Source organism: Bremerella sp. TYQ1, from assembly GCF_020150455.1.
GTDB lineage: Bacteria > Planctomycetota > Planctomycetia > Pirellulales > Pirellulaceae > Bremerella > Bremerella volcania_A.
In genome coordinates this window covers 3,863,997-3,921,667 of record NZ_CP083740.1, presented here as the reverse complement: position 1 = coordinate 3,921,667, position 57,671 = coordinate 3,863,997, and the positions used below count along the sequence as shown (strand labels likewise).

54 protein-coding genes (2 of these 54 cut by a window edge) are annotated in these 57,671 nt (G+C 54.9%); 18 read left to right on the top strand and 36 right to left on the bottom strand.

The window, feature by feature from the left end; genetic code table 11:
• The 11 genes from LA756_RS15625 to LA756_RS15575 form a co-directional block, all read right to left on the bottom strand.
• Window positions 1-360: the 5' portion of a hypothetical protein gene (locus LA756_RS15625; protein WP_224435654.1), read on the bottom strand. The gene continues 96 nt to the left of window position 1, outside the view; the window shows 360 of its 456 coding nt (coding positions 1-360); it begins with the start codon at window positions 358-360; its stop codon lies beyond the left edge, outside the window.
• Window positions 361-430: 70 nt separating this feature from the next.
• Window positions 431-1,384 (bottom strand): DUF1559 domain-containing protein, encoded by a 954-nt coding sequence (locus LA756_RS15620; RefSeq protein ID WP_224435653.1) that lies wholly within the window; start codon window positions 1,382-1,384, stop codon window positions 431-433.
• Window positions 1,385-1,807: 423 nt separating this feature from the next.
• Window positions 1,808-2,707, bottom strand: coding sequence for a hypothetical protein (locus LA756_RS15615; RefSeq protein WP_224435652.1), 900 nt, complete (start codon window positions 2,705-2,707; stop codon window positions 1,808-1,810).
• A 386-nt stretch (window positions 2,708-3,093) separates the two neighbouring features.
• Window positions 3,094-4,101 carry a Gfo/Idh/MocA family protein gene (locus tag LA756_RS15610; RefSeq protein WP_224435651.1) on the bottom strand — a complete coding sequence of 336 codons (1,008 nt, stop codon included), beginning with the start codon at window positions 4,099-4,101 and terminating at the stop codon, window positions 3,094-3,096.
• Window positions 4,102-4,275: 174 nt separating this feature from the next.
• Window positions 4,276-5,496, bottom strand: coding sequence for a VCBS repeat-containing protein (locus tag LA756_RS15605; protein WP_224435650.1), 1,221 nt, complete (start codon window positions 5,494-5,496; stop codon window positions 4,276-4,278).
• 382 nt (window positions 5,497-5,878) lie between these two features.
• Entirely contained in the window at window positions 5,879-6,268 is a 390-nt protein-coding gene (locus LA756_RS15600; RefSeq protein WP_224435649.1) for a VOC family protein, read from the bottom strand.
• Window positions 6,269-6,353: 85 nt separating this feature from the next.
• Window positions 6,354-7,550, bottom strand: coding sequence for a Gfo/Idh/MocA family protein (locus tag LA756_RS15595; RefSeq protein ID WP_224435648.1), 1,197 nt, complete (start codon window positions 7,548-7,550; stop codon window positions 6,354-6,356).
• A gap of 90 nt (window positions 7,551-7,640) precedes the next feature.
• Complete coding sequence (locus LA756_RS15590; protein ID WP_224435647.1) at window positions 7,641-8,360, bottom strand: hypothetical protein; 720 nt, start codon at window positions 8,358-8,360, stop codon at window positions 7,641-7,643.
• A gap of 39 nt (window positions 8,361-8,399) precedes the next feature.
• Window positions 8,400-9,095 (bottom strand): hypothetical protein, encoded by a 696-nt coding sequence (locus tag LA756_RS15585; RefSeq protein ID WP_224435646.1) that lies wholly within the window; start codon window positions 9,093-9,095, stop codon window positions 8,400-8,402.
• A gap of 28 nt (window positions 9,096-9,123) precedes the next feature.
• Window positions 9,124-9,858, bottom strand: coding sequence for a hypothetical protein (locus LA756_RS15580; protein ID WP_224435645.1), 735 nt, complete (start codon window positions 9,856-9,858; stop codon window positions 9,124-9,126).
• Window positions 9,859-9,912: 54 nt separating this feature from the next.
• Window positions 9,913-10,602 (bottom strand): hypothetical protein, encoded by a 690-nt coding sequence (locus tag LA756_RS15575; RefSeq protein ID WP_224435644.1) that lies wholly within the window; start codon window positions 10,600-10,602, stop codon window positions 9,913-9,915.
• A 198-nt stretch (window positions 10,603-10,800) separates the two neighbouring features.
• On the opposite strand from LA756_RS15575, the gene LA756_RS15570 reads away from it, so the two are divergent.
• Window positions 10,801-12,825, top strand: coding sequence for an ATP-dependent DNA helicase (locus LA756_RS15570; protein ID WP_224435643.1), 2,025 nt, complete (start codon window positions 10,801-10,803; stop codon window positions 12,823-12,825).
• 10 nt (window positions 12,826-12,835) lie between these two features.
• On the opposite strand, the gene LA756_RS15565 is transcribed toward LA756_RS15570, so the two are convergent.
• On the bottom strand, window positions 12,836-13,495 hold the full coding sequence (locus LA756_RS15565; RefSeq protein WP_224435642.1) for an FMN-dependent NADH-azoreductase: 660 nt from the start codon (window positions 13,493-13,495) through the stop codon (window positions 12,836-12,838).
• 238 nt (window positions 13,496-13,733) lie between these two features.
• On the opposite strand from LA756_RS15565, the gene hisF reads away from it, so the two are divergent.
• The 5 genes from hisF to LA756_RS15540 all read left to right on the top strand — a co-directional run bounded on the left by hisF (window position 13,734) and on the right by LA756_RS15540 (window position 18,924).
• Entirely contained in the window at window positions 13,734-14,501 is a 768-nt protein-coding gene (gene hisF, locus LA756_RS15560) for an imidazole glycerol phosphate synthase subunit HisF (RefSeq protein ID WP_224435641.1), read from the top strand.
• A gap of 67 nt (window positions 14,502-14,568) precedes the next feature.
• A complete protein-coding gene (locus LA756_RS15555) occupies window positions 14,569-15,717 on the top strand; it encodes a type IV pilus twitching motility protein PilT (protein ID WP_224435640.1) in 1,149 nt (382 codons plus the stop codon).
• Window positions 15,717-17,486, top strand: a complete 1,770-nt coding sequence (locus LA756_RS15550) for an ATPase, T2SS/T4P/T4SS family (protein WP_224435639.1) — start codon at window positions 15,717-15,719, stop codon at window positions 17,484-17,486. Before LA756_RS15555 ends, LA756_RS15550 begins: the two co-directional genes overlap by 1 nt.
• A gap of 74 nt (window positions 17,487-17,560) precedes the next feature.
• The gene (locus LA756_RS15545) at window positions 17,561-18,112 is read left to right on the top strand and encodes a hypothetical protein (RefSeq protein ID WP_224435638.1); all 552 of its coding nucleotides are present in this window, start codon (window positions 17,561-17,563) and stop codon (window positions 18,110-18,112) included.
• Window positions 18,113-18,174: 62 nt separating this feature from the next.
• Complete coding sequence (locus LA756_RS15540; protein WP_224435637.1) at window positions 18,175-18,924, top strand: DUF4190 domain-containing protein; 750 nt, start codon at window positions 18,175-18,177, stop codon at window positions 18,922-18,924.
• 26 nt (window positions 18,925-18,950) lie between these two features.
• Here the strand turns inward: LA756_RS15540 and LA756_RS15535 are convergent, their stop codons facing one another.
• Window positions 18,951-19,904 carry a sugar phosphate isomerase/epimerase gene (locus LA756_RS15535; RefSeq protein ID WP_224435636.1) on the bottom strand — a complete coding sequence of 318 codons (954 nt, stop codon included), beginning with the start codon at window positions 19,902-19,904 and terminating at the stop codon, window positions 18,951-18,953.
• A 213-nt stretch (window positions 19,905-20,117) separates the two neighbouring features.
• Between LA756_RS15535 and LA756_RS15530 the strand changes: the two genes are divergently transcribed.
• The 4 genes from LA756_RS15530 (at window position 20,118) to LA756_RS15515 (ending at window position 25,731) form a co-directional block, all read left to right on the top strand.
• The gene (locus LA756_RS15530) at window positions 20,118-20,948 is read left to right on the top strand and encodes a TerC family protein (RefSeq protein WP_224435635.1); all 831 of its coding nucleotides are present in this window, start codon (window positions 20,118-20,120) and stop codon (window positions 20,946-20,948) included.
• 157 nt (window positions 20,949-21,105) lie between these two features.
• Window positions 21,106-23,874 (top strand): PSD1 and planctomycete cytochrome C domain-containing protein, encoded by a 2,769-nt coding sequence (locus tag LA756_RS15525; RefSeq protein WP_224435634.1) that lies wholly within the window; start codon window positions 21,106-21,108, stop codon window positions 23,872-23,874.
• Between the two features lie 84 nt (window positions 23,875-23,958).
• Window positions 23,959-25,392, top strand: coding sequence for a DUF1501 domain-containing protein (locus tag LA756_RS15520; RefSeq protein ID WP_224435633.1), 1,434 nt, complete (start codon window positions 23,959-23,961; stop codon window positions 25,390-25,392).
• 66 nt (window positions 25,393-25,458) lie between these two features.
• Window positions 25,459-25,731 (top strand): hypothetical protein, encoded by a 273-nt coding sequence (locus LA756_RS15515; protein ID WP_224435632.1) that lies wholly within the window; start codon window positions 25,459-25,461, stop codon window positions 25,729-25,731.
• A 55-nt stretch (window positions 25,732-25,786) separates the two neighbouring features.
• Here LA756_RS15515 and LA756_RS15510 read toward each other — a convergent pair whose 3' ends face one another.
• The 15 genes from LA756_RS15510 to LA756_RS15440 all read right to left on the bottom strand — a co-directional run bounded on the left by LA756_RS15510 (window position 25,787) and on the right by LA756_RS15440 (window position 44,785).
• Window positions 25,787-26,941 (bottom strand): TlpA disulfide reductase family protein, encoded by a 1,155-nt coding sequence (locus LA756_RS15510; RefSeq protein WP_224435631.1) that lies wholly within the window; start codon window positions 26,939-26,941, stop codon window positions 25,787-25,789.
• 178 nt (window positions 26,942-27,119) lie between these two features.
• The gene (locus LA756_RS15505) at window positions 27,120-28,322 is read right to left on the bottom strand and encodes a TlpA disulfide reductase family protein (protein WP_224435630.1); all 1,203 of its coding nucleotides are present in this window, start codon (window positions 28,320-28,322) and stop codon (window positions 27,120-27,122) included.
• Window positions 28,323-28,574: 252 nt separating this feature from the next.
• Window positions 28,575-30,749 carry an alpha-amylase/4-alpha-glucanotransferase domain-containing protein gene (locus LA756_RS15500; protein ID WP_224435629.1) on the bottom strand — a complete coding sequence of 725 codons (2,175 nt, stop codon included), beginning with the start codon at window positions 30,747-30,749 and terminating at the stop codon, window positions 28,575-28,577.
• Between the two features lie 164 nt (window positions 30,750-30,913).
• Entirely contained in the window at window positions 30,914-31,933 is a 1,020-nt protein-coding gene (locus tag LA756_RS15495) for a DUF4921 family protein (RefSeq protein ID WP_224435628.1), read from the bottom strand.
• Between the two features lie 29 nt (window positions 31,934-31,962).
• Window positions 31,963-33,444 (bottom strand): glycogen synthase GlgA, encoded by a 1,482-nt coding sequence (gene glgA / locus LA756_RS15490; RefSeq protein WP_224435627.1) that lies wholly within the window; start codon window positions 33,442-33,444, stop codon window positions 31,963-31,965.
• A gap of 391 nt (window positions 33,445-33,835) precedes the next feature.
• Window positions 33,836-34,501: a TrkA family potassium uptake protein gene (locus LA756_RS15485; RefSeq protein ID WP_224435626.1), complete on the bottom strand. Its 666-nt coding sequence runs from the start codon at window positions 34,499-34,501 to the stop codon at window positions 33,836-33,838.
• A 6-nt stretch (window positions 34,502-34,507) separates the two neighbouring features.
• The gene (locus LA756_RS15480; protein WP_224435625.1) at window positions 34,508-35,884 is read right to left on the bottom strand and encodes a TrkH family potassium uptake protein; all 1,377 of its coding nucleotides are present in this window, start codon (window positions 35,882-35,884) and stop codon (window positions 34,508-34,510) included.
• A 99-nt stretch (window positions 35,885-35,983) separates the two neighbouring features.
• A complete protein-coding gene (locus LA756_RS15475; protein WP_224435624.1) occupies window positions 35,984-36,640 on the bottom strand; it encodes a DUF6580 family putative transport protein in 657 nt (218 codons plus the stop codon).
• Between the two features lie 97 nt (window positions 36,641-36,737).
• A complete protein-coding gene (gene pgsW, locus LA756_RS15470; protein WP_224435623.1) occupies window positions 36,738-37,880 on the bottom strand; it encodes a poly-gamma-glutamate system protein in 1,143 nt (380 codons plus the stop codon).
• Entirely contained in the window at window positions 37,877-38,365 is a 489-nt protein-coding gene (pgsC, locus tag LA756_RS15465) for a poly-gamma-glutamate biosynthesis protein PgsC (RefSeq protein WP_224435622.1), read from the bottom strand. Before pgsC ends, pgsW begins: the two co-directional genes overlap by 4 nt.
• The gene (gene pgsB, locus LA756_RS15460) at window positions 38,362-39,555 is read right to left on the bottom strand and encodes a poly-gamma-glutamate synthase PgsB (RefSeq protein WP_224435621.1); all 1,194 of its coding nucleotides are present in this window, start codon (window positions 39,553-39,555) and stop codon (window positions 38,362-38,364) included. The genes pgsC and pgsB overlap by 4 nt, the downstream gene beginning before the upstream one ends.
• Window positions 39,556-39,934: 379 nt before the next feature.
• Window positions 39,935-42,271, bottom strand: coding sequence for a VIT domain-containing protein (locus tag LA756_RS15455; RefSeq protein WP_224435620.1), 2,337 nt, complete (start codon window positions 42,269-42,271; stop codon window positions 39,935-39,937).
• Window positions 42,272-42,452: 181 nt separating this feature from the next.
• Window positions 42,453-43,130, bottom strand: a complete 678-nt coding sequence (locus LA756_RS15450; protein WP_224435619.1) for a hypothetical protein — start codon at window positions 43,128-43,130, stop codon at window positions 42,453-42,455.
• Between the two features lie 568 nt (window positions 43,131-43,698).
• Window positions 43,699-44,199, bottom strand: a complete 501-nt coding sequence (locus tag LA756_RS15445; RefSeq protein ID WP_224435618.1) for a hypothetical protein — start codon at window positions 44,197-44,199, stop codon at window positions 43,699-43,701.
• A 79-nt stretch (window positions 44,200-44,278) separates the two neighbouring features.
• Entirely contained in the window at window positions 44,279-44,785 is a 507-nt protein-coding gene (locus LA756_RS15440; RefSeq protein ID WP_224435617.1) for a transposase, read from the bottom strand.
• Between the two features lie 409 nt (window positions 44,786-45,194).
• Between LA756_RS15440 and LA756_RS15435 the strand changes: the two genes are divergently transcribed.
• Window positions 45,195-46,001, top strand: a complete 807-nt coding sequence (locus LA756_RS15435) for a DUF4339 domain-containing protein (protein ID WP_224435616.1) — start codon at window positions 45,195-45,197, stop codon at window positions 45,999-46,001.
• A gap of 106 nt (window positions 46,002-46,107) precedes the next feature.
• On the opposite strand, the gene LA756_RS15430 is transcribed toward LA756_RS15435, so the two are convergent.
• Window positions 46,108-46,530 (bottom strand): hypothetical protein, encoded by a 423-nt coding sequence (locus LA756_RS15430; RefSeq protein ID WP_224435615.1) that lies wholly within the window; start codon window positions 46,528-46,530, stop codon window positions 46,108-46,110.
• Between the two features lie 62 nt (window positions 46,531-46,592).
• Window positions 46,593-47,663: a DUF1559 domain-containing protein gene (locus LA756_RS15425; RefSeq protein WP_224435614.1), complete on the bottom strand. Its 1,071-nt coding sequence runs from the start codon at window positions 47,661-47,663 to the stop codon at window positions 46,593-46,595.
• A 347-nt stretch (window positions 47,664-48,010) separates the two neighbouring features.
• Between LA756_RS15425 and LA756_RS15420 the strand changes: the two genes are divergently transcribed.
• The 3 genes from LA756_RS15420 (at window position 48,011) to LA756_RS15410 (ending at window position 50,079) form a co-directional block, all read left to right on the top strand.
• Complete coding sequence (locus LA756_RS15420) at window positions 48,011-48,469, top strand: hypothetical protein (protein WP_224435613.1); 459 nt, start codon at window positions 48,011-48,013, stop codon at window positions 48,467-48,469.
• A gap of 249 nt (window positions 48,470-48,718) precedes the next feature.
• Complete coding sequence (locus tag LA756_RS15415) at window positions 48,719-49,156, top strand: hypothetical protein (RefSeq protein ID WP_224435612.1); 438 nt, start codon at window positions 48,719-48,721, stop codon at window positions 49,154-49,156.
• An 86-nt stretch (window positions 49,157-49,242) separates the two neighbouring features.
• Window positions 49,243-50,079, top strand: a complete 837-nt coding sequence (locus LA756_RS15410) for a hypothetical protein (protein ID WP_224435611.1) — start codon at window positions 49,243-49,245, stop codon at window positions 50,077-50,079.
• Between the two features lie 76 nt (window positions 50,080-50,155).
• On the opposite strand, the gene LA756_RS15405 is transcribed toward LA756_RS15410, so the two are convergent.
• The 3 genes from LA756_RS15405 to LA756_RS15395 all read right to left on the bottom strand — a co-directional run bounded on the left by LA756_RS15405 (window position 50,156) and on the right by LA756_RS15395 (window position 52,416).
• The gene (locus tag LA756_RS15405) at window positions 50,156-50,581 is read right to left on the bottom strand and encodes a carboxypeptidase-like regulatory domain-containing protein (RefSeq protein WP_224435610.1); all 426 of its coding nucleotides are present in this window, start codon (window positions 50,579-50,581) and stop codon (window positions 50,156-50,158) included.
• A 120-nt stretch (window positions 50,582-50,701) separates the two neighbouring features.
• Complete coding sequence (locus LA756_RS15400) at window positions 50,702-51,715, bottom strand: DUF1559 domain-containing protein (RefSeq protein WP_224435609.1); 1,014 nt, start codon at window positions 51,713-51,715, stop codon at window positions 50,702-50,704.
• 311 nt (window positions 51,716-52,026) lie between these two features.
• Window positions 52,027-52,416: a hypothetical protein gene (locus LA756_RS15395; RefSeq protein WP_224435608.1), complete on the bottom strand. Its 390-nt coding sequence runs from the start codon at window positions 52,414-52,416 to the stop codon at window positions 52,027-52,029.
• Window positions 52,417-52,570: 154 nt separating this feature from the next.
• Here LA756_RS15395 and LA756_RS15390 point away from each other — a divergent pair, with 154 nt between their 5' ends.
• Window positions 52,571-53,008, top strand: coding sequence for a hypothetical protein (locus tag LA756_RS15390; protein WP_224435607.1), 438 nt, complete (start codon window positions 52,571-52,573; stop codon window positions 53,006-53,008).
• Window positions 53,009-53,039: 31 nt separating this feature from the next.
• On the opposite strand, the gene LA756_RS15385 is transcribed toward LA756_RS15390, so the two are convergent.
• Window positions 53,040-53,438 carry a hypothetical protein gene (locus LA756_RS15385; protein ID WP_224435606.1) on the bottom strand — a complete coding sequence of 133 codons (399 nt, stop codon included), beginning with the start codon at window positions 53,436-53,438 and terminating at the stop codon, window positions 53,040-53,042.
• A 380-nt stretch (window positions 53,439-53,818) separates the two neighbouring features.
• Here LA756_RS15385 and LA756_RS15380 point away from each other — a divergent pair, with 380 nt between their 5' ends.
• The 3 genes from LA756_RS15380 to LA756_RS15370 all read left to right on the top strand — a co-directional run bounded on the left by LA756_RS15380 (window position 53,819) and on the right by LA756_RS15370 (window position 56,309).
• Entirely contained in the window at window positions 53,819-54,820 is a 1,002-nt protein-coding gene (locus LA756_RS15380) for a DUF1559 domain-containing protein (protein ID WP_224435605.1), read from the top strand.
• A 24-nt stretch (window positions 54,821-54,844) separates the two neighbouring features.
• Entirely contained in the window at window positions 54,845-55,237 is a 393-nt protein-coding gene (locus LA756_RS15375; RefSeq protein ID WP_224435604.1) for a hypothetical protein, read from the top strand.
• A 217-nt stretch (window positions 55,238-55,454) separates the two neighbouring features.
• A complete protein-coding gene (locus LA756_RS15370) occupies window positions 55,455-56,309 on the top strand; it encodes a hypothetical protein (RefSeq protein ID WP_224435603.1) in 855 nt (284 codons plus the stop codon).
• A gap of 9 nt (window positions 56,310-56,318) precedes the next feature.
• Here LA756_RS15370 and LA756_RS15365 read toward each other — a convergent pair whose 3' ends face one another.
• Both LA756_RS15365 and LA756_RS15360 read right to left on the bottom strand, forming a co-directional pair.
• The gene (locus LA756_RS15365; protein WP_224435602.1) at window positions 56,319-56,762 is read right to left on the bottom strand and encodes a hypothetical protein; all 444 of its coding nucleotides are present in this window, start codon (window positions 56,760-56,762) and stop codon (window positions 56,319-56,321) included.
• An 89-nt stretch (window positions 56,763-56,851) separates the two neighbouring features.
• Window positions 56,852-57,671, bottom strand: partial view of a DUF1559 domain-containing protein gene (locus LA756_RS15360; RefSeq protein WP_224435601.1) — the 3' portion only. Its footprint extends 239 nt past the window's final position; the window shows 820 of its 1,059 coding nt (coding positions 240-1,059); the start codon falls outside the window, past its right edge; its stop codon occupies window positions 56,852-56,854.

Sequence of the window (57,671 nt, the reverse complement as noted above, 5' to 3'; positions counted from 1 at the left end):
GCCGACCACCATTTGGCTTGCTCCACCAGGGGCAGAGGCATTCCCCTGCGAGCTTGGCTGGGCCGACGGGGCGCTATCGTCGTAGGAGTTGATCGCCACGTTCGCCTCGCCAATTGGAACGCCATCGCCCGATTCGAACGTAGAAACGTTCACGATCTGGCCTCCTTCGATTTCGCCGAACGATGATCGCGAGCCAGGCACCTCGAAAATGATCGTACCTTTTTTAAGAGGTTTCCCCTGGTAGGTAACTTTGCCGGTCACTTGGCCTAGCTGCGGACCGCTGTCGCAGCCAACGCTGAAGATCAACATGCCGAAAAGCAGCAGCAAGTAAGTCGAACGCGGCTGCATTGCAAAAAGCATGGTTCGTTTCCTTGGAAGTAGGGAAGCAGGGAATGAAGGGAACCGACACGTGCCGAAACCGACGCGAGGCCTACGGAAGCTGCGCGACTTCGCCGCCGGACTTCGAGGCGCCTGCACGATAGGCCGCGCCATCCATCGTTTCCGGCAAGAACGTCACCGAGCCGTCGCACATCAGAAAGTTCGCACCGCCGGGATGAAAGCTGCGGAAGGCGATATTCTCTTGCCAGTGACTTACCGTCGGGCCGAGCGTGCCATTCATGAAGTCGCGATTGCGATGATTGATCGGATAGGCCGTGCTCGAGAAGCAAGCGGAACCCCAGTTCTGCCAGTGGCTCCATGCTCCGATGCATTCGCCCAGCAAATAGGTGTTGGAAAGCCCATCGGTGATTTCCGAAAACTTTGCCGCATAGTCGCGCGTGCCGATCACGCCGCGGACACGCTCTTCGGAGTTGCCGGCCCCGGTGTGCGTGACGCCAACGCCAGCGACTCCGGTCGCATTGGGATAGTCGCCAATGTTCGCCGCATAGTCAGACTGCGAGATCTCCCAGCTGGCACTGAAGTGATCTTCCACGGCCGCTTCGCCTCCCTGGGAATTCGAGGGGCACAGGAATTGATCGTGCACCATGCGCATGAATTTGTAATTACAAATCACGCTCGGGTCGTCCATCATCGTGTTGTTCCAACCGCTGGGGCGATCGTACGACGGCTTTTTGAAGTCGATATGGTCGGCGATCGCGGTCTGCTCCATGAAGTTCATGATCCGCGGTGCCCAGCCCCATTCGCGGCGCGGCCGGCCTAACGCTTCGATCTCGGAGTTGCCCGGCGGAAGCTGCAGGAAGGTGTCGTGATAGTTGTGCATTGCCAAGCCGAGCTGCTTCATCTGGTTGGTGCACTGCATCCGCCGAGCCGCTTCCCGGGCCTGCTGCACAGCCGGCAACAGCAGCGCGATCAAGACACCGATAATGGCGATCACCACCAACAATTCCACGAGCGTAAAGCCTCGCGTTTTGGGCGAAGAAGACATGAGATAAGTCCTTTCCAACGAAGAAAAGCCGGGCATTGCCGCGGCCATAAGAAGTAAAGGAAAAAGGCCTGGCGAACCAAGCGAAAAGGGGCTGAAAAGCTAAGGAATAGTCGTCGCACAAGCCGCCACCCAATAAATCGCCTGATTTACAATCGTGGTCAAATAGGCGAACTGGCCAAAAAATGGCCGATTTATCGAGTGCGTTTCGCGGACGAGGCTGAATATGCCCATATTGCAACCGACGGTCAAGAGAATTGTCCACGAAAGACGCAAAATTGTACAAATAGTTGATGTAGGGGTTATTGCATCTCTATGCAGGGGAAGTCTCTAGCGATCAGACCAGCCATTCAACAGCATAAGTAAAGCGACCAATTCCGAGCCCCACGTAGGGTGCGTCGAGACGCACCCTGCTTTGGTCGCAGTTCAATCGTCCATCAGTACGTCCGCTGCTTCCGTTGTGGCGGCGGTTGAAGTTGGGGGGATCGGGGACGCGTGCTGTTTCCAGTTCGGGTGGACCAGCGACCAATCGAGAGCGTAGAACCCAAGCCACAGCGGATATAGCAGCAGCCAAATCAAACCAATCGCCGACCACGTCGGAAGTTGTACTTGCAGGAACGTTGGTGGGTTCTGCAGGGCCGCGCTTAGGCATTCGTGAGCGATCGCCGGAGCAGTCAACGCCAGCATCATTGCACTGCCGACCAGGCAAAGCGCTTCCGCGTAATTTCGTGACCATAGCGGCACGCATTGAAACGCCAGGACCCAAGCTAGAAAGACCAGGACCAAAAGACCGATCAAAACATCAAGCGGGACGACATGCGGCATCAAGCTTTTCACCGCAAAAGCAACCAACGCCACGATGGTAGTGAAGGCCATCAGTCCAAACAGTGTGAATCGCCATTTGAGGCTTTTCTCACCGAAGACTAGGGAGACCAGAAAGCGGTTGAATAATGTCAGGCCGATGGATGCCAGCCCCATGCCCATCACGACAACAAATCCGGCCAGGCGACTGTACGGTAACACCAAAGTCAGGAGTGTGCAGAGGCCGATCGCCAGAAGCAATCGCCACCGAAAACGAATATTGCCACACGCCAGAAAAAAGCTGGTCAGCGTCATCACGCCGAACAGTGCCGCAGTTAAAGAAATGCTGGGCGGGCCAGGGATAGAGAAGAGCACGGCAAACGCAATCTGAAGCCAGATGATTAGCGTCACCGCCCCAAGGATGCGGACCGGAATCGAACGCGTCAACGATTCGCCTGAGCTAGATTCGTCGTCCCCTGGTAACGACGCGTCCATGTCCAGATCGTCGTCCGATTCAACTTCCATAAAGCAAGCATGCGTAAGATCATCAAAACCAAGGCCACCAACAGCAACTTCCTACGGTATCAGGTCGCATCTTCAAAAGCACTACCAGGCCAACTATTCCAAACCGTGCCGAAATCGGCCAGTTCCCATCCCCGCGTAGGGTGCGTCTCGACGCATTAAGCATCGGCTACTTTGCTGCATGCGATAGAAATGGCAAATGCTGTGACGTGTTGTACTGCAGCAGGGCCTGCGTCGATGTGGGGGGATTGCGGGCAAGAACGAACCGAGCCCCAACGGGGCGGCCGAGGTTGATGGCGGCGGCTTCGTTGGGGCTCGGTGGTTTGAAGTTGTCGGGGCGATTCCAGTGTGTCGAGACGCGCCCTTGGGAATAAGTCGGTCGCTTGTGGTTACTTGGCCACCATGTGGTTAATCGATTCCCAGCGGCCGGTGCGTTCGCTGCGGAAGATCGCTTCGATCACTTCCATATTGGCAACCGCGTCGCTAATGGGGGTGGGGACTTCGGTGTCTTCCAGGATGGCCTGAGACATGAGGTCGCCCTGGATGGTGTACTGATCGGCGATCGGCAGTTCGATCTGGGTGATCTCTTCCCCTTGCTGATGCCACAGGATGCATGGCTTGTCAGGCGGAGCGTTGAACGGAATTTGAATTTCGACGCGTCCTTCGGTGCCGACGATATGCACGCGTTGGTACGGGGCGATCTTCGTGCCGCAAGTAAACGTGCTCATCAAGCCGCCGAAGTCGATCATCACCGAAGCGACCACGTCGGTCTTGAATTCTTCGTCCCGCGTGATGGCGGCCATCACTTTTTCAGGCTCGCCTTCAAAGATGAACCGCGACAACGAAATCGGATAGCAGCCGATGTCCATGATGCCGCCGCCACCCCATTCCGGATTGTTGCGGATGTCGGAAGGATTGTTGTTGAAGTAGGAGAAGAAGCACTGGATGGTGACCGGAGTACCGATGCCACCTTCGCGAACGATCTCGCGAGCCTTCTGCCATTGCGGGTGATGGCGATACATGAACGCTTCCATCACCTTCAAGTTGGGGTGCTGATAGGCGATATCGGCCAGGTGCCGCGCTTCTTCGGTGTTCAGCCCGATCGGTTTTTCGCACAGCACATGCTTGCCGGCTTCGATCGCTTTGATCGCCCACGCCACATGCATGTGGTTAGGCAGCGGAATGTAGACCGCATCGATCTCTGGATCTTCCAGCAAAGCTTCGTACGAGCCGTACGCTTTGGGAATGTTCAGCTCATCGGCTGCCGCTTGGGCATTGTCCAGATTTCGGGACGCGATACCGGACACTTCGCAGTATTGCCCCCGCTGCATTCCAGGGATGACTTTAACCGTGCCTATTTTCGCGGTGCTCAGTACACCCCAACGAACTTTACTCATCGGGTCTGTTCCTATTTCTTTCGTCATGATGTGGGGAGAAAAGATCTGGCGGGTGGCAGGTGCATTTCAGTTTAACGATCGAGTCTGTTTTCACCCAGCGTTATTGAAATTTTGCGGCAAAAAATACTAGGAACCTACCGGATAAAAGGCAATGTTTGAGAATTATGCTTGCAGCTATTGAGTTTTATTCCAATAGATCTTCACGTTGTGCGTTTGCCGCCCGACGGCGACGATGTCGGGCTGGCCGTTGGCGTTGAGATCTGCCACGGCTAAATCTTCGACTGCAACCGCCCCGGGATCGACCACATAACGCTTGAATTGAGATCCGTTAGCATCCTGCGGATCGAAGATTCGCACCCCGCGACGCGTGCTGTCGGTTTGATCGTCCCGCACGCCGATGACCAGTTCTTCGTCGGCATCGGCGTCTAAGTTGACGCACCAGACGGCGTGCCCCCATTTCAGTTGATCGTCAAGCACTTGCCGCTTCCAAAGGCTCCGCAGCGGCTGATCTTGTGGCTTGGTATAAACGACGACCTGATTGCCATGCCATGGTTCGATGGTGGCGATGTAACGGTCGCCATTGGCGAGCCGGCCCACTTTTACTTCGCTGGCTCCTCGGCTGGGGCTCGACTCTTGATCGCCGCTCCCGAGTTGCGACTTCGTCCAGCTTCCATCCGCTTGGCGTTCGAGCAGAAACACGCCTTCGTAGCTGGCAGTGATGATGTCGGTTTGTCCGTTGCCGGTGAAATCGATCGGCAGGAAGTTGTGCATCACGTGCAGCGAGTTATCGATCATGTGCAGCGGCCAAGGCTCTGTCGTCGGATTTTCGGGGATCTCGAGTGCGACCAGGCGAACGCCATGTTCGGCGAAGTGAGGCCCTGTGGTGTTTGGGCCGAACAGCGGACCGACGATCAATTCCGGCTTGTCATCTCCGACGACGTTCGCGAATTTGATGCGATGCGTGCTGTGCTCGTTGCGGATCGGATGCACGGCCCAGTGCTTCGCGCTGCTGCCATTCGCTTGGCTACCGTTAGAAGTGATCCACTGAATGGTGCCTCGCTGCGTTTTGCCGCCACCCCAACCGGCTGCAACGGCGAAGTCGAGCTTGCCGTCTCCGTCGATATCGGCCGGGGCAAATGCGACGTTGTCTTGATTGGTTTGCCCAGGACCGAGGATCTCGTGTTCGTTCCAATTGGGATTTTCGAGCCAGACAATTCGATCTTGATCGACGATACAAATATCGAGTTTGTCATCCTCGTTCATGTCGATTAACCGAACGGCGTACCCAACCCCGAGCTCAGTCTTCAACTGCTGCGGCTCGAATGAAAGTTCATCTGCAAAAAGAGGGCAGGGGAGCAAAGTCAGGGCAAGTAGAACAACTGGCAGCAATCGCATGAGTGGCACCTCCAGGGAAAAGGGCAATGCCAGCAATTATCGGGCAAAGAGGTGGCGAAAGCAAACCGGGAAAGAACGGGCAGCCAGGAAGAGCCGCCCACAGTGTCGCTGCGCCTATTATAAACAAGTATTGACCAAGCGTCGAGGAAATATTGGCAAATTATTGCTAAGGTGTTGCCGTGGAATGCATGAGAGATGCACGAAAAATGGGTCACGCTGAGTCATGATTCAGAGGCCGTTAACGACAGCTTGCACGACTAGCGCAATTGCCCGATGCGTAACTCTCGGGGAAAACACACATTCTTAGAAAGTGTTGGTAACGTGTACACGTATTTGTGTAGAATGCGTGCAAAATCTATTTCTTTGGCAACCGAAGCGTTCTCTAACGCAAAAGCTTCTCGACCCTGGTCACCAGTTGTAGGGTTAGGCCCCACGGATCGCGGAGAAAACAGACCAAGTCGCCGTTTGGCTGCGTATTGATCGGGCCTTCTTCTTTCGCCCCGGCTTCAATGAGTCGAGCTCGATCTTGCTCGATGTTTTCCGATACAAGTGCCAAGTGGAAGTGGGCCGGAGGGACCTGGGATTGGTCGGGGACATCGAACTGATCGTTGTAATAAAGCTCGATCAGCATCTGCCCACTGTCGTCCGCCAAGAAATGAGCAAACGGCGGCTGGCTGCTCCCCTTTTGGATGGTCATTCCCAAGTGGACAACATACCAACGAGCAACCGCAATCGGATCAGCAACTTGAAGCGCGAAGTGTTCGATTTTCATGAAGGGGGTTCGGCAAGTGAAGGCATAAAAAACGCCGCTCCCTGACGTTCAGGAAGCGGCGTAAGATGGGCATCTCGGTAAGCAATTAACGGCGAGCCGCTTCGTGCTTCAGTGGCAGCCAGGCACCGTCTTGCTGGCTGCTGGCGACGCACTGTTGGATGAAGTACATGCCTTCCACGCCGTCATGGATGTTCGGGTAGATGGTGTCCTTCTTCTCGAAGTCCTTGCCGGTCGCACGCAGCGCCATCGCGTCGTAGGCACCGCGATAGATATTGGCGAAGGCTTCAAAGAAACCTTCCGGATGGCCGGCAGGGATGCGGCACGCCGCTTTGCCGTTGGGCGTCATGAAATCGGCATCGGGGTTTCGCGTATAGATTTTGTGTGGCTCACCATTTTGGCGAACGATCATTTCGTTCGGGTTTTCCTGTCGCCACTGCAAAGCACCCTTGGTGCCGTCGATTTCGATGGCCAGGTCGTTTTCGCGACCATGGCTGATCTGCGAAGCGGTCAGCGTACCAAGGGCTCCGTTTTCGTAGCGGATAACGGTGGTGCCGTAGTCGTCGAGCGTGCGGCCTTCGACGAAGGTTTTCAGGTGCGTGCTGACTTTGTCCGGCAGAAGTCCGGTCATGTAGCGACCGAGGTTATAAGCGTGGGTACCGATATCGCCATAGGCACCAGCGGCACCACTTTTCTTCGGGTCGCTACGCCATGCGGCTTGCTTTTGGTCGGTATCTTCCAGCTTGGTGCGAAGCCAGCCTTGGATGTACTGAACACGGATGGCGTTGATTTCGCCCAGGTCACCGTTGAGGATCATCTCGCGAGCCTGGCGGATGAGAGGGTAGCCGGTGTAGTTGTGGGTAACGGCAAAAACAGCGCCCGACTTTTGCACGACCTGGTAAAGCTCTTCGGCTTCGTCCATGGTCAGCGTCATGGGCTTGTCGCACATGACGTTGAAGCCTGCTTCTAAAGCGGCTTTGGCAACGGGGAAATGCATGTGGTTAGGAGTAGCAACCGAGACGAAGTCGATTCGTTGATCTTCGGGAAGGGCGAGTTCCTTTTCGATCATCTCTTGGTAGCTGGTGTAGGCCCGAGCTTCGGGGATGTCGTAGTCGGGAGCCGAGGATTTGGCACGTTCCGGATTGGAGCTCAGCGCGCCTGCCACCAATGCAGCACGGTTATCCAGCACGGCAGCCGTGGCATGGACGCGGCCGATAAACGAGCCGGAACCACCGCCGACCAAAGCCATTCGCAATTTACGATTCAGATCACCGTTGGTAGCCATGGGGGCAAATCTCCTCAGAGAATAGAACTGGCAAAGCTAAGGGGTTAATTCGATAGGGAACGCTAGTTTTATCACACCAGGCGGGGCGTGTCATTCCGGCGAGGATTTCTCGGTGACGCTTTGAAACGCGAAAGTAATCTCGTCCCGATTGAGCGTATGCATCGCCCAAAAGGTAAACGCGGCCGGAAAAAGCAGGCAGACCGAATAGTTAGCAAAGGGGATCAGCGACAAGATCAGCCCCAGCCAGGCGATGCGGAGGTTCCTCATCAGTCGGGCTTCGCTCAAGCAAAGTAGTGTCCCGATATGCAGTAAGATGACCGGCAACAGTCCCACGGTGCGATAAAGAATGCCTTCATGCCGCTTGCCTTCGAAGAACTCCATCAGCTCAACACCGACACCAATCGTCATAAGTACCAGCGCGATCAGGCAGCAAATCATGACCACCGTTGTGCAGAGGCGAAGCTCGAAGCGGTACTGTTTGAACTTTTTGGATGAGGTGCCAGGGAAGGAGGTATCTGCGACGTCCGGCTCGTAGTCGATCTTTGAAGCTTCGATGGTCGCCGCAAATGGGTTGCTTTCGGCTTGCGGCGTCGGCTCGGCTTCCAGGCGAATGTTCTCGGGGTCTTTGATTCCCAGCGGGTCTTCTTCGTTAGGAATCGCCAGATCGAAATCGCTGCTGCTAATGGCACCATCTTCGAACGGAATCCGTACGATCGAGAAGCATTCCGGACAGCGAGCCTTTTTGCCTTCCGAGCCATCCGGAACGCGAATCGGCCGCCGGCAGGTGTCGCAGTGAAAGCGGATCGACATAGTCTTCTTTCATCGCAGGAACTAAACGCAGAGACGAGCTCAGTTGCGAAACGATTTTTGCACGTCCGGCTTGCTGAGATGCCAAAGTCCCATCACGCAGAACGGAAGCACAGGGAGGATTAAGAATAACAGCGTAAAGGTGACCAACGACATTATAAACCCGAGCCATGCTTTTGAACGCTCACGTAGTTTCTGGGCGTGCATCAGGTTGAGGATCGTGAAAAACTCTAATCCCATGTACGCGATGGTAAACACGAATATCATCAGCGACGTCATGCTCTGGATAGGAAATTGCAACGTGGCGATGGCGGCTAGGAGCTGCAGACTGATTCCGAGGCCCTGCAATCCGAACAAGATCCATAGGATGACGATCAAGACTTTGGCACAGTATTGCAAGTATTTGGCATCTTGCGATGGCTTAGTCGAAATTACGCGAGCGGTGCTAAGGCCGGGGATCTGATTGGGCGTCGGGTAAGTCGAACTTGACTTGCTCTCGACTGGGGCCGGATCTTGCGGCGAGACATCCCAGAACGACGCATCTTCCTGAGAAAGGCTTTCCGGGGCTAAGTCGATCGATGAAACCTCAGGGGCTGGTTTCGGCGAAAGTTTATCGGGCGGAGCAATGGGGATCCGCTGCGCGTCTTGGCATTGCGGACAGCGGACCTTCTTTCCCTGGTGTTTGGTTCGAACTCGTATCTTTTCTTTGCAGCTGGTGCACTTGAAGATAATGGGCATAAAGCAAGCATGAAAAGACAGGACGAAGCTAAGGTTGTCGGAACGCTGCTTTCACTGAGTCGTCGGCCATGACAATGATTCCCCAGATACCCAAGGGTAGTCCCAGGATGCAACCGAAGCAGCCTGCGAAGGGGGTCAATGAAAGGATGAACCCGGTCATCACCAACGCATAATTCCGCACCGCAAACGCCCGGATCATCGCTCCGATGCAAAGCAGGCTTAGCAAAATTGGAAGCCCAAACATCAGCAGCAGAGCGATCGTAGCGCCGAACATTTCGGCGGGGTCGTTGATTTCGCCTTGGTTTTGAATCTCGACGATCGTCGCGATCAGCCATGCGATGATGGCCAGCAGGCCAAGCGTTGTCGTAATCAGAATGCCGATGGCCGGGCCCATAAGCTTGGAGCGAGCCGCATCGCGCGAAACGGTCGGTCGTCCGTACACAGCGGCGCTGGATGGCGAGCTGTAAGGGTTTTGCTGCGGAGCTCCGAATGGGTCAGGGGCGTCTCCGAAAGGATTTGCCGCAGGAGAGCTGCTGCCGGAGTCCTTTGTTGGTTCCAAGTCGGCGAATAGCGAGTCTTGGTTCGTCGGAGGTGGACTTGGCTGCGACGGCGGAGGGGTCGAAGCAGGCGGGGTGCCGAGAGCGTTTTTGTCCGGGATGACTTGAACTTGCTGGCACTGCGGGCACTTGGTCTTCTTACCTTCGGTGCCGTCTGGCACGCGGATTGTTCGGCGACAACTGGAGCAGGAGAAATCGATCGACATGGTGCGTACCTAACCGGTTCAAGGAGTTTTCATGGTGTCAGGTCAGGCGACCTTTCAGGAAGTAAATTGCCGTTGAACAGAGCTATCGGCGAGAACAATCATTCCCCAAATGCTAATCGGTAACGCCAAGGGGAAACAGCAGGAACAAGGCAGCATCGTGATGATAAATCCGGCCCAGGCCAGGCCGTAGTTTTTCAAGTCACGCGCTTGGAGGAGTCCGAAAAAGGCAAAACCCAACAGCCCGATCGAAAACGCGAAGCCGATCGCGTAGCTGGTCAGCTGAATAACGACATCGTTTCCGCGTGCCCCTTCGCCCACGATATTGACCACCGAAATGATCAGCGTGATCAAGTTCGCGGCAATGCCAAGGCCGGCAAAGACCAGGCAGATTAAAACCGGAGTTTGCAGCTTTTCGATGGCATCCATTCGTGCGGTATTCACACGAACCGCCTCTTCGGTTGCGGCCGGAGCGGCAAACGGATTCGCATCTTCGGCCGGTTCGCGCGGGGCAAATGCTCCGCGGGTCGGGGAAGGCTTCGGTTCAAACGAACCAAAAACGTCCTCCGCTCCAGGAGATCGGCCATGTGAGGATCCTTCGGGGGCATCCTTCAGGCGAAGCTCGTCGGTCTCGGAGGGGACCGGTTGGATGGCTTGGCATTTGGGGCATTTGGTTCGCTTCCCCTCGGCTCCATCCGGGACACGAATCCGGTGCTTGCAAACAGCGCAATCGAAATCGATCGGCATCGTGGCTGACTTTCCCAATGCAGAAAAGGAGACGAAAAGTGGTCTGAGAGTGACCGTGCCCCAGTTTATTCCAAATCGTGTGGCCGCTCCAGCTTACGTCGACACTTTTCCGTTTGTGGTGGGCAGTGAGGGCGAATCCCGATAGAGTGATGGATTGGCAAGCATGCAAAACGGTAACAATCAGTCAAGCAGACACGGATGGATAACCTTTCAATCGGCGATGTCTTAGGTCCTCAGGGGCTGATCGCACGTCGATTAAAACAGTACGAAGATCGCCCCGAGCAGATGGCCATGGCCGAGGCGGTCGGCAAAGCGCTCGCGAAAAACCGTCACCTGGTCGTTGAAGCGGGAACGGGGGTGGGAAAGAGCTTTGCATATCTGGTGCCATCCATTCTGTGGGCTTGCGGTCAGCAAGGAAACGGCGAGAAGTCGCGCCGCGTCGTGATTTCGACGCACACGATCAGCCTGCAGGAACAGCTGCTGGAAAAGGACATCCCGCTGATCAATGCCTCGATTCCTCTGGAATTTACCGCTGTCCTGGCCAAGGGACGTGGAAACTATGTCAGCCTCCGACGATTAGGCTCGGCCGCACTTCGCAGTGCGAGTCTCTTCGATAAAGATGACGAAACGGCCCAACTGCGGATGCTGAAGGAATGGTCCAAGAACACCGCCGATGGCTCGCTCAGCGATTTGGATTACCGACCTGCGATCCGCGTTTGGGATGAAATCGCGAGTGACAGTGGCAATTGCCTGGGACGGAAATGTCCCTCGTACGACGACTGTTTCTACTACAAAGCACGTCGCCGGATGCAGAACGCTCAGGTGCTGATCGTGAATCACGCGTTGTTCTTCAGCGACTTGGCACTGCGGCGAAGTGGTGTCAGCTTGTTGCCTTCGTACGACGCGGTGATCTTCGACGAAGCCCATACGCTGGAAGGCGTGGCAGGCGATCACTTGGGGATGTCGGTCACGTCGACACAGATCGATTTCGCTTTGAACAAACTGTTCAACGAGCGAACCCAGAAGGGATTGCTGGTCCATCACGAATGCACCGATGCAATGAATCAGGTCGTACATACGCGATATCGTGCTCAGCAGTTTTTTAACGAGCTAGATGGATGGCTCGAGGAAAACCCTGGCGGAAACGGTCGCGTCACGGTACCAGAATTGGTGCCAAATGTCCTTTCTCCAGCAATGGCCAAGTTGGCTTCCCTGGTGAAAATGGAAGGGGATCGATTCGAGGAAGAAGGGACTCGACAAGACTTTCATTCGCTGTCGGATCGCATCTTCTTAATGGCGGATTCGATCGAAGCTTGGCGGATGCAGAAGATGGAGCATACCGTATATTGGGTCGAAAGCAGTCAGCAGCGAGGTCCGTACCGCCATGTGAAACTGTTCGCGACACCGATCGAAGTCGGCCCTGTTTTACGGGAAGAGCTCTTTCAAAAGGTTGATAGTGTCATTCTGACCAGTGCAACGCTTTCCTCTTCGCCGAATCAGGGGTTTGAGTTCTACAAAGATCGTGTCGGTATCACCCGGAACGACGAGCTGACCGCCGGCAGTCCGTTTGACTATAAGAAAAACGTGAAGCTGGTTCTCGTTAAGGGAATGCCAGATCCGAGCAATCGCCGCGACTACGATCAGGCCCTTGCCGATATGGTGAAGCGGTATGTCGAGCAAACCCAAGGGCACGCGTTCGTTTTGTTTACCAGTTACGACATGCTGCGAAACTGTGCTTCGCGTGTTTCTCGGTGGATGAATCAGAACGGCTACACGCTGTTCAGCCAGTCCGACGGCATGCCGCGGGGGCAGATGGTGCAGAAGTTTAAGGAGACCCCAGGCTCAGTGCTGTTCGGGACCGATAGCTTCTGGCAAGGGGTGGACGTTCCGGGAGATGCTCTGCAAAACGTGATCATCACGAAATTGCCGTTCAGTGTGCCAGATCACCCGCTGCTACAGGCTCGGTTGAATCAAATCAAAGAACGAGGTGGTCAGCCGTTTTCGGAGTACCAACTTCCCGAAGCGATTATCAAGCTGCGGCAAGGCTTCGGACGACTTATCCGCGGGCACTCCGACAAAGGAATCGTGGTCATTCTCGATCCCCGTGTTCAAACTAAGGGATATGGCCGGGCTTTTCTGAAGGCGCTCCCGGAGTGCCAGTTGGTGGAAGACAGCTTCGCCGGAGCAGGCTCGGCAGGTCCGGCTTGGGACGATTACATCTAGTTGCAAATGCTTAGGCGTTCGGGCAACTCGTTTCTTCGAGCAAGCGTTCGACGAGCGGGCCGATTGCCGAAATGGCTTGTGCTTGAGAATCCTCGAAACGCTGATCGCCAAATTCCTGGTATTCGATATGAATCGTCTCGTGCCGTTCGACCCCAATCAGTCGAGATGCCTCGATGATGTGAGGATGGAGGTGGTTCTTATGGGAAGCAAAGCTGTCCAGCAGTCCCCCTTCGCCAGACGCGGTTAACATCACGAGGGTCTTTCCGTTCTGGACCGGCTCGATCGGATGGTCGCCTCGAGCCAGATCAAACGTGAATGTCTCGTTAATACGAATGACTTGATCGAACCAGGCTTTGAGCGACGCCGGCATTCCATAGTTGTACATGGGCGTCGCGATAACAACGATATCGGAGTGAAGCACTTCGGATATCAGTTCGTCGGACAGCTTAAGAGCCTGCTTTTCAGCGTCGCTGCGGGCATGCTCCGGCTTGAAGACAGCTGCGATCCAGCTTTCATCAATTGCCGGCGGAGGATTCGCTCCGACATCGCGACGGATGATTTCGTCGCTGGGGGCAAGCGAATTCCACGCCGAAGCGAATCGCTGGGCAAGATCACGGCTAAGCGATCGGTTTTGGCGAGCACTGGCTTCAATGAGGAGGATATGGCTCATGAGTGGGGCTCTTTCTTGCGATAATGACAATGGAAGGGGCAGGGCGTTTCGCGGCTAGGATGCCATCGTGGAGCCATTGGTTGCAAACTGGAGGATTACCGACGATTGCCGGCCATACCCAGGTGGGGTTAGTTGACCCTGGCAGCTGTCCGGCTTACAGTAGATTTGCCTTTCTACGGGCCCTTTTCTGGGTTCGAATTTTCCGTGCAACCCTTTCTGAAAGCTGCGGTTAGCATCGATGTTGGCCAGCCGTGTGATTCCGTGTTTGGACGTCGACCAGGGGCGTGTCGTCAAAGGAACGAACTTCGTTCAGCTTCGCGACGCCGGAGACCCGGTCGAAGTCGCTGCGCGCTACGAACGCGAGGGGGCCGACGAGCTGGTCTTTCTCGATATTACTGCCAGTCATCAGCAGCGCGATATTATCCTGGATGTCGTCCGCCGAACGGCCGAAGTGGTGTTCATGCCGCTGACGGTGGGCGGTGGGATCCGGACGATGGAAGACATTCGCTCGCTGCTCAATGCCGGGGCAGACAAAGTCTCGATCAATTCAGCCGCATGCAAAGATCCAGAGTTTGTTCGCCAGGCCGCCAAGCGATTCGGCAGCCAGTGTATTGTGGTGAACATCGATCCGAAGCGGATCATGAAGGATGGCCAGGAAGTGTGGGAAGTCCACATCCACGGCGGTCGCACGCCCACAGGACTCGAAGCGGTGAGCTGGGCGAAAGAGGTCGAAGCCCTCGGGGCTGGTGAAATTGTGCTGACCAGCATGGATCGCGACGGAACCAAAGATGGTTACGACTTGGAAGTCACCAAGGCTGTCAGCGAGGCGGTGACCATTCCGGTCGTCGCCAGCGGCGGAGCAGGGCACCCCGAACACTTGGCCGATGCAATTCAACAGGGCAAAGCCGACGCCGCGCTCGCGGCAAGTATTTTCCATTTTGGCCAGTTCACGATTCACGAAACCAAAGAGTTAATGCGCGACCGAGGAATTTGCGTAAGGCTTTGATTTCGAAGCGGCCGCGAATCAAAATAGAGGGCTTGCCCTCGAACCCAGGAACTGAGGTAGAAGAGTCATGGCAGAAATCGACGCAGCGATAGCCGAGAAGTTTCTCTCGCAAGATAAAGAATATGAAGTCGACAAGATCTTCCGCGCCTTGGTGAAGCTGGAAGGCTCCGACTTGCACATGAAAGTGGGACGTCCACCGATTGTGCGTGTGAATGGTACGCTGAAGAACTTGAATCGCGGGCCGATTGAAGCCGAGGAAATGCTCCGCCTGTTGTGGCCGCTGATGGACGAGCGTAACCAGAACATCTTCAAAGAAAACGGCGGTGCTGACTTTGCGCATGTGGTCGATGTCGACGGCGAGAAGTGGCGTTTCCGTGTGAACATGTTCACCCAGCTGGGCAACATCGGGCTGGTGGCTCGACGTATTAACAACTGGATTCCGAACTTCGAAGGGCTCAACATCCCTCCTGTCATGGAAGATCTGTGCAAGTTCGACCAGGGCATGATTCTGCTGGCGGGGGTGACCGGTTCTGGTAAGAGTACGACGATTGCGTCGATGCTCAACTGGATCAACCGCAACTACTCAAAGCACATTCTGACACTCGAAGATCCGATCGAATTTGTCTATACGGAAGAGAAGTGCCTGATCAATCAGCGCGAGATCGGACAGGATGTGAAGAACTTCGAGATCGCGATGGGCCACGCCGTGCGTGAAGACCCCGACATCATCCTCATCGGTGAAATGCGTGATCAAGAAACGTTCCTCACGGCCATTCACGCGGCGGAAACCGGTCACTTGGTGTTCGGAACGATTCACGCTTCGAGTGCTTCCAGTACGATCGGCCGTATTCTCGACTTGTTCCCTGAAGAAATGCATGGCTCGATCCGTAGTGCTATCGCGTTCAATATGAAGGGGATCGTCGCTCAGAAGCTGCTCAAGTCGATCAAGCCTGGCGTCGGCCGTGTGCCAACGGTCGAGATCATGACGATGAACCCGACGGTCCAGAAGCTGATTCTGGAAGCGAAAGACAGCAAGCTGCCGGACGCGATTCGTATCGGTAAAGATGACGGTATGCAAGACTTCACGATGAGCCTCAAGTCGCTGATTGACAAAGAACTGATCGATCGCGAAACCGCTTTCGCCGTGGCACCAAACGTCGAAGCGCTGAAGATGGCACTCAAAGGCATCAATGTGGCACAACCTGGGATGGTTTAATGCGAAGATTCGCTGGTATGATTTTGGGCCTCTTTTTGCTGGCCCTGGCGTTAAGTTATTTCGGGTTCGAGCCAACGTTAATGGCTCAAGATGGCGGCGATTCGGAACCTGTGAATGTAGGTCCGGAAGTCATCCGTCCGTTGAACTCGTTCATGTTAATAGCCGTCGTGATGTTATTCCTCGCGTGGGTCTACACGACCGACTGGGTCGGCCAAGACTGCCCGGAACGAAAGCTGTCGCAAGCTTCGTGGGTCATCCCCAACGTGCTCGTGTTCGGCTTAACGTTTTGGTTGCTCTGTGCGGCGATTCCGTTCTTTCTCGGCTATATCCTTGCTATTGTGGCTTGGGCTGTGCCGCTGGGCATGTACATCAAAGCCCGCAATGCGCTGGTCGATCCGCACGAACGCGTGATGACGAAAGACCACCTGCGTTATGTCATCGCTGGATGGACCGGAGGCAAAGTCAAACGCGAGTTGAAAGAGCCATGGCAAGAAGGTCCGAATATCGAGATCCAGGCACGCGGCGCCGACGCGAGTAAGAACACCGAGAATCTTTATTCTGCCCACAAGATGCCGGATGCCTATGTGTGGCTGAAGGAACTGATTTCGGAAATGATCACCCGACGTGCGTCGAAGGTGATGATGGATTACACCAAAGATACCGTGGCGATGCGATATCTGATCGACGGTGTCTGGCTTGCCGGCGAGAACCGCGATCGTGAATCAAGCGATCAGATGCTTGCGGTGATGAAACTGCTTTGCAATTTGAGTCCAAACGAACGTCGTGCTCGACAGTCCGGCGAATTTGAAGCGAAGTACGACGTCAAAAAGAAGGTCCTTTGCAACGTTACCGCACAAGGAACGCAAACCGGCGAGCGCGTAATATTTACCGTTCCCGCGGTTACCGCGAAGCTGGAGACGATGGAAGACTTGGGCATGCGAGAAGGCATGATCCAGGAATGTAAAGGCTTGATGGGGGCTCAGAACGGTCTCTTTGTCTTTGCCGCACGCCCTGAAGGTGGTCTGACCACGTTATGGCATACCGGTCTTTCTTCGACGGACCGCTTGATGCGTGACTTTGCAGGGATCGAGGTAAAGGATTGCCGCGAACCGGAGGTGATGAATATCTCTCTGCGGCATTACGACGTCGAGAAGGGGGAGAAGCCAGAAGAGGCGTTGACCTCGGTTATTCGAAATCAGCCCGATGCGTTGTTTATTCGCCGGATCGATAGTCCCGCAGTATTCAACATGCTGCTGGATCAAGCCAATGCGACGCGCATGTGCTTCACGACAGTGAACGCCAAAGAAGATTGTGCCGAGGCGGTGCTGCGATTGTTGTCGCTGAAAGTACCAGCCGACGAATACGCGAGTGCTCTTAACGGTGTGCTTTTCACTCGCATGTGCCGACGCTTGTGCAAAGGCTGCCGCGAAGAATTCCAGCCAAGTGCTGCTCTGTTGAAGCGATTGGGCATTCCGCCCGACAAAGTGGAAAAGCTGTACAAGACACCTACGCCTCCAGGTCCAGACGAACCGAAAAAGCCGCCATGCGAACATTGTGGCGGGATCGGTTATTACGGCCGTGTCGGTATCTTTGAACTGATGAAGATTGACGACGGTATCCGCCGCGCGATCACGAAGACGCCAAAGCTGGAAGCAATTCGTGCCGCCTCAAAACAGGCCGGCAACAAGACCCTTCAAGAAGAAGCGATTCGCCTGGTTGCCACGGGGGTGACTTCGCTGGAAGAAATTAGTCGCGTTCTCAAAGAGTAACTTGCTAGGAACATTCCTTCGACCGGCTCACCCATAACGCCGTCTCATAATATTCAACTTCGGGACTATTGGCCGTGTACTTTTTTGTTTTTGTCGTCGTGCTTCTGTTGGCCCTTTTTGCGGTCTTCTGGAATCAATGCTTTTGGACCAACTTCGTGAATTGCCTGATGGTGATTCTGTGCAGCGCGATTGCCTACAACATTGCTCCTGGGCTTGCCGCACGCATTAACGAGGAAGCCCCGGAGTGGAGCGGGTACACCGAGTTTATCGCAACTTGGTTCCTGTTTTGGAGCTTCTTTACGTCGCTTAAGAAGTACACCAATTACCTCTCCAAATTTCCTGTTCGCTTGGGCAAGAAGGTCGATCACATTTTCGACATTTGCGGCTGTCTGGCTCTGACGCTTGTCATGTACAGTTGGATCAGCTTTACACTGTTTGCCTCGCCGGTCGGGGATCCTAATTTCGTGGACATGATGAACCGAGGCGTTCCTTCATTGGCTGGTCGTACGTATGGATACATTGTCTTTGAAGTTCCTTCGAAGCTGGGTATGGCGAACGAACCATTCAGCATGGTGGACTACGCTCGAACGCGAATGGCACGCGCTCGTGCGGAAGAAGATCGATAGATCTCGAAGTTTCCTTGGCCTCGACTTTTCTTTGTTTCGCAACTCAATCGTCACGATCTCGCATGACCGACACCGTTGATCAACCTTCTGGAAGTGGTTTCTCTGGAGAGAACGAAGACCTTCTCGAGTATCGCGAGCTAAGCCGCCTGGCGATCGGAGGCATGGTACTGGGTGTCGTCTCCGTCCTGGCCATCTTCACGTCGGTGCTCTGGATCATTCCGATCTTGGCGATCGTGTTGTGCCTGGTCGCTTACTACCAGATCTCAAAATCAGAGGTTCTCACCGGCAAAGGAATGGCCCTGATTGGGCTCGCTTTGGCAGGCATCTGGCTAGGGATTGGTGTCACCCAGGGAACCGTGCGCACAAGCGTGATGATGGGGCATTCCCGCGAGATGGCCCAAAGCTGGCTCGATCTCCTTTTGCAAAAGAAAACCATGGAAGCCCACCAGTTGATGTTGCGACCTGGCGGACGGCAGTCCCCAGCGACCCCGCTGGAAGGCTTCTACAGTCAAGATGAAATGGCTCAAGAAGAGCTACAAGGCTTTGAAGATCGCGACGCCGTTAAGGCAATCCTTCAGTGGGAAGGAGCACCGATCGAAGCGAAGTTTCAGTACGATGTGGCGTCCAGCACGTACGAAGGCTCGGACTACGGTCGTCATGCATTTCAGCTGCTCGACAGCAAGTCTGGCAAGCCGCTCTGGGACGTCGAAGTATTGATGAAACGAGAACGGGGCTACGGCGATCAGCAAAACAAGTTCTTTTGGATCGCCGATTCGATCTCGTTAGAAAAGACCTACTCCGACGGGAAGTAGGTCGACCGAAGCAACGGCAAGCGGCTCTAACTCAACGCTTTCTGCACGCTGGCTTTCATCTTGTCGAGTCCCTCTTTAGCAACTTCGAAAGCGTCTCGCTTCCAGTACTCGGGATTGAAGAGCTCCAGCGAAAAGACGCCTTCAAAGCCGTTGCCAACAAGCGTTTGAATCATCGGCGTCAGAGGAGCCACACCATCGCCCGGGAAGACACGTGCACTGTCATTGATTTGTTCTCGCGGCGGTTCGGCGGGGTAGTCGTTCATGTGAAACACGGGTATCACGTTGCCACTAATTGCTGCTAAACCACTGAAGTCGGAGCCACCTTTGTAGATGTGGTAGACGTCCGGCATCATGCAAGCGTTGGGATGATTGGCCTCGACGACAACGAGTGCGACTTCGCCTAAACGATTAAGATTGGTCGAAAAGCCCCATAGTTCCAGCTCCGGAACGACGCCCGTTTGTTGGCCCACTTCCAGCAACGCATGGTATCGTTTGGCGACTTCAAGCAGATCGAGTTTTGGACCGTTTGTGGCACCTGCCGGTGGAGCGGCGATTCGTGTCCCACCGATTTGTGCGAGCAAGTCCATGTCACGTTTAGCGTGCTCGAGGCCAGCTTTGCGTTTTGCTTCGTCGTCGACGATCCATTGAGCGAACCCGATAGCACTTTCCACCTTCAAGCCAGCGTCGGCAATCCGTTTGCCAAGGTCGTGCAGGCTTTTGCCAGAGTCTTTGTGTTCTTGAATCTTGGAGATCCATGGCTCGATGCCGTCGTAGCCAGCTTTCGCGGCGATATCGACTTCTTCTTCAATGGTCAGCTTCTGGCCGCGAATAGTGCTCGTGTTAAAACAGTAGCGGATCTTCGGGCTGGTACTTTTCGAGGCAGGGGCTTCCGTAGCTTGGGCAACGCTGGAACTAGTTGCGGCTATTGCGGCTGCTCCGGACAAAGAAAGCATCTGACGACGATTAAGAAACGCACTCATAAGCCGAAATCCTAAGGTGGGAATTTGTTCGCAGGTCGTTTCATTGTGCTTGGCCGCCGAGGGCCATGCAACGCCGGAAACCGACTTCTTCCGCGAGAAAACGGCATGGTTAGCATGATCTGCGTGGGGTATGATGCGACAGACAAATTCATGGGGCCAAACTGAGATTCTTCGCGGCATCTTGCCGCCGATTTAAAAGCAGAGAGCAACACGATGTGGGAAGCGCTGATTGCGGTGGTGGCCTTGGCGGCCATGGAAATCGTTCTGGGGATCGACAACATTGTCTTTATCGCGATCGTTTCAGCTCGACTGCCGGAAGAGCAACGCCCTAACGCACGCCGGTTAGGTCTGATTGCGGCGCTGGTCATGAGAATTCTGTTGTTATTCACCATCTCGTGGGTGATGCAAGCCAAAGAGCCATTCTTCCATTGGAGCTGGGTGTTTGGCGATCTCGAGTTCTTCCATCACCATGAAGAGTTGGAAGGGGTCTCTGTCAAAGACCTGATTCTTTTCGTGGGTGGGTTGTTCCTTATTTGGAAAAGTGTCTTCGAGATCCATGAAAAGCTGGAGCATCAACAGCACGGCGAAGAGGGAGGCGGCAAAGCGCCCGCGACTTTTTCTGGAGTCATCTTCCAAGTCATGGCACTCGACGTCATTTTCTCACTCGATTCGGTGATCACGGCCGTCGGGATGGTGAAAGATACCGTGCAGATCGGAGGGGCCGAAATCAGCGGCATTTGGCTGATGGTTACCGCCGTGCTGATTTCCGTTGGCGTGATGATCGTGTTTGCCAACCCGATTTCCGAATTTGTCGAGCGGCATCCCACGCTGAAAATGTTGGCCCTCAGCTTCCTCATCCTGATTGGCGTGATGTTGGTCGCTGAAGGGGCGGGAACGCACTTCAACAAGGGTTACATCTACTTTGCGATGGCATTTGCCCTGATTGTCGAGTTCCTGAATATGCGGGTTCGGTTGAAAGGCCGCCGCCCTCAAGAGATCGAAAAGGGGCCTTCCGAGCAAGCACAGCCAGCGGAAGGCTCGTAATCTGACCTTTTCCCGCTGTTGAGGGGGCCAAATGCCGTGCGGGGGAGGCAAATAGACTTGGACCTAGGCATCGCCGTACGGTAGAATTGTGGGAGCACGAAATCTTCGTGTTCCCACCTTTTTATTCTGCCCACCCAGCCTCAGCGAACGAAGTCTTATGCGAATCATCGCATTGTCACTGGCCGTTTTCGCGGTATCCCTTTTGCCGTCGATCGCGTCAGCGGAAAACAAATTCTCTGCCGAGCATATCGAGTTCTTTGAGAAGTCGGTTCGTCCGGTCTTTGTCAAACGTTGCATCGAATGCCATGGTGCGGAAAAGCAAGAGGCCGGCTTGCGCCTCGATGCGCGTTCTGCAATCGTCAAAGGGGCCGATTCAGGTGAGATCGTCGCAGCTGGTAAGCCAGATGAAAGTGGCTTGATTCACGCCATCCGTTACGAAACCTACGAGATGCCTCCTAGTGGTCAGATGCCTGCGGAGGAAATTGCGGCGATCGAGAAGTGGGTAAAGCTGGGTATGCCATGGCCGGAAGAGTCAGAGCCGATTCAGCCGATGTCATTCGATCAGCGACTGGTGAACGATAAGCAAGAGCATTGGTCGTACCAGCCGATCCAAAACCCAGAGCCACCCGCGGTGGACGGCAAGCATGTCGCCAACGTAATCGATCAGTTCGTTGTCGACAGCTTGAACAAAGCAGGCATTGCGCCGAGCGAAAAAGCAGATCGACGTACGCTCATTCGACGAGCGACTTTTGATCTGATTGGACTTCCACCAACGCCAGAGGAAGTTCAGGCGTTCGTCAACGACGAGTCGCCCAATGCTTTCGAGAAAGTGATCGATCGTCTGTTGGCATCTCCGCAGTATGGTGTGAAATGGGGACGCGTCTGGCTGGACGTCGCACGGTATTCTGACACGCGAGGCTATCTCAACGATGGTCAAGATCGCCGCTTCCCTTATGCCCATGCGTATCGTGACTACGTCATCGATTCGTTCAATCGCGATACGCCGTACGATGAATTCATCAAAGAACAAATCGCGGCAGACTATTTCGCGGAAGAAGGAGACCGACGACTCGCAGGGCTTGGGCTCATTCGTATCGGTCGCCAGTTTTTGAAACGGCAAGATACGATCGATGACCGTATCGATGTTGTCACGCGAGGTTTGCTGGGCCTGACGGTGAGTTGTGCTCGCTGCCATGACCACAAATACGACGCCATCAATACGGCGGACTACTACGGGCTTTACGGCATCTTCGATCAACTTGAAGAAACAACTCCGCTCGTCGGCCCGATTGATGCCGATCCACAGTATCCCGAGTTCAAGAAACGCTTTGACGAGCTTCAAGCGGAACTCAATCAGCATACCGAGAAAACCGAACGAGTGATTCAATCGGAAGCCGCAACCAACTTTTTCGACTTCATCGTGCGTGCGGTATCGAAAAAGCAAGATGTCGAGATCGCCAAGTACGAGCAGAACGAACTGGACGCGAAGAACATTCGCCCCCATTTGGTTTCCAAGTGGAAGCAGTTCGCCGATCGTGTCTGGAAGCCGAACGATCCAATCTGGGGGCCGCTCTTCAAGGCACACGAATTGGGCGAAGAGCAATTTGCTGCGGAAGCGGAGGCATTAGTCGCCAGTTGGACGGCCGAGGACAGCAAACTGAATCCAACCGTTCGCGAAGCCATCCAGCAGGCAAAACCGACTACGCTTCCAGCGCTGGTTGATGTTTATGACGAACTCTTCAAACCAATCGGTGCTGTCTATCGGGATGCCGAGTTCAGTAAAGTGGCCGTTGATAAGTTGGATGGTCCGCAGGGCGAATTGGCCGATGCGTTGTTTGGACGATTCTCGCCGGTGCTACTCAATGACAACGATGTGAATCGATCCTGGTTCACCAGCGAACGCAACGCACGCAAGAAGCTGGAAGGAAAGATTCGTGGTCATGAGATCGACTCGCCTGGCTCGCCGCCCCGTGCGATGGCGGTGGTCGATCGCGATAAGATCCATGATCCGGTGATCTTCCTGCGCGGCGACCCTGGTCGTCGTGGCGATCGCGTCCCTCGGCAGTTCATTCGCGTATTGAATGAACCAGAGGATACCTCCTACAGCAACGGTAGTGGGCGATTGGAATTGGCCGAAGACATTGTGGCTGACGACAACCCTTTGACAGCACGCGTGATTGCCAACCGTGTCTGGATGACGCACTTTGACCAGCCGCTTGTGCTGACGCCGGCAGACTTTGGTGTCCGAAGCGACCCGCCGAAGCTGCCCCTTCTGTTAGATCACTTGGCGACGTACTTGAAGTCCAACGATTGGTCTCTCAAGCAGTTGCACAAGTACATCATGCTTTCGGCAACCTATCAGCAATCGAGCGAAGACCGTGCGGATGCGAGGGAAAAAGATCCAGAAAATCGCCTCGTCTGGCGAATGAACCGCCGCCGTCTCACGTTCGAGGAAATGCGAGATGGCATGCTTAAAGTTAGTGGTGCGCTGGACGATTCGCTCGGTGGCCGGGCCGAAAAGATTCTGGAGAATCCTCACCCGCCGCGGCGTACCGTGTACGGTTTTGTCGATCGCCAAGACTTGCCGAACTTGTATCGTGCGTTCGACTACCCGAGCCCAGATGCGACAAGTCCAGAGAGATCGAAGACCAGCGTTCCGCAACAGGCACTTTATTTGCTGAACAGTCCTTTCGTGCAGCGTCAGGCTCAATGGATTACCGATTCGTGGAAAGACGAGCCATCCCTCACGGATGAACAGCGATTGGAACGGCTCTTTCAGCGAGTACTGCAGCGAGCCCCTACACAACAAGAATCGGAAATGTTTTTGAAGTACGTCGAGTCGTCCTCCGATGGAGAAAAATGGAATCGGTGGGATAGCGTTGCCCAGGTGGTGATGATCTCCAACGACTTCATGTTTGTCGACTAAATTCACGCGACGCTCGACCGATCTCGAAATAGCAACCGGAATAGAATTATGAATAGCCAATACTCACACCGTCCCGAAGCTTGCATGTCGCGTCGTGATATGCTGACTCGCATGGGAACTGGCCTCGGCATGATGGGGCTGGCCGGGCTTCTGGGTGATGAAAAGCTTTTGGCAGCCGATGCTCAGTCTGCAGCGGAAGCAGCTTCGTACCAAAATCCCTTGGCACCGAAGGCTCCCCACTTTCCCGCCAAAGCAAAGCATGTCATTCACTTGTTTATGACCGGCGGTCCATCGCACGTCGATACGTTTGACCCGAAGCCTCTGCTCACCAAATACCATGGTAAGCCGCTGCCAGGGGGTGAAAACCTGCGAACGGAACGTAAGACAGGCGCCGCAATGGCGTCCCCATTCAAGTTCCAAAAGTATGGCGAAAGCGGAATCGAAGTCAGCGAGCTGTTCCACAACACCGCGCAGCATATCGACGACATCGCCGTGATCCGCTCGATGAAAGCGGAAGTGCCTAACCATGAGCCGTCGCTTGGTTTGATGAACTGCGGTGCGTCGGTGGCGGTTCGCCCAGCGTTCGGCAGCTGGTTGACTTACGGCATGGGAACGGAGAATCAAAACCTTCCGGGCTACATCGTGATGTGCCCTCACGGCTATCCGACGAAGCAAACCCAGAACTGGCAGTCGGCATTTCTGCCGGGCGTTTACCAAGGAACCTATGTCGATACGCGGCACACGGAAGTTGAGAAGTTGATCGAGAACGTTAAAAACTCGAATCTTCCACTCGACCAACAGCGCGAACAAGTCGACCTGCTTCAGCAGATGAATCAAATGCATCGTGAACAACGAGGTTTCGATCCGGCGTTGGAGGCACGTGTGCAGTCGTTCGAGCTTGCCTATCGTATGCAGATGGAGGCAACCGATGCGTTCGACGTTTCTAAAGAACCGAAGAATGTGCTAGAAGCCTACGGCGATGGAATTCAGGCCCGTCAGATCCTGATCGCACGTCGCTTGGTGGAACGAGGCGTCCGCTTTGTCCAGGTCTTCCATGATAAAGGACAGCCTTGGGATAGCCATGATGATCTCGAATCGGCGCATCGCCGCTTAGCGGGGCAATGCGATCAAGCGATTGGAGCATTGATTTCCGATTTGAAGCGACTCGGATTATTTGAAGAGACTTTGATTCTTTGGGGCGGTGAATTTGGTCGCACGCCGACGGTTGAACTTCCTAAGCCAGGTTCCAACCAAGGAAAAGTCAACGGCCGCGATCACAACCATTACGGTTTTACTTGCTGGCTCGCCGGCGGTGGCATCAAGGGAGGGCAGGTATATGGCTCGACCGATGAAACGGGTTTCAAGGCCGAAGAGAACCCCGTCCACGTGCATGACTTGCACGCGACGATGCTGCACGCGTTAGGCTTCGATCATAAGAAGCTGACCTATCGTTATGCCGGTCGTGACTATCGTCTTACCGACGTGCACGGAAACGTTGTCCACGAGTTGCTTTCGTAGCGAACCACACTTGGTGGCGGGTGTCTATCGGGGATTCTGACGTATACGTAACGAAAGGCCACGAAGATGTCACGCTGTGAACTGTGTGGAGGTGAAGCGTTCAACGAGCATCACCTGATTCCACGTCATTGCCATCGCAAGTCGTGGTTCAAAAATCGTTTCAGCAAAGAGCTGATGCAGCAAACGATTGATGTGTGCAAAATGTGCCACCAGATGATTCATCATTTGGTGCCGGACGAGAAAGAGTTGGGACGCAGCTATAACACCATTGAATTGCTGGCAGCCCATCCCGAAATTCGGAACTATCTAAAGTGGAAGAAAAAACGGGTCCGCAACTAGTGCGAACCCGTCCTTCTTTTCCAGTTTCAGCAAGTGAGTTTACGCGGGGGATCGCCTAATCCGCTGCTGTCTCTGTTTCGGGGACTTCAACGTCAGGAAAAGCATCGGCCAGTAACGTGGTCAGTTTCTCACCTCGAGCCTCTGTCGACACAACCAAGCCATCTTTGCCGATCAGGATCATCTGAGGAATCGCGTTGATACCGTAATATCGAGCGTTGACGTCGGAGAATCCGCGGTAATCATCTCCTTCGGCATTACATACAACGAGCCACGGGAGTTCCCGTTCGCTGGCAAATGCTTCCACGTCCGCTTTCGCATCGTCGAGGCTGATTCCGATCACTTCAAAGCCGTGTGGGTGATAGACCTCGTACAGTTCTTTGAGGTGCGGGAACTCCGCCACGCAGGGTCCGCACCAAGTGGCCCAAAAGTCGACGAGCACCACTTTGCCTTTCAAGGCGTCAAGATCGAGCGGCTTGCCATCGAGCGTCTTGCCGACGATTCGCATCGAGTTGCCGACCAGGTTTATTCGGCGCGAGAATCCTTTCAGGTCTTCCGCCGTAGCGCGAATTTCGGCATCGGTCGAACTCATGAAATGGCGTGCCAACTCGTCGGTGAATTGGGCCGTGTGTGGAGCGTCGACAAGCGATGATATGTTCTTGGCAAGCGTCATTCCCAGCTTGGCCGAACTCGAAGACACGTCCATCGCGGTTATTTCAGCCAGCTTGTCTTGCACATACTCTAAGCGTTTCGCTTCGGACTCTTGCCGGACAAGCATCGTTTCCAGAGAGATGATTGCATTCTGGGCTTCTAATGCAACTTCAGGCTCTTCGTGCTTAGTATAGCCTTTCAAGTCGTCCATTAGTGCGTCGATGGCGGCTTCGTTGCCTGTACGTGCTTGCGCGGTCCGGATGGAGAATCGTGTCCAAATCAAGCGATGCTTAAATTCGGCATCAGAATCCATTTGCCAAACGACGTCGAACATCTTCAGGCTCTTCGCCAAACGCTCGGGTAGCGGAAGAGGATTTTCCTGATCACGCAGGTACGTATTGATCTGGGCGAGACCATCGGCCGCCGATTCAGGCTGGAATGTTGATTCCCCAACGGTTTCCGGGGCGGTGCTCGTTGTATCTTCTCCATGAGCGGTTAGCGGGATAAGAGTCGCTGCGAACAGGAGAATCGCTAGGTAACCGTGAGTCCACCCGAATTTCATTGCCTCTCCTCGAATCGGTTTATCAGTAGAAGAACGACATACGAACCTGGCTAAGTTCGTGATTAGTCATATAGGTTCATTCTAAACCACGAAAAATGGCTGCCTATTTTCATAAGCAGCCATTTCGATTGTTAATTTGATGCATCGACCGAAATCGATCGATGTTTGCCGAGGGATGTTACTCTTTCTCAGCGGCTTCTTTGTCTTCTTCTGGCTTCTCTTCCGGAACTTCGACGTCTGGATAGGCTTCGGCCAACAGTTGATCCAGGTTATGGCCACGAGCGGTGAGCGATTGGACGGTACCATCCTTGCCGACGAAAATCATCGTTGGGATACCGCTGATGCCATAGCGTCGGGCATTCTTGTCGTCCCAGCCACGTTCGCCTTCTTCGCGTTCAGTCCAGACGATCGTCCAAGGAAGCTCTTTGGCTTCGACGAACTTTTCGACGGTTTCTTTTTCGTCATCGAGACTGATACCGACGATCTCAAAACCATGAGGATGGTAGATCTCGTACAAACGCTTCATGTTAGGGAACTCGGCGATACATGGACCGCACCAAGTTGCCCAGAAGTCGACGACAACCGTTTTGCCTTTGAGCGACGAAGCGAAGTTCAGGTCTTCGCCATCCAGCTTGGTGCCGGTGATTTCGATCGGGTTGCCTGGAAGGTTCAGTCGATTCGAGAGACCGACGAGGCGAGCAGCGGCTTCCTTCACCGATTCATCTTCAACGGAGCTAAAGTGCTTGGCGAGATCCGAAACTTCCTTCGCTGCATCTTCTGCTTCGAGACCGCGGGAAAGTGCCGTGGCAAGCGTCATCGCAAGTGCTGCGGTGCTTGCCGAAGGTTCCGATTCGATAATGCGCCCTTTGACTTCGTCGATTGTCGCTTGGCGTTCTTCTTCCGAGAGGGAAGCCAGGCTGTTCAGGCGAAGATTCAGCAACATGTTTTCGGCTTCCAAAGCGATCTCAGGATTATCGTCTTTGGTCAGCTTGTTCAGGAAAGCCATGGCTTGCTCGCCGGCAGCTTGATTGCCCATTCGCTGTTGGACGTTTAGCAGCGAGACCTTCAAGTTGATCCCTTGCTTGGTTTCTTCGGTGGTACGATCCATGTCCCAAGCAGCGTCGATCAGTTCAACCGCTTTATCAAATCGCTTCGGCATCGGAAGCTTTTCGTCACCGCCAGTGCGAGCCACGTTCAGTGCTTCTTGGAGGGCTTCCTCGAACGTCTTCGGAGCGGCATCTTCTTTTTCTTCTTCTGTCGATTCTTCGGCAGCCGGAGCAGTTGCCTCGGCGGCACCTTCTTCTGCGAAGGATGGACTCGAAACTCCGATGAGTCCGCCTGCCAACATTGCCGCTAGTGCCAACTTCCAAGCGAATTTCATCGCTATCTCCCTGTTTTGTTTCTAGATTCGATAATGGTCCAACTCGCGCTAATTGATACGAATTGTAAACCCTTGATACGCTCACTGAAACCAAATTGTTCCCCATAATGGGCATGCGAGTCAAAATTTAAGGCCTCGCCAACGCATAAAAAAAGGCTCCCCCGCTGAGTAACGAGGAAGCCTTGGTATTTTGCGAGTTTTAGTGTGAAGCAGGTCACACATTCTCTGCGCGAATCGAGCGAAGTTGCCGCGTTAGCTGGCGTTGACGCTTTCGCGAGTCTCTTGTGGCATTCGGCTTTCGGCCAGCGACGTATCCATGTCGAGCTGCATGACCACGCTCCAGCGGCCTTCGGCGTCGCCTTGCACCCACCAGTGCGGCATCATGCAGACACTCTGGTGGACCATTTCAAAGCCACCTTCGGACTGGCTGACCGTCGAGATCGGGAACGTCCAGACGCTTGTCGGGCGATCGGCACTCCAGCGGCAATCGATGCCGAGCCATTCGTCTTTCACGCCGAGGTCCTGAACTTCGTGCAAGTCGAGGTTGGTTCCAAGATGCCCCAGCTTGTTGCCGTTGGCTTGATGGAAGTAACGATCGTCCGCACCGGACGGCAAGCCGGCCAGGTTCATTTCGACGGCGAAGTGCAGCACTTCGTCTTGCGGCAGGCCTTCCAGCAGGTAAGCGATTTCCAGCGATCCGCTGCCAGCGTTCATTGTCACGCCTTTGGTGATCTTTAGCGGAATACCCCAGGCGTTGCCCATGCGGGTCATCTGAACTTGAATGCGGTCAGGGTTGCGGCGAACTTTGGCTTCAAATGGCGAGCCGACGAAGTCACCTCGTTCCATGGCATTGTTCAAAGCAACTTGTTCCAGCGAGGCGTTGTTGTCGAAGAAGTGATCGACAAGTGCTTTGCGTTGGTACGTATCGTACTGCAGCATCTTGTCGAGGCCTTCTTGCTTGAAGACAACTCGATCGTGGATCGAAGCGACATCGCCGTTGTTCGCCGAAGGACCAGCGAGCACTTTGCGATGGTAAGCTTCCGGGCGACGCGACAGGGTAGCCAACAAGTTATGGCAGATCGAACGGACGTCCAACTCGTAAATGGTTCCGCCGTTGGCCGGAGCCATGTAGGCTACCAGCTTGTCATCTTCCAGGCGAACTTCTTTGCGGGCATCTAAGTTAAAGTCGGCGACTTCGGCTTCGATGAAGTTCGATCCTTTGTGTTCCGCTTGATCCAGCAGGTTTTCCGCCGCAATCAAATGCTTGAAGACCGCGTTCCGCAAGTGGGGCAGATAAGTTCCACCGAATGCTCCGTGCCAGTAGCTGCAATTGCACTGGCCGCGATAAAGTTCCTTCTTGGCTTGGGCAAGCAACTTCGAGTCGCCGTCGTTTTGTTCAGCGGCATGCAGGCGATTGCTAATCCCCAACGCTCGGCAGTACATTTCGTCCGTTTCGGGATAGCGAACTTTGAAGTTTCGCCAGAAGCCCCCGCGGATGTACTTCTTGATCTGCGGCCACTGTTGGTCATGTTCCAAGTTGTGGACGAGGTCTTCGAATTCCATCTGCTGTTGAGCTGGCATCGCCCACTCAGTCATTTCACGGTAGCTGCCTTCGGGAATGTAGGTCTTTCCAACAGGAGCCAACGCGTCGGTAGCTTCAGCCAACGTGGTCGTCAGCAGCCAATCCTTGTTGGCGGTGAGCAGTTCAAAGAACTGTGCCAGCCATCCGCGATCGTAAACGTGGGCTTTGGTGTCGGGCCAGGTACCGAACTTTTCGCCGTCGTCGCCGAAGACCAGCACCGAGTTAGGGTGCTGATCGGCAACGCTACGCATGTAATCGATCGTGTCTTGCGGCGGAGCAAACGGCAGCAGGTATCGCAAGCGTTCGCTGCCAGGGAAGACGTTGAGCAGCTTGCCACATTCTTCGGTCACGTAGTAACCGTACAAGTCTTCCTGAGCGATACCGGCGTTCTTGAAGTGGAAGTCGTCCAGGATCGTGTATTGGATTCCGGCTTCGGAAATGTCGGCGGTCAGCGGTTGTTCCCAAACGCGTTCCGGCATCCACATGCCGCGGATATCAGCGCCCAGACGATCGGTCAGCCATTTGCTGTACGTTTCAATCTGGCCGACGCGGTCGCGTGGGGGAATCATCGGCAGGATTGCTTCGTAGAAGACACCACCGATGATTTCGATGCGGCCATTCTTCACATGGGCAGCCAGGCGATCGAGGTATTCAGGGTGATGCTCGTCCAGCCATTCCATCAGCGGACCGCTGGTGTGCAGGCCAATCTTGATATCGGGGTAGCAATCGAAAACGTCCAGGAAGGGGAGGTAGCTGTCCTGAAAGGCCTGCTCGAAGACACCATCGAAGTTACCGATGGGTTGATGGTTATGCAGCACCAAGCAAAGACGGATCGTGTTGCTCATAATTTTCTCGGGGGAGTGTCCTGGGAGTTGGGGAGGTCTTGCGGCGGAGTTCGCCTGTTTAGATACAGGACGAATCGGCAGAACCGGTAACCCTTTGCTAGCTTTTCCAAACGAGTTTGACGGAAGGCCTACGGTGACGTTTCAGGTTGTGCAAACCTTGACGGTCACAGCGACTCGCGGAGGATCTGAGCAGCTCGCTCGGGAGAGAGGGGGTTCACATAGAGACCCGTCCCCCACTCGAATCCGGCCCTCACCGTCACGCGCGGCAAAACCTCTACATGCCAGTGATAGTGATCTGTCGAGAATGTGTCAAACGGCAACGTGTGAATCAAGTAGTTATATGCCGGGAAATTTAATGCCTTTTCCATTCGTGCGAGGATCGAGCGTAGCAACAAGGCAAGCTGCTCTAACAGCGTTGACTTTGCGTGCCCGAAATCGGCTTGCCGTTGACGCGGAAGAATGGTGACTTCAAACGGCATTCGCGATGCAAAAGGACAGAACGCGACTAAGTTCTCGTCGGCATGGACAATTCGCGACTCAGCGTTCAGTTCCTCTTCGATCAAGTCGTTCCAGTAGGTGCGGCCAGTTTGCTGGAAATAGGCTTCGCTGGCGGCCAATTCCTGCTGAATGACCGGCGGAACGATTCGAGTCCCCATCACCTGGCTATGCGAGTGCTCGAGCGAGGCCCCCGCCGCAGGGCCGTTATTCTTAAACAGTTGAACGTAGCGGCAGTTTCCTTTCTCGCGAATGGTATTGAGCCTACGTTGATATGCCTCAAAGGTAAGAATCGCGTTTCGCTCGGGCAGACCCGTAAACGAGGTCACATGCTGCGGCGATTCGACGATCACTTCCTGAACGCCGCTGGCCGTTTCCGAGGCATAGAACGAAGACTCAGACGCACTGCTTTCCGTCGGAAAAACGGGAGAGAGCGAGGGGAAGATATTCGGCAGAACACGAACTTCCCACGGTTGTTGATCGCTCGTCCGCTCGAGATGATCTGGCAAAACCAGTTGTTCGTGCGGCGTAGCATCTTCATGGCCGCCGCAGAAGGGGCAGCGTAACTCAGAAGGGGCCGGAATGGTCGACTTCCACTGCTGAGGACGACTCTCGCGCCCTTCAGCAATCACGACTTGGAATCCGAGTAAAGGGTCTCGGCGAAGCTCGTTTCCGGAACTACGACTCACGGCGACATCCTTGTCGACGGCAACTCACGTTACGAGCCGCGACGAGCTTCGAGGGTTTTCCGATAGAGTTCAATGTACTGTTGAGCACTGCGATCCCAGGACCAGTCTTGGGCCATCCCTGTCTCGACAATCTGATTCCACGTATCAGGCTGCTCGTGATAGGTGCTGATGGCGATTTCCAGGATATCTTGCAGTGCCTCGGAAGTGTACTCCCGGAAGCTGAAGCCATTGGCTGTTCCGGTTTCCAGCGAATCTGGCGTCATGTTCGTGATGGTATCGGCCAAGCCGCCGGTTTCGCGAACCACAGGAACCGTTCCGTACTTCAAGCTGTACAGTTGGTTAAGGCCGCACGGTTCATAAAGGCTAGGCATCAGGAACATATCTGCCCCAGCTTCGACGCGTCGCGCCTTGCCTTCGCAGAATTCGACTTTCACGCCGATTTTATTGGGGTAAAGGGTCGCGAGCTCCTTCAGCATCGCTTCGTGATGCGGCTCGCCGGTACCCAGGATGACCCATTGGCAGTCGCAAGTCTTCGCCCGATCGCGAATCACCTTGGCGACAAGATCGAAACCCTTTTGATCTGCCATACGTCCCACCATGCCAATGACTGGCGCCTTGGGATTGGTTGGCAGATTGAATTCCTTTTGCAGCTCTGCTTTGCAGAGAGGCTTGTTTTGCTTCCAATTGCTCAGGTCGTATTTGGCGGCAATGTCTTCGTCGGTGTTCGGGTTCCAACGAGAATAGTCGACCCCGTTCACGATGCCAGCGAGCACGTTGCGGCGTTCCCGCAAAGCGCCTTCCAATCCACAACCCATCGGCTGCGACTGGATTTCTTCGGCATAACGTGGACTGACGGTGCTGACCGCGTCGGCAAAGACGATCCCGGTCTTCAAGAAGTTCAGATGGCCGTAGAACTCCATCTGATGCATGTTGAAGTATTTCCAGTCGAGCCCAGTCAGCAGCATGTCCCAGTGCCAGAAGTTGCCCTGGTAAGCCATGTTGTGAATGGTCAGCACGCTGGCGATGTTTTCGTAGCCGCGAGTCGCGCTGTACTCAATGTTGAGGTACGCCGGAATCAGGCCGGTTTGCCAGTCGTTGCAGTGGATCAAGTCGATCTTCAGATCGAGCAGGCGAATCGCTTCGAGCACGCTGCGGCAGTAAAACACGAAGCGTTCGCAGTTGTCTTGGTAGTCCGTTCCTGCTTCGCGATACAACTCAGGCCGATCGAAATACTCGTCATTCTTGACGAAGTAGATCGGAACATCCGAATTGGGCAAATGCGATTTAAGCAGTTGGCCAGAGGCAATTTGTCCACCGACGGGAACGTCGAAATAAATCGGCAGTTCTTCGATCGGTAGGCCGGACTTATAGATATGTCGAAAAGCAGGAAGGATCACCGTTACGTGATCCGCCAGGCCTTCGAGTGCTTTTGGCAAAGCACCTCCCACATCCGCCAGCCCCCCGGTCTTGGCGAATGGATAGACCTCGCTGCTTGCAAAGAGAATATTCAAGGGGGAGTGGCTCCGTGGAGTGGCTATCTTCCGGTTAACAGCAAGGTTGCGTCAAATAATAACACACGAAATCTGCCACTGGGATAGCCTTGTGAAAAAAGGCGGTTTTCGTTGATTGTGGCGATTAGGTTCTCTTGGTGGTTGGGGCGCACGCCCCTTTATTAATGTGCATTGGGGGAAATAGGTTCGCCACAATGCCCTTAGCATGTCAATGAAAAATTTTGAGGAAGGAGGTCGAATCTTCGGCAGTCCGACCATTCGGGTGGGGTATAGGTTACCAATTATCCAGCTTGGGTGGATTGCATCGGGAACCGAGATGCCTGCGTCGAGGCTGGCTCAACGAGTTTATTTTATAGGCTAAGCGTTTGAGGACCACCGATGTTGGCTCAGATTACAGGCGGTTTCGCAGTTGCTCGAGCGAAGATTGCTTGCCGACGACCAACAGCAGCTGATCACAGCCAAGCGTGTAGCCACCGTCGGGGAACATCTCGAGCTTGCCGGTCATCGAGTCCTTAATGCCCACGACCCACACGCCATACTGCTGGCGAAGATTCAGCTGCATCAGCGATTTGCCAACCATCTCGTCTGGGGCCGCTACTTCCATGAAGCTGTATTCTGGATCGATCGGCAGGAAATCGATGATGTTCGGCCATGTCACGCGGTCGGCCAGTGTCGCCGCGATTTCCGCTTCCGGGAAGATTACCCGATCGACGCCGAGCCGCTTGAGCAGCTTTCCGTGATCGTTGCTGACCCCTTTGACGATGATCCGCTTCGCGCCGAGTTCTTTGCAGTGCAGCGTTGCTAACAGGGAAGGACTGATGTCTTCTCCCATGCTGATGAACACCGCGTTGGCATCTTTGATGTTCAACTGTTGAAGCGTGTCGAAGTCGGTCGCGTCGGCGATGATCGCTTCGTACAGTTCGTCTTTGATCTCTTCGACATGCTCGCGATGGCTATCGACGCCGGTCACGCGGCAACCGTTCTTGTTGAGCTGTTTGGCCAAAGCTCCGCCGAAGCTTCCCAGCCCGAGAACGTAGAAATGCTTCACTGGTGGCATATCGGCTTATCCTATGAGAGGTTCTTCTTTGGGATATTCGACGGGAACCTGGTGTTCTTTAAGCGACAACGCCACGAAGACCGAGATCGGTCCGATACGTCCCAGGAACATCAGTACGATGATAATCATCTTGCCCCAGGACGAAAGACTGCCAGTAAAGCCGGTCGAAAGGCCGACCGTTCCCAGCGCGGAAACGACCTCGAACGCCGCATCCAAAAACAACCCTTGGCTCTTCGGATGAGGCGTGCTCGACTGTTCGACCACCAAGATCATCGTCAGGGCACCGATCGCCAAAACTGAAAACAACAGTGCCGTTGCTGTGGCGGCTTGAAACACTTCCTGCGGGATCGTTCGCCGGGCAAAGTTGACGCGTGTCGCCCCTTGAAACGTCTTCCAGGCATGCAGCGCCATCACCATGATGGTTGAAACTTTGAAGCCACCTCCTGTCGAACACGGCCCAGCTCCGATCAGCATCAAGATCATCGAGATAAACAGTGTCGCGTTGGTCAACGAGGCAACGTCGATCGTATTAAAACCGGCCGTGCGACAAGTCACCGAATGAAAACCGGCGACGACGATCTTCTTCCAAATCGGCATCTGATCGAGCACGCCGTCCCATTCCAGGTACAGCACCGAAAGGAAACCGAACGTCAAGAAGAACAGGGTCCCTGTCAGCATGAACTTCGAGTGGATATGCAAGTTCACCCAGCCGTCGATCGGGCCTCTTCGCCAGTTTTTGTTCAAGTCGAGCATCACCGGAAAGCCAATCCCGCCGACGATAATCAGCGCGGATATCGTCAGGTTGACCAGTACATCTCCTTGAAAACTGGTCAAACTGTCATCGTGCAGGGCGAAGCCAGCATTGCAGAAAGCAGACACCGAGTGAAACATCGCATGCCAGGCCGCTTTGCTCGGTTCGTAAAGAAACAAGTTCCGGGCAAACAAGATCGCGAAGCCAATCCCTTCGCTTACCGCGGTCACCATCAGCACGTGCCGCAAGATCCACTTTAAGTCCGAATCGTCGCTCGCTCCGAGGGTCTCCGTCAAAATTGCCCGAGCACGCAAGCTAGGCTTGTTTCCCAGGTTGAACATCGTGAACGTGGTGATCGTCATGATCCCGATGCCACCGATCTGGATGAGCACCAAGATGCCCAACTGCCCGAGAAAGCTGAAGTCGTTAGGCGTCGAGCGTACGGCAAGCCCCGTCACGCAACTGGCGCTCGTCGCAGTGAAGCAAGCATCGAGAAGCGAAATTGGTTCTGCCCCAGCACCGCGGCAAAACGGAAGCGTCAACAGCAACGTGCCGGCGATGACCAGCCCCAGGTACCAGATCACCAGGTTTCGGGCTGGGTATTTGACAATCGAACCAGTCAGCTGTGGCATAGCGGCAGTGCCAAAGAGGTTTCAAGCGACGCGACGAAGCAGATCAAAGCGTTCCTGTTATCCAGCACCCAAGTCGCTTCGTCAACGCAGGCTTAATGGCTACCGCGCGACCGAAGAACCAGGCTCGGTCGCATCGGTTGCTTCGGTTTCTCTCGGAGCAAGAGCGTTCAGCACCGCAGGGCAGAACAGCAAAACGGTTCCGATGCATGTGCCGGCCAGAAGATTACGATAGAACGGCAACGCACTGACGTAACACTGCACTAAGCCCTGAGCAGTCTTGGGGTATTCTTCCAGCGTCAGCCAACTGCCGAAGTTCGAGACCAAAAAGTAAGCCACGCTCGCCAGCACGCCCATGCCGATCGGTTTGATCCAGCTTCGATCGTTACGCAGGGCATATCCGGCCAAGATGGTCGCCGTCAGGCAAATGTAGTTGAACGGTGTACCTGGATAGAAAGCCCAGTCGAAGTGGCCCGAGGCAGCCCAAATGCCAAGATCACTCAACACGAGCGATGCCAGCATCACGCCGGCAGCCGCGTATCGATTGGACATCATCGCACCAGCGAACATCCCCACGGCCAAGATCGGTGTGAGCGACCACGGGAAGTACTGCGAAAACCAATCGTTCTGAGCACCCATCGCTGTCAACGCGTACGGTAGTACACGCAGGAAAACGCAGTAGGCCAAGCAAAGGCCCACCACCAGCCAAATCCGCAAGTGGTGGGAGCGATGGTTCGGAGTTTGGTTTTCTTCAGGCATGCCGCTACTCGTTGGTCCTCGAAAGGAAATGGATTTCGATTCCCTAAGTATCGACAAGAACCGCCCTTAGCGTCAACCGCGCCGGGGAACCGATGTTTTAAACCATCGGTTCCGGCGGACCGCTCGTTTTCTTCGGCGAAGCGACTCGCAGCAGGCGGAAACCAATGTCGGAGCGAATAAAACCGTACAGCCCCCCCACAATCAGCACCAGCAGAACAGCGGTCAGGATTCGGTTGTAGTCATTTACGATAAACACTGGCCCACTACCGATTTCCGGATAGGTCGTCGGAGGAACCGGCAGTCCGTTTTCTTCCGCGATAAGGGCCGCATTGACGATATGAATCACCGGAATCCCTTCGCGAATGAACCGCGGAGCCACGCCATCGATCTGGTCGATGTTCGGTGGAGGCAGCAAGTTGATCCCCGTTTTAAACGATTCCTTTCCAAGCGCACGCCCTGTCGAAACGACCCCGCCGCCGATGTTGATATAGCAAGCAATCGGTTTTTGGGCCGCTTGCTGCCGATAGATCTTCATCCGCTCGTCGGCACTTTCTTGGACCCGCTTTTCAATCAAAGGAAGCTTGTTCCGTTCGATCGACTTACGAATGATCTCAATGCCATTTTCCGGCAAGCCGAGCCCACGATCGTTGTCGCCACCCAGGGAAGCAGCAACGCTGCGTGTTTTCAGGATGCCTTCTTCGTACAGAATGCGTTCCATATCAATCCACAGCAGTTCCGGGATGTTGGCTCCCCATTGCGAACTGCTGCCAGAGGCAATGACGACCGGCTTGGCACCAATCGTTTCCAACGCGGACAACATACACAAGTTCAGTGCAGGGAACGAACCGCTGATACCAACGGCGACTACGTCTCCTTCTTCCACGCCTGTTTCTCGCAGCATATCGACAAAGATCGCTGCGAAGTTTGGATTCGCCGAAGCCAGCTTGGAAGGCAAGTCGCCCACCATGCTTGTGACCGCCGAGTTTGTCAGGCCGACCATTCCGCTACGCCCGGGATCGAGCGAAGGGTCGATATCGTAGCCCAGCTCGGCACGCGTGAGGTACAGCTTTTCCATGCCCCGCGCGGCCAGTTCGGTAGCTGCCAGCTTTTCATCGTAGTAACGCGTCTTGCGATCGACACGAACGTTCTCCACGATGGCGAGTCCGGCCACCGCGACCGAAGCGATCAGCATAAGCGCGGTGCGCGAAACTGTTTTAGGACGCCAATAAATCTTCTTCACAGGTGGAGTTCCGTACCGAAAGCGAGAATAAGGATCAAACGAATCGCGGTCGAGGCGATAAACAGGGCGCTCAACGTTTCGACTACCCCTTGCCGATCAAGCCAGATGGCGATCAAGCCAGGAATGATGTAGCCAATCACTTGGACCGGCTCGGTCGTTTCCATAGGCTGAGCCTGCAGCGCTTGCAGCGGAGTTAATGCCCACACTGGCAACGCATCGAACAGCGAGCGAACCAAGAAGCCGATCAAAATCATCAACACCGTGCGGCGTTTGCCATACACGATGACAATATTCGACAGCAGGTGCACCAGGAAAAACGTCAGCAGTGCAGCCACGACTGTCATGCTGATATTGACCGGCTGATCCAGGAACAACGCGAAGTAGCCTGGCACCACCATGCCGCCGGCGGCAAGTCCGAAAAGCTCGGAAAACACGAGGCTGACCGCCAGGCCAACCCCAATTGCGACTGTAATAATCCCCGTCATTTAAAGGTCTTCTGTGTACTGCGATTTGCGAAGTAGCGAACGACGTCGAGGCCGACGCCACCAATATTTGCGATCCCCATCACCAGCGATGTCTTTCCGGAATATTCCAGAATCGTCTCGAAGATGTCAGGTGCCGCGAGGTCTTCAGCGAAGACCAACTTCAGCGGATCGATGCCCGCTTCGGTGGCTGTCTTAGCGAAGATGTAAGTCCCTGTGCCGATAAGCACATAAAAGTCGGCTGCCGGCCATTTGGTGACCGATTCGCCCAGTTGCTGCGAACGGTCCGGCCGATCTTGTCGGCAGTTGACCACCAGCACGCGTCGTTCGACTTCGGGATAACGTTCCAATGCCATCGTCCAGATGCGTTCGGTCGATTCAGGATCGTTCGCGGCAAAGCCATTGACGAAGTGAATCTTGCGGCCGAAGAAATCCATCTCGTGGGCGGTCATCGCGCCAGGGTCAGGCTTCGCTTCCCACATGCCTCGCAAAGCGGTGGCGCGGTCGACACCCAAGTCGGAGCAAACCCGCAGCGCTAACGCCACGTTCTCGGCATGTTCGACGTACATGAACCCCGCGAGATCGAGCGGCGTGATCTGCTGCACGTCTTCTTCCGTGATACCGATCAACTGCGTCGCGCGGTCTTGCGAAGCATGAGCAAATACGTCGAGGTGATCTCGCTCGGCGGTGAACAGTTTCGCTTTGACGGGAACCATACCGGCCAATGCCCAAGCGACATCTTTCTCGGTCGGGCCCATCACATCCAGGTGATCTTCGCGGGCGTTGGTGATGACGCCATGCGTAGCACGAACCAGCTTCGATTCGCATAGCCACTGCAGGTTAGGACGCAAAGCCATGCACTCGATCACAAGGGCTTCCGCTTCGAACTCGACCGCCATATCGACGATGCGAACCTGTTCGATCACGTTTGCCTTCGACGGGCGAAACACAGGGTACTCGGTACCGCTAGGGACGATCATTCGCGGTAGTGTGCCGGTCGTCTTGCAGCAAGTCCGCATGCCGGAAGCTCGCAAGCCAGCGGCGATCAGCCGGGCGACGCTCGACTTGCCGCGCGTGCCGTTCACATGAACGCGAATCGGAATTTTGGAAAGCCGCTGCCGATGTCGGTAGAGCTCCCAGATTCCGTATCCGATCAAGAGACCGGCGGTAATCAAAAGAACAATAGTTGCCATGGGGCCTTGGCGATGGGGCGCCTAAGGGACCTCGGAGAGTGTCGGTTCGCAGCAAGGGTCATCCCGAGGACCGACCTGCCACTAAGCACTGGTGCATGCTGGAAATCACCGCGAGAACGATCGACGCGTTCCGCTTTTAACGCGATGAAGCCGAACCGATTTTGGGGAGGCTAGAGGGCCTCTTAGAAATACAGTTCGCTGTCGATTTCGGAAGTATGTATCGTTTTTCTCAGGCGTCAACTGGAGGAAATCTTCTTCGCCCGAAAAATAACAAACAACGCGTACTCCCGCAGTGTTCCGGATACAAAAAAGGGCCTGAGACGGTTCACCGCGTCAGGCCCAGCCGTGCCGGAATGGTTCTCGACGATGCTACGAGCTGTTACTTAATTCGATAGTACTTTCCTCGAAGCTTAACGAGCAGCGTTTCGTTGGCACGTTGCTGCGAGAGAACCTGGTTTTCTTCCTTCGTGTTCTTCGCGACTAAGTCGAAGTAGGGCTTGCTGAATCGCTCGACATCAACGATTTCGGCCTTGGCTTTTTTCGCCTCTTCGGCAGCTTCCTCATCGATCCACATCTTGTCTCGATAAAAGAGCGTTTTGTTGCCGACATTTCGCACCGACTCGACGACTCTTAGCTCATCTTTCTCGGTGTCTTGCACAACAATGCCTGAGGCACGTCCACCGAAGCCACCACCCCCCATACCCATGCCTGCCGCGGCATCGGCACTTTCCGCCGCTGGCATCGGACCGGAAGCGGCCGGCACGTTCTGAGCGTTCTGGTAAAGCTGCTTCGCCGCACGTTGCGAGAATGCCGATCGCCCTGACGTTTCCGCCAACTTCTCGGTTTCGGTTCGTAGTCGTCGCAAGCTGATCGAGCCACCGAAGCGAGCATCAGCGAGTTCTTCAACCGACTGATTTTCATCCGCGAGAAAACTGGTGTACGGCGTCAAGATTCCATGATCGGTCGAAAGCTGAACGAGTTCGGTCATCAGCTCGTCGTTTTTCCCATGGAGATCCATTTCGTCGATGATCTGGCCGATCCGGCGAATGGCCCACAGCTTCTCGACGAAAGCGTTCGACTGGTCTCGACTTTCTTTGATAAAGTCTGCGCCAAAGTTAAACGACTCTTGCGCCCCGTTTACTTTGCCTGTGATCGTGATTTTGGCTTTGCCGTGCTTCTTGTATCGGCCGACTTGGACCAGTTGTTCGCCCTCGAATAGATCGACGATATCCTTTGGCATTAAACGGTTTACGAAGCTGTTGCCACCCTCTTCCAGATCGAACTTGATCTTCACGTCGGTCATTACCGGGGCATTGATCTTCCGATACAGCCGAGCCACGTGTTCTTCCAGATCTTCATCCGGGCGAACGTATTGGCTTTGCCCTTTGATCTCCCGCGACAGGCGGTCCATCAGGCGGCTGTTGACGTCGTAACCTACGCCGAAGTTGATCATGCGAGCGTCGTAACTATTGTTGGCTTTTGCGTTTGCGACGATCTTCATTTCGTTCGTCTCGCCGTTGGTTGGGCGACCATCCGAGAGGAACAAGATGTAGCACGGCCGATCGTCGTCTTGGACCATCTTCATCGCCGAAGTCAAAGCGCCGTCTATATTTGTGCTTCCTCCCGCGTAAAGTCCGTCGACGAAACCGATCGCTTCAGTCACGCTCTTTTTGTCCGCTTTCTGCAGCTCCGGCTTGAAGCTTTCCACGTCGCTGTCGTAGGCAACGATATTGAATAAGTCCTTGTCGTTTAAGTGGTTAAGGACGTACTTGGCTGCCTCGCGAGCCTGGTCCATCTTCTCGCCACTCATGCTTCCTGAACGATCCACAACGAACAGGACGGTCTTTTTCGGGGGCTCTTCATTGGCATCACGAGGTGGCGGTGAGGCGAGCATCAGGAAGAAGCCTTCCTCGCTCTTTTGAGGTCTGTAGCTAATCACGCTTGCCGATAACTTCTGGTTGTTGCTTTCGAAGAAGAGTCGAAAGTCGTTGTCAGGTAGGAAGTTATCCTTCTCGAATTTCACCACGGCACGCTTGTTTCCGTTGCGCGTGATGTCGACGTCGTGGGTCGGGCTATAGATGCTTTTCAGCTTCTGGCCGGCCTCAATCGAGAGTCGAACTTTCACTTTCTCGACCGGTTTGTCGGTGTATTTGGCGGTCGAAAGGGGGAAAAGAAAGTCCGTCAGCCGACCGTCCTTCTTTAAGAGCTGGCTGTAAGTGATGTTCACCTCACGACTTGCGCCAGCAGGTACGGGGAACACGCTTGTCTGAAACATGCCGGTTCCTGTCCATTCCAGTAATGCAGGATCCTTGTTGGAACGAACAATCGATTCGTACACTTCCCGGGCTTTATCTTTGGGGAGCAGTTTTGCCGGAAACTCTTTGCCATCAACCATTAACGTCAAACTGTCGATCGCTCCGTCGTAGGGCAGGGGGAAGAGGAACGAGACCTCCATCTGGCGGCTGCCGGTGTTCGTAAACTCCTGAGCCACTTGCACTTGCGCGACCTGGTCTTTGATGTTCGCATTCACTTCCAGTTTGGTGATTTTGTAAGACTGGGGTGGTGGCGTGGGTTGCGGGGTTGGAATTGGGCGTGGCAGGGGGATCGGGTGCGGGTGATGGATTACGATCACCCCCTGCGCGGTCGCGACGGCCGCTGTGAACGCGACGCAAAGTGCTGTTAGAAAAGAGGTTGCGAGAACTGTCGTCCGGGTCATGGGGATGTCTCCCAAGCGAAGGAGGTGCGCTGGTGGTCTTCCGGTGAGACGACCTCGGCCGCCCAGCGGATTTGAGTTTCCGCAGAAATTTCAGCGACATTCGCACCAAGCCCCAAGCAGGCTTCATGCAAAAGTGGTTAATAAAACTTGTAGAGTGTGCGCAAACTTGTTTACAATGCGCTTAAGCTGCTCGACGCGCTTGCCGCTGGTACAGAATTGAGTTGCCTTCTTTGCCGACGATACCTAAGGCCCCAGTCTTGCGCAACGTGTAGACCATCTTTTGGGCAATCCAGCGCGGCCGCTCCAGCTTGGTGGCCAAGTCGCCGGTGTGAAACTGGCGAGGCAGGCCCGTGGGCAAAAGCTTGAGAAGGTCGGCAGCGCGTTTGAATCGATGCGAAGAAACGATCTCGGTCAGCGTCTGATCTTCCACGACGAAGTCGTTTTCCCGCCGCCGGCGCCGCTTGCCATGGCCGGGGTAGCGGATCTCTTCGATCTCGACCAGCGGGATCTCCAGCGTCAGGTTTTCGTGCGGAAAGACATTGGTAAAGTGTACCAGTTCCTCGAAGACGCTGTACACGTCGCACCGCTTTGGGCTGTAGCGAGCCGAGACGATCTCGCCCCCTTTTTTGTCGCGGCGAACGACCTTTTTGCGAGCCACAATCGGTTTCACGACGCGGACTTTGTGGTCGTCGCACAGCACGCGAATCTTGTCTCGGATGGCGGCCAGACCTGACCACTGCACCTCGATCAGTTGCCCCCTGGCCACGGCATCAATGATGTACCGCCCCAACCGAACCTCGGTCTCGGCCTTCTTCCCGGCGTAATGCGCTTTCAGAGCTTTATGAAGTGAGGTTTCCATCCGTGGAAATAGGCAGTTCTGTGGAATCGAGTGATGCGAAAGGGTACCTTTTAAGCGAAAAGGAAGATTGATGGTAGGCGAGTTGGTGGGCTGACCGTCCCTAGAAGAACAATCGGTCGGGCTTCAACACGTGCGCCGCTCACAAATGTCTCTTAGGGAAAATCGTGTAGGGTCCGCTGTGCGAACGCCGCGCACGTCGTCAGCACCTCAAACACGTCCCATCAAGGATTCGGCCCTGAACCATTGCGGCCGACTTGGAATCGACTTTAAACCTGGGGGTCCGCGTCCGCACAGCGGACCCTACGTGACTCCAAACATGTCCCATCAAGGATTCGACCTTGAACCATTGCGGCCAACTTGGAATCGACTTTAAACCTGGAGCCCGCGTCCGCACAGCGGACCCTACGTGACTCAAGATGCACTTCAATGAAGGCCAAAGGGGACTGCTTGTTGAAGTAAGGAATGTTACGATAACCAAAATGAGTATTGAGGTGAGTGAATTCCGAGCTGTCTCAGTGTGGCAGCAGCGGTAGGGCATACTATATTCGAAACGTGTAGTTTCTCAGTTTTAAACATACAACGAAATGGATTTGTCGTTATTGTCAATCAATCGAACCAGGTCGGATAGATTCCCTGCTACAACGGAGACTTCTTCAAACTCCGGTTCAGATCCAGCGACCAACCTCGAATCACCCTGTCGGATGCTAATATGGGAGTAATATCCGTTCTTTACCGATAGGATGAAAGGACAGTGACTATCCCAAAATCTAGTAATTTCCTCCTGCCAATCCGAATCGTCCGACGCAACCGAGAGAGTGTCTAGTTCCCATTGATTCCATACAAATGCCGAATCAGACCCGCCGTAAAGTTCACCCTTTGTTACGCACCACGCTTGTTCGTCTGGTGAAACAGCGTGATCGACACAGGCGATAAAGTCGAGGAACTCCTTAGGAAGCCACTTGTACCGATTTAGAAAGTAGGCGGGTAATTCACGATCATCACTTGCTTCGGCAACATCCCACCCTAAATCAAGCAGTTTTCGGATAGCCAATTCACTAAATTGTTCCATCTTATAATCCCATCTGTTTCTTAATTCTATTGATTATTTTTTGCTCTGTTGAACACCCAACATCGTTAACCTCTCCCAACTAACGCCGCAGGGCGTAGGTCAGGACTTTCAGGGCGGCTTCGGTCAGCATGGCTGTTGGCTTTCTCGCGGAAAGGGTCGAACCTACGGTTCTTTTCAGCCCGCTCATGAACGATTCCACCTTCCAGCGTTTCGTGTAGCCTGAGTTCTTGAGGTTTTCCTCGGTCATCAGTGGGCGATATTCGCCGCCAAGCGTTCCGTCTCGCCGGTGTGTTACCGGTGGGATCCAGCTTTCTGCCTTCCAAAACTCTCGGGAGAAAACGTGAACCCAGTCGGCATCGTAGCCTGCGTCGGCGAATAGTTTTTTGGGCATGATGGCCTGGGCTGACTTGCCCATCAGCTCCATCGCTTCGCACTTGTCGTTGCCAGGGCCCCAGCTCAAAATCATGCCTGCTGGCAGAAGTGACCCGACCAGCACGCAGACCGACAGCTTCACGAACTTCTTTCGCTTGTTGCCGCTGCGGGCTCGGAAGTCCTGTAGGGTCCGCTGTGCGGACGCCGTCACCACTCCAAACACGTCCCATCAAGGATTCGGCCCTGAGTCATTGTGGCCGACTTGGAATCGGTTTCAAACCTGGTGCCCGCGTCCGCACAGCGGACCCTACGTGACGAGCCATCACAATCATCTGACTTGGCAACGTGGCACTGCTGTCCGATCAAATCTAACGTGTGCCACTTACCTCTGGCCAGTGGTTTTTGGGGAAGGGTGATCGGCAGGTCAAAACGTTTGGGGACTTCGCCTTGATGGGCTGCCGGGGGCATGCGTTGTTGCGGAATCTTGGCGGTGCTGGTCGGTGTCTTCTGTTCCCTCACCAACATTCCGTTGGATCTGCATTCGGCGTGGGGGTAGACTGGGGGCCGAGTTGGCTTTGGGGGTGTGAGACGTTTGATCAGGCGTGTTTTGCCAGGGCTGTGGGATGGCTAAGAGTTGGTATTACCGAGTTGGCAACGCGATGCATGGGCCGATTGGGTTTTCGCAGCTGCAGCAGTTGGCAGGCAGTGGGGTGGTTACCGCGGAGACCAAAGTTCGCGAAGGGGAGCTGGGGAAGTGGACTTCCGCTTCGCAGGTTTCGGGGCTGTTGAGTGGCGAGTCGTTGGTCGAAACGTTGCCGGTCGCGGCGTCTCTTGTCGAGCCGCAATTGGTGGAACCGCAGCTGGTTGAGCCAGAGCCTTCTCGCGGGCGGATGACGCTGAAGGAAGTCGCGGCGCGGCATCATGCGAAGGCTCAGATCACGCTGACGATGCTGCTGGACAACCCTCGGCAGTTTCTCGATCCGCTAGGAGAGAAAGAATCGCCGGCGATTCGCGAGGCGCTGGAAGAAGTCGATCGGGCTTTGCAATTGCGGCCGGAGGATACTGAATTTCTTAAGACGAAGGCACTGCTGCTGTGGCATGGCTTGGGGCGCGTGGACGAGGCGCAGAAGCTGTTGGACTTGGCCGCGACGCTGAGCCCGCGCGATGTGACGATTCCACCTCTGCGGCAGAAGACGGAGGCTTCCTGCTTTCTGGCCACGGCAGCGTACGGGACGACTCTTTCTTCAGAGCTGGACGTTCTGCGGCAATGGCGAGACGAACGGTTGAATCCTTCGCCATGGGGCAGCGTGCTGGTGAAAGCGTATTACTGGGCGAGTCCATCGATTGCGCGATGGGTGAGACGATCGCCCTGGCTGCGGCGAATGACGCGGCGGCTGTTGTGCGGCGTGATTAAGCGGCTGAAGCGGTAGCCAGGCTTGGGCTTAGAAAGCACGATCGGCGGACTTGGGCCTAGGCCGAGCGATAGGCAGAGTCGGGCTTCCACCGATGCGGAGCCCGACGTCGCCTAACGAAGCGTTACTTCTTTTTCGTCAGCGTGAAGTCGTACGACTCGTTGCCGTCGGTGACTTCGATTTCGCTGGGCTCGATTTGCAGACCGGTGAACGGGCTGGGAGCCTTGTTGGCGTTTTCGCGAGTATCTTCCGGCAGCGGTGCGCTGTAACGGACTCGCTTTTTGCCAGGAACGACACCATCGCTGGTGCCGTAGGTTCCGGCCGCGTAGGTGCCGTCAGGGTTGATCTTGGCGGCAGCTGGCTTGCCGACCATGGCCTGATCGGAACCGGAGACAGGAACGAAATCGAGCGTGCCTTCGGTGACTGGCTTGCCGTCGAAGGTCACCGTTCCTTGAACGGGGACGGTATCGAACGCCCCTTTCGAGCTGCAGCCAATCGCTGCCATTAGGGCGATCAGCAGCGGAAGTGTTGTGAACAGTCGGGTCATCTTACCCACATCCTTAGCAATAAGTATTGGAATGAACGGATCGTGAGAAACGTGCGAACGTCTTAGAACGAACCGGTCACGTTGCCGTCGTTACGACCAGCCATGTAGCTGTAAATGTCGGTGTTGATGTTTTCGCTAAGGAACGAAACCGAACCGTCGCAGTAAACGAACTGGGCACCGCCTGGGTGTTGGCTGCCGAAGCTTTGATCGGACGCGTCGCCCAACTTGCGGTTGATGTAGAACTGGCTGTTAGCCATTCGCAGCACGCCGCCCAGGCGTCGCATGGCACAGCAGAAGCCGTTGGCACCTGCCCAGATTGGATAGCGAGTATCGGTGGTGGTGCTGGGGTTCACATGTTCGGAAACAGAGACTTCGCCGATGGCGATCGTGTTGCTGGTACCGTCGGTGATGTCGGCGAAGCGACGCATCCAGGTATCGGTGTTGCTACCGTCGGCGCCGAAGACGCCATTCATCGAAACGCCCCAGTAGTTGCGGCCGAGCGAGCCAGGCGACTGGCCACCTTCGGTTGCGGTATCCCAAGGGAACGAGTTGGGCATGTTCGGAGCGGTACCGCCATAGTTGGAGCCCATGCAGCCGAGGTAGTTGCTTTTCGCGAAGCCGTTGTCTTCCGTTTCAGGAAGGATGTCGCTTGGGCAGATGAACGCTTGAATCACTTGAGTGGCACCCCCTTCGCCGGCGATAGCGCTGCCGGTGTTTGGATTGACAACCGCGGTTGGGTTGGTGGTGCTTGTTGTGCTGTCGTAGGTATCGACGTTGATGTGCGAGCCTGACTTGTAAACCAGGAACGCCGGTGGAACGTTCGAGGCGGCGCGGGTCGTCATCGCGGTGTAGATATTGTTCTGTTCGATGTAAGGAAGCAGGTAGACGCCCCAGCCCCAGTTGTTCATGTCGTCGTCGGTGGTGCCCACAGGGAAGGCGCCGTAGGTGTCGTGGAAGTTGTGCAGCGCGAGGCCCATCTGCTTCAAGTTGTTCGAGCACTGAATACGTCGAGCCGCTTCGCGAGCCTGTTGAACGGCAGGCAGCAGCAGCGCGATCAGCACTCCAATAATGGCGATAACCACCAGAAGTTCGACGAGCGTGAACCCCTTTTTGCTTGGTGTGACGTGCGACATAGATTTACGACCTCTAGATAAAAAATGAAAACGTTGCGCTCCGGTGAGCAGCAAATGACCACCCGCGAAGACAGGCACGATCGCGCCTGTTTAGTGGTAGGGACAATTTGAGTTTATGGAGCGAATTTCGCCTCGGCAAGTTAAGAAATCGCAATGTGCAAATTGGCAATGAGCATGGTGCAAAATGAAAACTTCGCCGACCATTTCGAGCCGCGGAAGGCCGCAAATCCGGGGCAAAATTGCCTTTGCTGGCGTTTTTCTCTTGACCGTTCGCCAGGCCGTTTTCGCGAAAAGAGGTATCCGCCGCAACAGATGGCACTGGACCCTTAAGAGAGAGTGATCTTCCCATGTCCGAAATCAGCCAGCCTCCGCATCCAGGCGAATCATCGCGCTCCCATCAGGTCACTCTCGGCGAGATGATGGCCACCGTTACGATGTACGCGTCCGTCATCGGTTTGGTGGCCACCGCCGGCAGGGCCGATGTCTTCTTGGGAGCGGAGGGGCACGCGATCTCCGCGGTTGTTGCCTTCGTCACGGCGGTCGTGCCGATGGGAATGATGCTGGGAGTCACCGCCATGCTTTCAGAACGCTGGAACCGACGCTACTTGCCGGTTCTGCTGATCGCGCCACCTTACAGCATGCTGCTGGGCGTCCTAAGCGGACTGATCGTCGACGCGATCGGCTCGCGAGGCGTCCACTGGCCAGGCATCGGCGGCATCTTCATGATCGCCGGAGCCTGCATCACCGCGTCGTTCCTGTCATCGCTCGCGGCGACAAGCTTTTTGATCCGCTGGGAGAGCCGGTGACAGGGGAGGGCGGACCTGTGAGAAGTGTCGCCGTAGGCTGAGTCGCGACCCTGCGATTTCTAACCACGGCCTGAGTCCATCCTGGCGTTTCATTCATGACTTCTTCGCAGGCTTCCGGTTATGCTGTAAGCCGCTGAAGTGTTTTCGCTGGGGCACGACCCAACCTACGTAGCTTTCATAGAGGCGGCAAAAGGTTTAGGAGTTGCGTGCCGTTAGGCTGTTGTGTTTGGGACGAGATAGAAGGATTCCATGAGTTCACGTCGATTCTCACTTGTTAATTTACTTTTGCTACAAGCATCATTGGCGGTGGCATTCTTTTTGTCTCCCTATATCGGATGGACTGGGGTGGGACTGCTTTGTTTTGTCGGAGCCGGCATGGCCTTTTTCGACGTGTTGAGTTCGATGGATCAGCGCGACGGGAAGGAGGTTGATCCGCTGCCGGGGCATCTCGCTTATCGGATGGTAAGTGGTTTGATCGGAGCGGCGTTTGGCGCCCTGTTTGGGTTCGGAGTGATGGTGGCCGTGACGTTGGCAAGTGGTACGCTGTCACTTCAATGGTTGACCCATGTCGTTTCGGCAAGCTGCCTGGTCGGGGCGGCCATTTGTGCCAGCTTTGTAACTGTCGGCCGCCGACTTAGTAAATGTACCGGGGCGATTTATGCGATTGTTATGATGCTGGGGAACTGACTGCTAACAAGGCTTTGTGTGGATCGGGATCGCATTACCGGCAAAGCAATGCCTGGCGTCTGGGGCTGTTCATCAAAGGGGCACGTGTGACGGAGCTTTCGGATCGAGAGAATCGCTCGGCGGCTGGGGTGCCGGAGGGTATGCTCTGGTTAGTGATCTATGCGTTGGTTCTGTTCACTATCTTCTATACCGACCCGGTCCGTGGGGCCTGTTTTGTCGCCTCAGTGTTTGGCTTTTGGTTGGTGGCCGGGAGTGGTGAAGTTTGGCTTCGATCGGTTGTCTCAATGTTCACGCTCGGCGGTATGCTGATCGGAGTCGCCTTGATGGAGCGGAAAATTGATGGCGAGCAGTTGGATGAGCTTGGTTGTTTGCTGTTGGCGTACCTAGTCGCGTCGTTGGTGCTGACATGGATGTTGAGCTGGGCTTTGCCATGGGGGCTGCGTGTGCCGCCGCGGCTAGATCAGGTGTTGTTGAAAGATATCGGCGGCTGGATGGTGCTGCTGGGGCTGATCTTTGCGTTCATTCGCAGCGCCGTTCACTTCGATAAAGACTTGCAGAAGGTGTTCGCGTGGGACTGGCAAAGTCCCTTGATCATGATCGTGCCGACGACGTTGGCGGTCTGCCTAACGTGCAGTTGGCAACTGTTGCCGGGCAAGTATCGCAGCAGTCAGCGGGCCAACGTGATCTTGCTGCTGGCGATTCTCGTCGGGCCATTGATCTCGACGGTGGTGCTTGACCCTTCCGCTGACATGGGGGCCGGCCGCCGGATGGCGTTCTTTGTGATACTGCACAGCCTGATAGGGTTCGGGGCGTCGTTGATGGTTTGGCTGTTGGAACTGGCCGGATTCTTCTCGCCGGAGCAGCGCAGTATGAATGCCCAGTCAGGGAACATTAAAGACATCGCCCAGGAAGATTGGGGCTAAACTCGAGACGTTATCAGGCCATGTCCAACTTGGATTGAGACATGGCCCGATGTGAGTTTGCTGCAAGTGCGTCTGGTTATTTCGACTCGAGTGGAAAGTCGATTTCGTTTTTCCCTTGCTCGACCGTGGCGGATAGGGTCGTGCGTTTGTTGTACTTAGTGGGAATCTTTTCGGTTCGCTTCTTGTGGGCATCCTCGATCGTTTCAGGGCGGAACCATGTCGTGATTTCGACGTCGTATTCCCCTGGTTCGGCGCCTCGGATATCGCGGACGTAGATCAGTTCGTAGTTGCCTTCTGCGTCGGTAACCCCCATCGCTGGACGACCGGAGGAAGGGGAGAAGCGAACCAAAGCTTCCGGCAGTGGCTGGCCATCCATGGTGACTTGGCCGGTGACCTGGCCGAGATCGGAGTACTCGCCGGAAGAGCAGCCGATAGCGGAAATCAGAAGCAGCAATACGCCGCTTTGCGATAAGACGCGAAGCGAAGACATAGCAGGTAGCATAGGTTGTTATCCATCAAGGATTGTTGTGGGAGAAAGTCACAGCCGCGCATGGGGCCGGCGGGAAGATAGGCTTCGCGCCGGCCGACGGACGGTAAGTTTCGCGTAGGCGAACGCCGGGGCTTAGAACTGACCCAGCACGTTGCCATCTTGGCGATCGCACAATCCTGTCAGGATCGAGAAGTCGATGTTCTCTGGCACAAAACGCACCGAACCATCGACTTGGGCACCAAGCATTCCGCCGGGATGAGCCGAGGTGAACGAGACGTTGTGCTGATAGGCAGCCGTGTTGCCGTCGCCACCGTAGGTGTTGATGCCATGACGCAGCGTTGTGACGTTCTGCGTCCAATAGGTCGACCCGGAACCGTTGCTCCAGATGCCGCCCAGGTAGGTCGACGAGCGAAGATCAAGCTTGGAACCATCCGGGGCGTATTGATAGTCAGACTGTTCGCCGATCATCAACGTGTTCGAGGTGCCGTCGGTAACGCTATGAAAACCGATCGGCGAGACTCGGGCGGGGCAGCCGACTTCTTCGTTATCGCCACCGACGTTGATGTAAGCGATGGCACCGTTAGGAACTTGTTCGCCGTAGTACAAACTGCAGCGAGTTGACGTCGAGACGTCGCTGGTCGTTCCGCCGGTGAAGTGCGAACCATGAACGCCGACGTAGTTGCCGGTCTGTACGGTGATGTCGCCGTTGGCGTTGGTGCCGTGCGACTTGCGATCTTCCAAGGGAGACGAAGGGCAGTTGAGACCGGGAATGACCACGTTATCGATCAGTGCCGCGTTGGGATTCGGCCCTTCCTGCATGGTGGAATCGCCGGCGAAGACGTAGTTGTCGTAGATGGCAGACTGCTCGATGTACGGCAGCAGGCGAACGATCCAAGAGGCACCCCGGCGACGTGCCCCGGAAGAACTTTGCGGGTCGGCGGCGTACACCATTTTGCTGTAGGTGTCGTGATAGTTATGCACAGCCAAGCCCAACTGCTTAAGCTGGTTGCTACATTGCATCCGCCGAGCGGCTTCACGGGCCTGTTGAACGGCTGGCAGTAGCAGGGCAATCAAGACACCAATAATGGCGATCACCACCAACAGTTCGACGAGCGTAAAAGCGCCTCTTCGTTGTCCAATGGTCATGAGCAAACGTACCTTCATTCGGGAGCAAGAAATAGAAAAATGCGTCTTGCATGAAGGAGCGTTTCACCGAACAAACCGTCGTCGACGGATGGTATTAAGTTGCGTCCTGGGGCGGACGAACGACGTTAGGTTTGAACGTTCTGAGGATGGCTAAAAGTGGGGCAGCCAATTGCATCCTAGAAGAAGCCGTTTCGCTTGTCTAGTTTGTAAAGTATTTAATGATGACGAACGTTTTGATTAAAAAAGGAACCCTTTTTTCTATCCTTCGCCGGGGTGGCGTGCTGTCGGTTTTCGATACTTGAGACGCGAACTTAGGCTTCCTTTTGCGAGTTCACGACACTCGCACCGACGCTGTAGATGACGCCCAGCATAATAAGAAAAAGCCCCAGTGGAATGAACAAACAGATCAGCGGGATGGGAAACACGAGTGAAGCGATCCCAACGATGACAAACAGCCAGCCCCAAAGAAAGCAACTTCCCGAGCGGGACCGAAGCTTGTAGTACTCGGTGACTTTGGGAGATGAAGGGGCGTAGGTTTCTGGCGGAACGTTGTGCGAATGTTGATTGGCGAGAGGGCGGACTTTGCTCAGCGTGATCTGTTGTTGCCGGGCATATTCGCGGACCGCTTCTTCGTCGGCAAATTCCATCAACCGACTAACAGGCATTCCGTTGGCAGCAGTACCAGTGATCGAGAACTTCACGCAGCGATACTTTCCAAGGCAGTTATCAAGAGAAGCAAACGGAGAGGTAACGAATATCGCCCTAAGGTAACTAGCTTCAGGAAGCGAAGCAACGTTTGCTGGGTTATGGTTACGGAAAATTCGGTTTCATCCTGCTACGAAAATGGATTCTCCTTTGAGCTCGCGTCGATTCTTCATCGTCGATCTGCTTTTGCTGCAAGCGGCTTTAGGGGTAGCTTTCTTTTTGCATCCTTACTTCGGATTGATCGGGACTGGGGTCCTTAGCTTGTCAGGAGCGCTTGTCGCACTCTTTGTCGAGCCGAGCGAAATCGTCGAGACGTGTGAAATAGAGAAAGTCACGTCCCATATCCGTTTGGATAGAAGAATCCTCAGCGGCCTTATCGGAGCTGCATTCGGTAGCAGCGTTGGCTTCTTCGCCATGGTGATTTTGGTGCTGGGAGGCGTTTTGTCGCTCGACTGGTTTGTTGATGTCGTGTCGGCAAGCTGCCTGATTGGGGCAGCCATTTGCGTAAGCTTCACCAGCATAGGTTGGCGACTCTCGCGAGTCACGCGACTGATCTATGCAATGGTATTTGTCTTAGGCAGTGGCTGAACACGATGGCGATTGAGAATGCAGCGATCGGTCACGCTGATTCGTCCGAGATGGTCTCGACTCCGGGACGACTCCAGGGATAGTAAGCAGCACTTACCATGAAAAGCAGGAAGGACATGGGGAAGAGCTGACAGCCTACCACAGGAAAGGGGGTCAACAACGAAATCGATCCTCCAGCGAGGCACAGAATACCACCGAGACTGGCGTGCAGACTAATCTGGCGGCGGCGTTCATAGTCCGCTTTAAGCACAGCCGGATCTTCCGAAGGAATATGGTACTCAAGCGATTGCCGCGGCGTCATTGCACGGATTCGATGAACGGTGATCTGATGCTGCTGAGCATATTCGCGGACCGCTTCTTCGTCCGGTAGGTCAACCAGGCGACTGACCGGCATTCCGTTGGCTGCGGTTCCGTTGAGAGAGAATTTCACGCGGACGAACTTTCTCGGTCGTTAGATTCGGGTACGTGTTCCTGGTGTTTTCGCGACACATTAATCTCGTGCGACGTAACTGATTTCATGACAGGGCTTTGGGGAATATTGCCAGTAAACTCAAAAATATTGCGTTTAATGTGCAATAAAGCTAACGTCCTACTACGAATGAGTGGTGGTACCCACCCTGCGGCTACCCGAGCGTTCGACTCATTTCAGCGTTATCTTATGACCCCTTAGCGGGGAAATAATGCAAAAAACCTTGCCAAAGCTTGGTGCCTTTTCGAATTGCTCCCTATATTCCCATCTGTAGGCGGTTTAGGTAACCCCTTGGTGTAGCGGCTCGGTTCATCATTTCTTGTTTATAGGTTTTGCTTGTCATGAAGAGTTCTCGTTCCGGCTTCACGTTGGTGGAGCTTTTGGTGGTGATTGCCATTATTGGTGTCTTGATCGCGTTGCTTTTGCCTGCCGTTCAGCAGGCCCGGGAAGCGGCTCGCCGTTCGCAGTGCGTCAACAATTTGAAGCAGCATGGCTTGGGCCTGCACAACTTTCACGACACGTTCAAGCGATTCCCTCCGGGGACGACGAATAACATGTCGCCGTTCGGCACCGCCACGGGACGTAAATGGGGTACCGGCTGGATGGTGCATCTGTTGCCATTTGTCGAACTGGGCAACGTCTACGACATTGTCGATTTCAGTCAGCATTGGAACGACGGTGCGATGAGCGATGCTTGCGGCGCGGATGCCGGCAGTCCTGTCTTTCCGATTTACGAATGCCCTTCCGCTTCGCTCTCGAAGGAACTGTGCGATCACGAAGTGAAAACGATGATCGCGGACTACGTGGGGATCGCCGGCGTGGTGAATGGTTTCGCAGGCGTCAGTGGCGGAACCGAGTATGCCTCGGAAACTGGACCAGCCACCACAAACGGCGTGCTGTACTACAACAGCAAGACAGGCTTCAACGATTTGACCGATGGCAGCAGCAACACGATGGCCATCAGCGAAGTGGGGGCCTGGCTCGAGAACAGTTCCGGCAACCGTGTCGATTACCGCAGCACGTACTACGGTTTCAACATGGGAACGATCGGTAACAACAACAATGGTACCGTGCTGCCGACGGGTAACCGCGATGCTCGTTTGTTCAATCTGACCGCACTTCGGTACCCCATCAATCGAATTGGTCCTTTCGATAGCCAGTGCGATACCGACGGTGTTTGTGCCAATTACGGCAACAACGCTCCTTTGCGTTCCGAGCACCCCGGCGGCGTGAACGTTTTGTTCTGCGATGGCTCGATTCACTTCATTCCGGAAACGATCGATCTGCCAACGTTCGGCAACTTAGCCGTCCGTAACGATGGCAACGTGGCGACGCTTCCTTAATTCGAGTCAGCAAAGGACATCATCATGCGAATGGTACTACTTGCCATGGGGCTGCTCGTCCCCATGGCTTTGGGATGCACGGCATCCGAGTCGAACGACAACCGCCTGGCCGTTTCCGGCACAGTGACCCTGGATGGCAAACCCCTGGAAACGGGACGAATTAGTTTTGTTTCGGAGCAAGATGTCGCCAACGGCATCCCGCCAGCGTCGGCCGAAATTCAGGATGGTAAATACACCATCGACTCCACACCCGGCGAAAAGGTCGTGAAGATCTCAAGCCGCGTCGAAACCGGCCGCGATCAAGTCACCGATGAACCCATTACCAAAGAAACCATCCCGGCTAAGTACAACAAAAAGTCGGAACTGACCACCACAGTAACCGAAGGTGGCGAAAACATGGCCAACTTCGAGCTGTAAGAACGTGGATAGATAACGTGCGACACTATGCCCACCGGACAGGGCGACGTTCGTAACGTACTTCCAAACCGTGATAAGGACCTGGCCGCTTTCGCTTTGCGTGAGCGGCTTTTTTTATTCCTGGGCCTTCACCAAAAATTTACTCGTGCAGGTGCGGTTCAATCTTTATCCTGTGGGTTTGCTCAGCGGTTGTTGTTTGGTTTGAGAGGGAAGAGATATGAGCTACAGCGTGACGACTTACTCGCTTTCTTTGGACAAGCTGCAAGCGGTGTGTGGATCAGGCGATACTTCGCTGCTGCAAGAGATCATCACCAAAGAATCGGAACGGCTCTTGGGCGTTGATTCGATGGGGGAGTATTTCGAGGACTTCGAGGAAGAAATTGAGAAAGAGTACGAGGCCTATCGGCAAGGAAATTTCTCTTATCAGCACGAGATCTGGGAGCCGATTGAAGAGGATGACGACGAGGAAGAAATCATTTCGGAAGAAGACCGCGACAAGTTGCTGGAAGCTTTGAAATCAGGCGACAACGCTACCGCCGCTTCCTTGGTCGAGCAGGCACTGGGTGACGACTTCTTCGGCGACGATGATGACGAGCCCTACGACGAGGAAGACGACCAGCCGCAGCGCGAACTGACTGCCGGCGGGGCGCTCGCCGATTTGCTGTTGGCACGACCCACCGACCCCAGCTTCGGCTACAAGTATGGTTACGCACTGGAAGCATTGTGTGCACACCTAGGCAAGACCCATCATCCGGCCGCGTGGTCGGCGATTAACTTCCGAGCGATCGATGCGATTAAACAGGTCGTGCCGCCGATGCCCAGCGGCGAGAACATAGAAGGCATCTTGCATCGCGGATCGCCGGTCTCGATGCCGCAGCCGGACGACTTTCCGTCGATGGGATATTTGAAGCTTGCCGAGATTGAAACGTTACGTCCGCTGGTGCAAAAAGCGATCGTCGCGTGCGACGGCAATAAGGAGAAAGAGTGGGAGCAGGAAGCGTTGGCCGAACTGCAAAGCTGGCTTGATCAGGCCACCGACGCTGGCGATGACCTGGTGTTTTTCTATTACTGAGCGGAAGCGTTAGTCTTTCAGATCGAAGACCAGCAGCGACTCGCCTTCTTCGGTTACTTCGGCGGTGAGACCAGAATTGATCGGATCGCCGAACTTGGCCGGGATGTGAAAGATGGTTTCGCTTTTCAAGATTTTGTTGCCGGTCGGATCGTTGGGGTCTTGTTCTTCGATGAGCTGGCTTTTGTCGATGCCGACCTGATACGACCCAGGGTGAACGCCATCGCCAGGGTCGAACGTACCCATCGCGGCGACACCGGAAGAGTCAGTCAGTCCGTTGGCGTACTTTCCATTCTCACCAACGAAGATCACCACGGCTTCGGCGACTGGCTGATCTTGGTAAAGGACTTGGACGTCGAGTGGAACGAGGCCCGGCGCGGTCGTTCGTCCGCAGCCGACAAGCAGAGGAACGATCGCCAGCAGGGCGAATGCAAGGGATGAACGTGCGATTGTCATAGGGCACCTTGGGCGGATAAGGATGAGCTGGCAAGAGAGCAGGGCACACGCACTACTGAGCGGCGATGTGCCCTGGAGTTGGCAAAGCTTTAGTTGGCCGAAGCGACTTCGCCACCAGACTTCGTGCTAAGTGCACCCCACACGCCGTAGCTGCTAGGGCTACCGGTGTCAGGATAGCCGCGGTAGTTCGCCCCTTGGTTACCGGTATCGATGGTTTCGGGAATGAACTGCACCGAGCCATCCATCATGCCGACCATGACGCCGCCAGGATGGTAACTGGTTGGCGACAGCAAGTATTGGCTACCACCATGGCTGGAACCATCGGCGACGAGAACCGAGTTTGGAGGCGTTGCGGCCATGACCGCGGTAAACAAGATTGCCCCGTCCCAAGCTCGATAGCCACGTGCCACGCCAGGAAACGATCCGGCCGTCGAGATGTACTGATTGGTCGACTTGTTGAACAGTGGTACCAGCGATACAGGAAACCAGCTCGTCGAGCCAGGCTTCAAAATAATCGCTCCGAAGCTTCGATCAGACTGCGGACGAACACCTTCGGAAACGCCCATCGTGTTGCTGGTGCCGTCGACGATGTCAGACATGCGAACCCAATGATCGTTGAGGAAGACGCCTGAGTGTTGGTTGCCGCTGGTGTAAGTTCCGCCGGGATACGAGCGGTAAGGACGATCGCCAACGAAGAAGTAATAGTCGGCAACGCCGGTGGTTGCATCCGGAGAAACAGGCGATGTTTCCGGGCCAGCGTTACTGGGGCAAAGGAACGTGTCGACCGTCGACGTCCAGATGGGGTCGGTGTTGGAATAAGAACCAACGGCCGACTGCATGCCTTGATAGTAGATCGCGTTTTGTTCCATGTACGGCAGAATCGCGAAACGCAAATTCAAGCGATTGTTA

Coding starts and splice junctions, on each gene's coding strand:
- LA756_RS15450 (WP_224435619.1), bottom strand. CDS start 43,130: ATGGAAACCTCACTTCATAAAGCTCTGAAAGCGCATTACGCCGGGAAG.
- LA756_RS15420 (WP_224435613.1), top strand. CDS start 48,011: ATGTCCGAAATCAGCCAGCCTCCGCATCCAGGCGAATCATCGCGCTCC.
- LA756_RS15365 (WP_224435602.1), bottom strand. CDS start 56,762: ATGACAATCGCACGTTCATCCCTTGCATTCGCCCTGCTGGCGATCGTT.
- LA756_RS15370 (WP_224435603.1), top strand. CDS start 55,455: ATGAGCTACAGCGTGACGACTTACTCGCTTTCTTTGGACAAGCTGCAA.
- LA756_RS15375 (WP_224435604.1), top strand. CDS start 54,845: ATGCGAATGGTACTACTTGCCATGGGGCTGCTCGTCCCCATGGCTTTG.
- LA756_RS15445 (WP_224435618.1), bottom strand. CDS start 44,199: ATGGAACAATTTAGTGAATTGGCTATCCGAAAACTGCTTGATTTAGGG.
- LA756_RS15505 (WP_224435630.1), bottom strand. CDS start 28,322: ATGAAATTCGCTTGGAAGTTGGCACTAGCGGCAATGTTGGCAGGCGGA.
- pgsB (WP_224435621.1), bottom strand. CDS start 39,555: ATGGCAACTATTGTTCTTTTGATTACCGCCGGTCTCTTGATCGGATAC.
- LA756_RS15380 (WP_224435605.1), top strand. CDS start 53,819: ATGAAGAGTTCTCGTTCCGGCTTCACGTTGGTGGAGCTTTTGGTGGTG.
- LA756_RS15425 (WP_224435614.1), bottom strand. CDS start 47,663: ATGTCGCACGTCACACCAAGCAAAAAGGGGTTCACGCTCGTCGAACTT.
- LA756_RS15520 (WP_224435633.1), top strand. CDS start 23,959: ATGTCGCGTCGTGATATGCTGACTCGCATGGGAACTGGCCTCGGCATG.
- pgsC (WP_224435622.1), bottom strand. CDS start 38,365: ATGACGGGGATTATTACAGTCGCAATTGGGGTTGGCCTGGCGGTCAGC.
- LA756_RS15565 (WP_224435642.1), bottom strand. CDS start 13,495: ATGAGCCATATCCTCCTCATTGAAGCCAGTGCTCGCCAAAACCGATCG.
- LA756_RS15530 (WP_224435635.1), top strand. CDS start 20,118: ATGTGGGAAGCGCTGATTGCGGTGGTGGCCTTGGCGGCCATGGAAATC.
- LA756_RS15615 (WP_224435652.1), bottom strand. CDS start 2,707: ATGGAAGTTGAATCGGACGACGATCTGGACATGGACGCGTCGTTACCA.
- LA756_RS15430 (WP_224435615.1), bottom strand. CDS start 46,530: ATGACCCGACTGTTCACAACACTTCCGCTGCTGATCGCCCTAATGGCA.
- LA756_RS15435 (WP_224435616.1), top strand. CDS start 45,195: ATGGCTAAGAGTTGGTATTACCGAGTTGGCAACGCGATGCATGGGCCG.
- LA756_RS15620 (WP_224435653.1), bottom strand. CDS start 1,384: ATGTCTTCTTCGCCCAAAACGCGAGGCTTTACGCTCGTGGAATTGTTG.
- LA756_RS15570 (WP_224435643.1), top strand. CDS start 10,801: ATGGATAACCTTTCAATCGGCGATGTCTTAGGTCCTCAGGGGCTGATC.
- LA756_RS15535 (WP_224435636.1), bottom strand. CDS start 19,904: ATGAGTGCGTTTCTTAATCGTCGTCAGATGCTTTCTTTGTCCGGAGCA.
- LA756_RS15525 (WP_224435634.1), top strand. CDS start 21,106: ATGCGAATCATCGCATTGTCACTGGCCGTTTTCGCGGTATCCCTTTTG.
- hisF (WP_224435641.1), top strand. CDS start 13,734: ATGTTGGCCAGCCGTGTGATTCCGTGTTTGGACGTCGACCAGGGGCGT.
- LA756_RS15605 (WP_224435650.1), bottom strand. CDS start 5,496: ATGCGATTGCTGCCAGTTGTTCTACTTGCCCTGACTTTGCTCCCCTGC.
- LA756_RS15515 (WP_224435632.1), top strand. CDS start 25,459: ATGTCACGCTGTGAACTGTGTGGAGGTGAAGCGTTCAACGAGCATCAC.
- LA756_RS15595 (WP_224435648.1), bottom strand. CDS start 7,550: ATGGCTACCAACGGTGATCTGAATCGTAAATTGCGAATGGCTTTGGTC.
- LA756_RS15610 (WP_224435651.1), bottom strand. CDS start 4,101: ATGAGTAAAGTTCGTTGGGGTGTACTGAGCACCGCGAAAATAGGCACG.
- LA756_RS15480 (WP_224435625.1), bottom strand. CDS start 35,884: ATGCCACAGCTGACTGGTTCGATTGTCAAATACCCAGCCCGAAACCTG.
- LA756_RS15540 (WP_224435637.1), top strand. CDS start 18,175: ATGACCGACACCGTTGATCAACCTTCTGGAAGTGGTTTCTCTGGAGAG.
- LA756_RS15555 (WP_224435640.1), top strand. CDS start 14,569: ATGGCAGAAATCGACGCAGCGATAGCCGAGAAGTTTCTCTCGCAAGAT.
- LA756_RS15400 (WP_224435609.1), bottom strand. CDS start 51,715: ATGACCATTGGACAACGAAGAGGCGCTTTTACGCTCGTCGAACTGTTG.
- LA756_RS15500 (WP_224435629.1), bottom strand. CDS start 30,749: ATGAGCAACACGATCCGTCTTTGCTTGGTGCTGCATAACCATCAACCC.
- LA756_RS15575 (WP_224435644.1), bottom strand. CDS start 10,602: ATGCCGATCGATTTCGATTGCGCTGTTTGCAAGCACCGGATTCGTGTC.
- LA756_RS15580 (WP_224435645.1), bottom strand. CDS start 9,858: ATGTCGATCGATTTCTCCTGCTCCAGTTGTCGCCGAACAATCCGCGTG.
- LA756_RS15585 (WP_224435646.1), bottom strand. CDS start 9,095: ATGCCCATTATCTTCAAGTGCACCAGCTGCAAAGAAAAGATACGAGTT.
- LA756_RS15455 (WP_224435620.1), bottom strand. CDS start 42,271: ATGACCCGGACGACAGTTCTCGCAACCTCTTTTCTAACAGCACTTTGC.
- LA756_RS15600 (WP_224435649.1), bottom strand. CDS start 6,268: ATGAAAATCGAACACTTCGCGCTTCAAGTTGCTGATCCGATTGCGGTT.
- LA756_RS15475 (WP_224435624.1), bottom strand. CDS start 36,640: ATGCCTGAAGAAAACCAAACTCCGAACCATCGCTCCCACCACTTGCGG.
- LA756_RS15550 (WP_224435639.1), top strand. CDS start 15,717: ATGCGAAGATTCGCTGGTATGATTTTGGGCCTCTTTTTGCTGGCCCTG.
- LA756_RS15405 (WP_224435610.1), bottom strand. CDS start 50,581: ATGCTACCTGCTATGTCTTCGCTTCGCGTCTTATCGCAAAGCGGCGTA.
- LA756_RS15510 (WP_224435631.1), bottom strand. CDS start 26,941: ATGAAATTCGGGTGGACTCACGGTTACCTAGCGATTCTCCTGTTCGCA.
- LA756_RS15415 (WP_224435612.1), top strand. CDS start 48,719: ATGAGTTCACGTCGATTCTCACTTGTTAATTTACTTTTGCTACAAGCA.
- LA756_RS15485 (WP_224435626.1), bottom strand. CDS start 34,501: ATGCCACCAGTGAAGCATTTCTACGTTCTCGGGCTGGGAAGCTTCGGC.
- LA756_RS15590 (WP_224435647.1), bottom strand. CDS start 8,360: ATGTCGATCCGCTTTCACTGCGACACCTGCCGGCGGCCGATTCGCGTT.